Annotated in this window: 53 protein-coding genes, 1 pseudogene and 2 other annotated features (1 of these 56 running past the window's edge); of the genes and pseudogenes, 24 read left to right on the forward strand and 30 right to left on the reverse strand. The window is 40.3% G+C overall.

Annotated features, from left to right (window positions below; translation table 11 throughout):
* From AAHB12_RS11070 to AAHB12_RS31755, 12 genes are all read right to left on the reverse strand, one after another.
* Positions 1 to 7,043, reverse strand: a 7,043-nt coding sequence (locus AAHB12_RS11070) for a carboxypeptidase regulatory-like domain-containing protein (protein WP_342045359.1), incomplete at its 3' end; no start/stop codon positions are given.
* Between the two features lie 839 nt (positions 7,044 to 7,882).
* Entirely contained in the window at positions 7,883 to 9,385 is a 1,503-nt protein-coding gene (locus AAHB12_RS11075; protein WP_342045360.1) for an L-lactate permease, read from the reverse strand.
* Positions 9,386 to 9,532: 147 nt separating this feature from the next.
* Positions 9,533 to 10,321: a tryptophan synthase subunit alpha gene (gene trpA, locus AAHB12_RS11080; RefSeq protein ID WP_129729010.1), complete on the reverse strand. Its 789-nt coding sequence runs from the start codon at positions 10,319 to 10,321 to the stop codon at positions 9,533 to 9,535.
* A gap of 1 nt (position 10,322) precedes the next feature.
* Positions 10,323 to 11,522 (reverse strand): tryptophan synthase subunit beta, encoded by a 1,200-nt coding sequence (gene trpB / locus AAHB12_RS11085; RefSeq protein ID WP_342045361.1) that lies wholly within the window; start codon positions 11,520 to 11,522, stop codon positions 10,323 to 10,325.
* Positions 11,515 to 12,132: a phosphoribosylanthranilate isomerase gene (locus tag AAHB12_RS11090; RefSeq protein WP_342045362.1), complete on the reverse strand. Its 618-nt coding sequence runs from the start codon at positions 12,130 to 12,132 to the stop codon at positions 11,515 to 11,517. Before AAHB12_RS11090 ends, trpB begins: the two co-directional genes overlap by 8 nt.
* A 5-nt stretch (positions 12,133 to 12,137) precedes the next feature.
* A complete protein-coding gene (gene trpC, locus AAHB12_RS11095) occupies positions 12,138 to 12,896 on the reverse strand; it encodes an indole-3-glycerol phosphate synthase TrpC (protein ID WP_342045363.1) in 759 nt (252 codons plus the stop codon).
* Positions 12,897 to 13,922 carry an anthranilate phosphoribosyltransferase gene (gene trpD / locus AAHB12_RS11100; RefSeq protein ID WP_342045364.1) on the reverse strand — a complete coding sequence of 342 codons (1,026 nt, stop codon included), beginning with the start codon at positions 13,920 to 13,922 and terminating at the stop codon, positions 12,897 to 12,899.
* Positions 13,894 to 14,505 (reverse strand): anthranilate synthase component II, encoded by a 612-nt coding sequence (locus AAHB12_RS11105; RefSeq protein ID WP_342045365.1) that lies wholly within the window; start codon positions 14,503 to 14,505, stop codon positions 13,894 to 13,896. The genes trpD and AAHB12_RS11105 overlap by 29 nt, the downstream gene beginning before the upstream one ends.
* Complete coding sequence (gene trpE / locus AAHB12_RS11110) at positions 14,502 to 15,917, reverse strand: anthranilate synthase component I (protein WP_342045366.1); 1,416 nt, start codon at positions 15,915 to 15,917, stop codon at positions 14,502 to 14,504. Before trpE ends, AAHB12_RS11105 begins: the two co-directional genes overlap by 4 nt.
* 75 nt (positions 15,918 to 15,992) lie before the next feature.
* Positions 15,993 to 16,231 (reverse strand) — a binding site (T-box leader).
* A 46-nt stretch (positions 16,232 to 16,277) separates the two neighbouring features.
* Positions 16,278 to 16,519, reverse strand: a binding site (T-box leader).
* 468 nt (positions 16,520 to 16,987) lie between these two features.
* Complete coding sequence (locus tag AAHB12_RS11115; protein ID WP_342045367.1) at positions 16,988 to 18,289, reverse strand: IS200/IS605 family accessory protein TnpB-related protein; 1,302 nt, start codon at positions 18,287 to 18,289, stop codon at positions 16,988 to 16,990.
* Positions 18,290 to 18,452: 163 nt separating this feature from the next.
* On the reverse strand, positions 18,453 to 18,809 hold the full coding sequence (locus AAHB12_RS31750; RefSeq protein WP_446715548.1) for a recombinase family protein: 357 nt from the start codon (positions 18,807 to 18,809) through the stop codon (positions 18,453 to 18,455).
* A gap of 61 nt (positions 18,810 to 18,870) precedes the next feature.
* Positions 18,871 to 19,143 carry a helix-turn-helix domain-containing protein gene (locus tag AAHB12_RS31755; RefSeq protein WP_446715549.1) on the reverse strand — a complete coding sequence of 91 codons (273 nt, stop codon included), beginning with the start codon at positions 19,141 to 19,143 and terminating at the stop codon, positions 18,871 to 18,873.
* A gap of 345 nt (positions 19,144 to 19,488) precedes the next feature.
* Here AAHB12_RS31755 and AAHB12_RS11125 point away from each other — a divergent pair, with 345 nt between their 5' ends.
* Entirely contained in the window at positions 19,489 to 19,863 is a 375-nt protein-coding gene (locus AAHB12_RS11125; RefSeq protein WP_129729018.1) for an Ig-like domain-containing protein, read from the forward strand.
* 3 nt (positions 19,864 to 19,866) lie between these two features.
* Here AAHB12_RS11125 and AAHB12_RS11130 read toward each other — a convergent pair.
* Positions 19,867 to 20,428, reverse strand: a pseudogene (locus AAHB12_RS11130) (DMT family transporter); the annotation flags it as partial.
* Between the two features lie 73 nt (positions 20,429 to 20,501).
* Here AAHB12_RS11130 and AAHB12_RS11135 point away from each other — a divergent pair.
* The 4 genes from AAHB12_RS11135 to AAHB12_RS11150 all read left to right on the forward strand — a co-directional run bounded on the left by AAHB12_RS11135 (position 20,502) and on the right by AAHB12_RS11150 (position 24,889).
* Complete coding sequence (locus tag AAHB12_RS11135) at positions 20,502 to 21,230, forward strand: alpha/beta hydrolase (RefSeq protein ID WP_342045368.1); 729 nt, start codon at positions 20,502 to 20,504, stop codon at positions 21,228 to 21,230.
* A gap of 210 nt (positions 21,231 to 21,440) precedes the next feature.
* Positions 21,441 to 21,956 carry a YjcG family protein gene (locus AAHB12_RS11140; protein ID WP_342045369.1) on the forward strand — a complete coding sequence of 172 codons (516 nt, stop codon included), beginning with the start codon at positions 21,441 to 21,443 and terminating at the stop codon, positions 21,954 to 21,956.
* Positions 21,957 to 21,960: 4 nt separating this feature from the next.
* A complete protein-coding gene (locus AAHB12_RS11145; RefSeq protein ID WP_129729021.1) occupies positions 21,961 to 22,386 on the forward strand; it encodes a GNAT family N-acetyltransferase in 426 nt (141 codons plus the stop codon).
* 223 nt (positions 22,387 to 22,609) lie between these two features.
* Entirely contained in the window at positions 22,610 to 24,889 is a 2,280-nt protein-coding gene (locus AAHB12_RS11150; protein ID WP_342045370.1) for an ATP-dependent helicase, read from the forward strand.
* Positions 24,890 to 24,928: 39 nt separating this feature from the next.
* Here AAHB12_RS11150 and AAHB12_RS11155 read toward each other — a convergent pair whose 3' ends face one another.
* Positions 24,929 to 25,099: a cytochrome C oxidase subunit III gene (locus AAHB12_RS11155; RefSeq protein WP_342045371.1), complete on the reverse strand. Its 171-nt coding sequence runs from the start codon at positions 25,097 to 25,099 to the stop codon at positions 24,929 to 24,931.
* A gap of 73 nt (positions 25,100 to 25,172) precedes the next feature.
* Positions 25,173 to 25,532 (reverse strand): DUF1360 domain-containing protein, encoded by a 360-nt coding sequence (locus AAHB12_RS11160; RefSeq protein ID WP_129729024.1) that lies wholly within the window; start codon positions 25,530 to 25,532, stop codon positions 25,173 to 25,175.
* A 122-nt stretch (positions 25,533 to 25,654) separates the two neighbouring features.
* Between AAHB12_RS11160 and AAHB12_RS11165 the strand changes: the two genes are divergently transcribed.
* A complete protein-coding gene (locus AAHB12_RS11165; RefSeq protein ID WP_342045372.1) occupies positions 25,655 to 26,191 on the forward strand; it encodes a CotY/CotZ family spore coat protein in 537 nt (178 codons plus the stop codon).
* Between the two features lie 55 nt (positions 26,192 to 26,246).
* Here the strand turns inward: AAHB12_RS11165 and AAHB12_RS11170 are convergent, their stop codons facing one another.
* A complete protein-coding gene (locus tag AAHB12_RS11170; RefSeq protein WP_342045373.1) occupies positions 26,247 to 27,143 on the reverse strand; it encodes a CotO family spore coat protein in 897 nt (298 codons plus the stop codon).
* 475 nt (positions 27,144 to 27,618) lie between these two features.
* Here AAHB12_RS11170 and AAHB12_RS11175 point away from each other — a divergent pair, with 475 nt between their 5' ends.
* The 9 genes from AAHB12_RS11175 to AAHB12_RS11215 all read left to right on the forward strand — a co-directional run bounded on the left by AAHB12_RS11175 (position 27,619) and on the right by AAHB12_RS11215 (position 36,792).
* Positions 27,619 to 28,101, forward strand: a complete 483-nt coding sequence (locus tag AAHB12_RS11175; RefSeq protein WP_342045374.1) for a hypothetical protein — start codon at positions 27,619 to 27,621, stop codon at positions 28,099 to 28,101.
* Between the two features lie 818 nt (positions 28,102 to 28,919).
* Positions 28,920 to 29,126 (forward strand): protein CgeA, encoded by a 207-nt coding sequence (locus AAHB12_RS11180; RefSeq protein WP_342045375.1) that lies wholly within the window; start codon positions 28,920 to 28,922, stop codon positions 29,124 to 29,126.
* A gap of 27 nt (positions 29,127 to 29,153) precedes the next feature.
* Positions 29,154 to 30,128, forward strand: a complete 975-nt coding sequence (locus AAHB12_RS11185) for a CgeB family protein (protein ID WP_342045425.1) — start codon at positions 29,154 to 29,156, stop codon at positions 30,126 to 30,128.
* 517 nt (positions 30,129 to 30,645) lie between these two features.
* The gene (gene wecB, locus AAHB12_RS11190) at positions 30,646 to 31,737 is read left to right on the forward strand and encodes a non-hydrolyzing UDP-N-acetylglucosamine 2-epimerase (RefSeq protein WP_342045376.1); all 1,092 of its coding nucleotides are present in this window, start codon (positions 30,646 to 30,648) and stop codon (positions 31,735 to 31,737) included.
* Positions 31,730 to 32,716 carry a polysaccharide biosynthesis protein gene (locus AAHB12_RS11195; RefSeq protein WP_342045377.1) on the forward strand — a complete coding sequence of 329 codons (987 nt, stop codon included), beginning with the start codon at positions 31,730 to 31,732 and terminating at the stop codon, positions 32,714 to 32,716. The genes wecB and AAHB12_RS11195 overlap by 8 nt, the downstream gene beginning before the upstream one ends.
* Positions 32,717 to 33,541 (forward strand): dTDP-4-dehydrorhamnose reductase family protein, encoded by an 825-nt coding sequence (locus tag AAHB12_RS11200; protein WP_342045378.1) that lies wholly within the window; start codon positions 32,717 to 32,719, stop codon positions 33,539 to 33,541. It begins immediately after the preceding gene.
* A complete protein-coding gene (locus AAHB12_RS11205; protein WP_342045379.1) occupies positions 33,526 to 34,449 on the forward strand; it encodes an NAD-dependent epimerase/dehydratase family protein in 924 nt (307 codons plus the stop codon). Before AAHB12_RS11200 ends, AAHB12_RS11205 begins: the two co-directional genes overlap by 16 nt.
* A gap of 311 nt (positions 34,450 to 34,760) precedes the next feature.
* Entirely contained in the window at positions 34,761 to 36,041 is a 1,281-nt protein-coding gene (locus AAHB12_RS11210) for a glycosyltransferase (protein WP_342045380.1), read from the forward strand.
* A complete protein-coding gene (locus AAHB12_RS11215) occupies positions 36,034 to 36,792 on the forward strand; it encodes a sulfotransferase domain-containing protein (RefSeq protein WP_342045381.1) in 759 nt (252 codons plus the stop codon). The genes AAHB12_RS11210 and AAHB12_RS11215 overlap by 8 nt, the downstream gene beginning before the upstream one ends.
* 84 nt (positions 36,793 to 36,876) lie before the next feature.
* Here AAHB12_RS11215 and AAHB12_RS11220 read toward each other — a convergent pair whose 3' ends face one another.
* Complete coding sequence (locus AAHB12_RS11220) at positions 36,877 to 38,658, reverse strand: glycosyltransferase (protein ID WP_342045382.1); 1,782 nt, start codon at positions 38,656 to 38,658, stop codon at positions 36,877 to 36,879.
* A 405-nt stretch (positions 38,659 to 39,063) separates the two neighbouring features.
* Between AAHB12_RS11220 and AAHB12_RS11225 the strand changes: the two genes are divergently transcribed.
* From AAHB12_RS11225 to AAHB12_RS11235, 4 genes are all read left to right on the forward strand, one after another.
* Positions 39,064 to 39,690, forward strand: a complete 627-nt coding sequence (locus AAHB12_RS11225) for a hypothetical protein (RefSeq protein WP_342045383.1) — start codon at positions 39,064 to 39,066, stop codon at positions 39,688 to 39,690.
* An 872-nt stretch (positions 39,691 to 40,562) separates the two neighbouring features.
* Positions 40,563 to 41,168 (forward strand): adenylyl-sulfate kinase, encoded by a 606-nt coding sequence (cysC, locus tag AAHB12_RS11230; RefSeq protein ID WP_342045384.1) that lies wholly within the window; start codon positions 40,563 to 40,565, stop codon positions 41,166 to 41,168.
* 20 nt (positions 41,169 to 41,188) lie between these two features.
* On the forward strand, positions 41,189 to 41,293 hold the full coding sequence (locus AAHB12_RS31760; protein ID WP_446715550.1) for a hypothetical protein: 105 nt from the start codon (positions 41,189 to 41,191) through the stop codon (positions 41,291 to 41,293).
* A 243-nt stretch (positions 41,294 to 41,536) separates the two neighbouring features.
* Positions 41,537 to 42,673 (forward strand): glycosyltransferase family 4 protein, encoded by a 1,137-nt coding sequence (locus AAHB12_RS11235; protein ID WP_342045385.1) that lies wholly within the window; start codon positions 41,537 to 41,539, stop codon positions 42,671 to 42,673.
* A 230-nt stretch (positions 42,674 to 42,903) separates the two neighbouring features.
* On the opposite strand, the gene fabI is transcribed toward AAHB12_RS11235, so the two are convergent.
* Positions 42,904 to 43,680 (reverse strand): enoyl-ACP reductase FabI, encoded by a 777-nt coding sequence (fabI, locus tag AAHB12_RS11240; RefSeq protein WP_129729040.1) that lies wholly within the window; start codon positions 43,678 to 43,680, stop codon positions 42,904 to 42,906.
* 297 nt (positions 43,681 to 43,977) lie between these two features.
* On the opposite strand from fabI, the gene AAHB12_RS11245 reads away from it, so the two are divergent.
* Positions 43,978 to 45,144 (forward strand): FtsW/RodA/SpoVE family cell cycle protein, encoded by a 1,167-nt coding sequence (locus AAHB12_RS11245; RefSeq protein WP_129729041.1) that lies wholly within the window; start codon positions 43,978 to 43,980, stop codon positions 45,142 to 45,144.
* A gap of 65 nt (positions 45,145 to 45,209) precedes the next feature.
* Positions 45,210 to 45,947, forward strand: a complete 738-nt coding sequence (prpE, locus tag AAHB12_RS11250) for a bis(5'-nucleosyl)-tetraphosphatase PrpE (protein ID WP_342045386.1) — start codon at positions 45,210 to 45,212, stop codon at positions 45,945 to 45,947.
* Between the two features lie 113 nt (positions 45,948 to 46,060).
* Here prpE and AAHB12_RS11255 read toward each other — a convergent pair whose 3' ends face one another.
* The 4 genes from AAHB12_RS11255 to AAHB12_RS11270 are packed head-to-tail and all read right to left on the reverse strand — an operon-like array spanning position 46,061 to position 48,832.
* Positions 46,061 to 46,930: an RluA family pseudouridine synthase gene (locus AAHB12_RS11255; protein ID WP_342045426.1), complete on the reverse strand. Its 870-nt coding sequence runs from the start codon at positions 46,928 to 46,930 to the stop codon at positions 46,061 to 46,063.
* Positions 46,931 to 46,987: 57 nt separating this feature from the next.
* Positions 46,988 to 47,785, reverse strand: coding sequence for an NAD kinase (locus AAHB12_RS11260; protein ID WP_129729043.1), 798 nt, complete (start codon positions 47,783 to 47,785; stop codon positions 46,988 to 46,990).
* Positions 47,786 to 47,811: 26 nt separating this feature from the next.
* Entirely contained in the window at positions 47,812 to 48,438 is a 627-nt protein-coding gene (locus AAHB12_RS11265; protein WP_129729044.1) for a GTP pyrophosphokinase, read from the reverse strand.
* A 19-nt stretch (positions 48,439 to 48,457) separates the two neighbouring features.
* Positions 48,458 to 48,832: a UPF0738 family protein gene (locus AAHB12_RS11270; protein WP_129729045.1), complete on the reverse strand. Its 375-nt coding sequence runs from the start codon at positions 48,830 to 48,832 to the stop codon at positions 48,458 to 48,460.
* Positions 48,833 to 48,977: 145 nt separating this feature from the next.
* On the opposite strand from AAHB12_RS11270, the gene AAHB12_RS11275 reads away from it, so the two are divergent.
* Positions 48,978 to 49,556 (forward strand): CYTH domain-containing protein, encoded by a 579-nt coding sequence (locus tag AAHB12_RS11275; RefSeq protein WP_129729046.1) that lies wholly within the window; start codon positions 48,978 to 48,980, stop codon positions 49,554 to 49,556.
* A gap of 207 nt (positions 49,557 to 49,763) precedes the next feature.
* Here AAHB12_RS11275 and AAHB12_RS11280 read toward each other — a convergent pair whose 3' ends face one another.
* Positions 49,764 to 50,039, reverse strand: coding sequence for a hypothetical protein (locus AAHB12_RS11280; RefSeq protein ID WP_129729047.1), 276 nt, complete (start codon positions 50,037 to 50,039; stop codon positions 49,764 to 49,766).
* A gap of 594 nt (positions 50,040 to 50,633) precedes the next feature.
* Here AAHB12_RS11280 and AAHB12_RS11285 point away from each other — a divergent pair.
* On the forward strand, positions 50,634 to 51,032 hold the full coding sequence (locus AAHB12_RS11285; protein ID WP_129729048.1) for a globin domain-containing protein: 399 nt from the start codon (positions 50,634 to 50,636) through the stop codon (positions 51,030 to 51,032).
* Positions 51,032 to 51,928 carry a ClpXP adapter SpxH family protein gene (locus AAHB12_RS11290; protein ID WP_342045387.1) on the forward strand — a complete coding sequence of 299 codons (897 nt, stop codon included), beginning with the start codon at positions 51,032 to 51,034 and terminating at the stop codon, positions 51,926 to 51,928. The genes AAHB12_RS11285 and AAHB12_RS11290 overlap by 1 nt, the downstream gene beginning before the upstream one ends.
* Before the next feature lie 770 nt (positions 51,929 to 52,698).
* Here AAHB12_RS11290 and AAHB12_RS11300 read toward each other — a convergent pair.
* From AAHB12_RS11300 to pepF, 7 genes are all read right to left on the reverse strand, one after another.
* Positions 52,699 to 53,148 carry a Dps family protein gene (locus AAHB12_RS11300; RefSeq protein ID WP_342045388.1) on the reverse strand — a complete coding sequence of 150 codons (450 nt, stop codon included), beginning with the start codon at positions 53,146 to 53,148 and terminating at the stop codon, positions 52,699 to 52,701.
* Between the two features lie 333 nt (positions 53,149 to 53,481).
* Entirely contained in the window at positions 53,482 to 54,174 is a 693-nt protein-coding gene (locus AAHB12_RS11305; RefSeq protein WP_342045427.1) for an LrgB family protein, read from the reverse strand.
* A complete protein-coding gene (locus AAHB12_RS11310; protein WP_342045389.1) occupies positions 54,168 to 54,536 on the reverse strand; it encodes a CidA/LrgA family holin-like protein in 369 nt (122 codons plus the stop codon). The genes AAHB12_RS11305 and AAHB12_RS11310 overlap by 7 nt, the downstream gene beginning before the upstream one ends.
* Before the next feature lie 507 nt (positions 54,537 to 55,043).
* Positions 55,044 to 55,847, reverse strand: coding sequence for a DUF4097 family beta strand repeat-containing protein (locus tag AAHB12_RS11315; protein WP_342045390.1), 804 nt, complete (start codon positions 55,845 to 55,847; stop codon positions 55,044 to 55,046).
* Positions 55,840 to 56,400 (reverse strand): DUF1700 domain-containing protein, encoded by a 561-nt coding sequence (locus AAHB12_RS11320; RefSeq protein WP_129729055.1) that lies wholly within the window; start codon positions 56,398 to 56,400, stop codon positions 55,840 to 55,842. The genes AAHB12_RS11315 and AAHB12_RS11320 overlap by 8 nt, the downstream gene beginning before the upstream one ends.
* Positions 56,393 to 56,716: a PadR family transcriptional regulator gene (locus AAHB12_RS11325; protein ID WP_129729056.1), complete on the reverse strand. Its 324-nt coding sequence runs from the start codon at positions 56,714 to 56,716 to the stop codon at positions 56,393 to 56,395. The genes AAHB12_RS11320 and AAHB12_RS11325 overlap by 8 nt, the downstream gene beginning before the upstream one ends.
* Before the next feature lie 255 nt (positions 56,717 to 56,971).
* Positions 56,972 to 57,671: the final stretch of an oligoendopeptidase F gene (gene pepF, locus AAHB12_RS11330; protein ID WP_129729057.1), read on the reverse strand. The gene runs 1,124 nt beyond the window's last position; the window shows 700 of its 1,824 coding nt (coding positions 1,125–1,824); the start codon falls outside the window, past its right edge; it ends in the stop codon at positions 56,972 to 56,974.

Genomic DNA, 57,671 nt, shown 5'->3' on the forward strand with positions numbered 1-57,671 from the left:
TCTGTCACCTGTCCTTGAATCGTAGCCGGATTGGCTTGAAGCGCCGCATCCAGTACACGTTCTTCTCCTGGTTCTAAGATAATTCGGAAGATAGCCGCTACATAATTATCATCGGATATGACCACCTGGTATTCGCCTCCATTTAATCCATTGATGAAATACAGACCATTCGGATCTGTCAAAGTGAACTTCACTGGCACAGCTGTTCCAACGATAAATACTTGGACGAGAGCGCCAGAAAGGGGTGCCCCTGTTTGTGCATCGGTCACACTTCCCGTCAGAGAAGCAGGGTTGGATGCCAACGCAAAATCCACCGTTTCCGTCTCACCTGGCGTTAAGGTAATGACGGTGAGCTCAGAAGCAAAATTCGGCGCACTCGCCTGAACAGATATCGTGCCTTCCGGCAAACCTGAAATAGCGTATTGCCCGTTCACATCGGTCAGCGTACTCGCCAAAAACCTTCCTTGACTATTGAATACTTGAATCAACGCATTCGGCAGCACTGTTCCCGTCACTGAATCTCGGACTGTTCCATTAATAGTCGCCGGATTCGGTGTTAACGCTACATTCACCGTTTCGGTTTCTCCCGCTGCTAGGTTCACAGACACCGTTTGGCTTGTAAAATTGTCTGTCGAAATGACCACGTTATAGCTTCCTGGAGCGATGCCCGTCAACAGATAGTTCCCAGTTTGATCTGTTTGAGTTGAAGCAACAATCACTCCGCTGCCTTGGACCACGGTGACAACCCCGGCTCCGGCAATCGGAGTTCCCGTTTGTGCGTCTGTCACCTGTCCTTGGATGGTGGCCGGGTTGGCTTGGAGAGCTGCATTCAGCACACGCTCTTCTCCCGGGTCCAAAACGATGCGGAAAATAGACGAGGCATAATTATCCACACCTATCTCTACACGATATTCGCCTTCGGCCAGCCCATTGATAACATACAAGCCTGTCGGGTCTGTCAACGTGGATTTCACCGGCACACCCGTTCCTGCGATAAGCACTTGAACAAGAGCGCCAGAAAGAGGTGCCCCTGTTTGTGCATCGGTCACGCTTCCCGTCAGAGAAGCAGGGTTGGATGCCAGCGCAAAATCCACTGTTCCCGTCTCGCCTGGCGTTAAAGTAATAACTTTCATGTCAGAAGCAAAATTCGGCGCACTCGCCTGAACAGATAACATGCCTTCCGGCAAACCTGAAATAGTGTATTGCCCGTTCACATCGGTCAGCGTACTCGCCAAAAACCTTCCTTGACTGTTGAACACTTGAATCAAGGCATTGGACAGCACATTTCCAGTGGTTGCATCCCGGACCGTCCCGGTAATCAACGCTGGATTTGGCGTTAACGCTATGTTCACCGTTTCGGTTTCTCCCGCTGTTAGGTTCACGGACACCGTTTGGTTTGTGAAATTCGCTGCCGAAAAGACAACGTTATAGCTTCCCGGAGCAATGCCCGTCAACACATAGTTCCCAGTTTGATCTGTTTGAATTGAAGCAACAATCACTCCGCTGCCTTGAATTACTGTGACCACCCCAGCTCCAGCAATCGGAGTCCCTGTTTGCGCGTCCGTCACCTGTCCTTGGATGGTGGCTGGGTTGGCTACAAGAGCTGCATTTAATACACGTGCTTCTCCTGGTCCCAATACGATGTGGAAAATAGACGAGGCATAATTGTCCGCACCTATCACTACACGGTATTCCCCTTCATTCAAGCCATTGATGACATACAGACCATTCGGGTCCGTGAACGTGGATTTCACCGGCACAGCCGTTCCGGCGATAAACACTTGGATGACAGTGCCTGGAAGAGGTGCCCCTGTTTGCGCATCCGTCACACTTCCTGTCAGAGAAGCAGGGTTGGGTGCCAGCGCAAAATCAACCGTTTCCGTCTCACCTGGCTTTAAAGTAATGACTTGCATGTCAGAAGCAAAATTCGGCGCACTCGCCTGGACGGATAGCATACCTTCCGGCAAGCCCGAGATCGTGTATTGCCCGTTCACATCGGTCAGCATGCTCGCCAGAAACCTTCCTTGACCGTTGAACACTTGAATCAAGGCATTGGATAATACATTTCCAGTGATTACATCCCGGACGGTTCCGTTAATGACCGCTGGATTTGGCAGTAACGCTACATTCACCGTTTCAGTTTCTCCTGCCGTTAGGTTCACAGACACCGTTTGGCTCGTAAAATTCTCTGTTGAAAAGACCGCATCATAGCTTCCTGGGGCAATACCAGTTAACACATAGTTCCCAGTTTGGTCCGTTTGAGTTGACGCAACAATAATCCCGCTGCCTTGGATTACCATGACAACCCCGGCTCCGGCAATCGAAGTTCCTGTTTGTGCATCCGTCACCGTTCCCGTCAGGGTAGCTGGGTTCGGAGCCAAAGCAAAGCTCAATGTGGTTATATTTCCTGGCTCAATGGTAAAATTGGCAGCATCTGTCGAAAATCCATCCGCGCTGGCTACAGCTCTGTAGCTTCCAGGAGTTAACCCATTGATTAAAAATTGACCAGATCCGTCAGAAACGACACTGGTTACAAATTCGCCGGTGGTTGATTTAAAAATGGTAATAATAGTCCCTGGTATCGCTCCTCCTGTTTGAGCATTTGAGATAAACCCTGTCAATGAACCAGGATTTGGAGAAATGGGCAATACAATAGTGGATGTTTGGTTTGGATGTAACGAAACAGCTAGGGTATCCGAACCGAAATTAGTTGCGCTCGCACTGACCACTACATTTGTTGGTGGTAACCCGCTAATTGTGAACGCACCATTATTTCCACTGACTCTTTGTGCGATAAAGATACCAGAAAGCGAATTAATGGTTAGGATTGCTCCAGGAACACCTTCACCTGTAATCTGATTAACTACAGTCCCTGTTAACGTTGCTGGCGCGGGCGTTAATGGTATTGTAACGGAACTAATTGTACCTGCTATGACATCAACCGGAACCGTATTGGCACTAAAATCTTGAGCGGATATATTGATAAAGTATCGACCTGCTGATAGTCCCAACACTGAAAATGTTCCGTCCGATTCTGCTACAAAGCTTCGAAGCACTAATCCCGAACTATCTAAAAGTTTGACTTGAATATTGTTTCCCGTAACAGGATTTCCATTTAGATCAACTACTCTTCCACTAACATCACCAACAACACTTGTTAAGGTTAGATTAGCAGCAGTTGTTTGATCACTGATGACAATCACTCCGACCGATTCGGTTGAAAAATTATCCTTATTCGCAATTACTGTATAACTTCCAGGTGCCAATCCATCTACAACATAGTTACCGAATGGACTTGTTAATACCGACGTAACAAAAGATCCATCACCTTTTCGAACAATAATGGTGACTCCATTTATAGGGTTTTCGTTTTGGTCAATTACTTGACCAGCAATGGAACCAGGATCCGGCTGCAATTGGATGTTAACACCAGAAACGGTTTCGCCAGGAGTTAATGTTATTCCGCTTGTGACTGTTGAGAAATTCGGGGCAGTTACGACAACACTAAATGTTCCAGGTGGAATATTTCCTATTGAATAGTTTCCATTAATATCTGTAGATCCAATTCCTATGACTGTTTCATTAGCATCTAAAATTTTAATAATCGCATCTTTAACCGGTTGTCCTGTACTGCTTGTTATCTGACCAGAAATGGTTGCCGGATTCGGCTGCAGAGTAATTGAAACGGATGTTGTTTGATTCGGAAGAACTGTCGCTCCTACGATGGATGTTGCGAAATTTGGGGCGGAAGCTGTAATGATATATTGGCTTGGAGTTATATTATTAAACTGAAATAAGCCTTCCGGCGTTGCTGACGTTGAAGCAATGAATATATTATCAGCGCTGAACAACTGGATTATTGCTCCAGCAATCGCTGGAGTCACTGTGCCAATAATCGATCCAGGATTTTCTTCAAGTGCAACATCCCTTGATGTAATTGTACCTGCTTGAACGACAGCACCTGTCAATCCAGTTTGAAAACCATTGGCTGAAACAATAATATTGTAACTACCTGGTGCAAGCCCAGTTACAGAATAATTCCCTTGAGAACCAGTAAGGACTGATTGGATTAAAACATTGTTTGCATCAGTTATCTTTATAACTGCTCCAGCAATAGGGGTGCCAGCTTGAGCGTCCGTGATCGTTCCGGTAATCCCTCCCGGAGACGGATTCAAACTTACACTGACATTTTTTGTTTCTCCTGGAGATAAAGTGACCGTAGCTGAGTTTGTTTGAAAATTCGGGGCATTGACAATTATTCCGTACGTTCCAGGTGCCAGGTTATTGACCAAATACATACCACTCGGATCCGTAAATGCTGTTGCAATGGTAGAACCACTTAAATTAACAATCCGAATTTCAATAGAAGCCCCAGTAATCGGGTCATCTGTTATGCTATTTCTAATCGTTCCTGTTATGGAGGCAGGATTGGGAGAGAGAGAGAAATTCACAATTGATGTTTGATTAGAGTTTATGATTGCACCACTACTATTTGTTTGGAAGTTGTTTGCAGAGGCAGTGACCGAATAGCTTCCCGGTGCTAAGTTGGTTACAATATATCCGCCATTATTATTCGTTACAGTGCTTGAAACAATCGTGCTTGAAGAACTGTCACGTACAATAACTGTTGACCCGGATAACAGATTGCCGTTATTATCGGTAACCGTTCCAGACAATGTTCCCGGATTTGGTTGAAGCTGGGTGTTAACAATTGTTGTTTGATTCGCTTGAATCAAAGCTCCACTCACACCAGTAGAAAAATTTGGTGAGCTGCTACTGACACTATAGGTACCTGGAATTAAATTATTAATCGTGTAACTTCCGTTTACATCTGTTAAAGCAGAAGCTATCAATATATTATTTTGAAATACTTGTATTACAGCCCCAGAAATCGGGATCCCGTTAACATTTGTCACTGTACCCGAAAGTGTTCCAACTAATCTGGAAAGATTAGCATCTACTGTTGTAGTAGCATCTGACCGAATAATGGCCCCTAAAATTTGCGACCCATATCCGCCTACGGAAAAGCTAACAGAATAGCTTCCCGGTGCCAGAGAATCGATGAAGTAATTGCCTGCTCCATTTGTTGTTGTTTGGGCCACAGCAATCCCGTGACTATTGATGATACGAATACTCGCATTCGCAAGAGGTGCCCCGTTGCCGGCATCCCTTACCGTTCCTGTTAATGCGCCCGGGTTCGGCGATAAGGCCACATTAATTGTTGCTGTTTCACCAGCTGTAAGCGTCGTTCCTATAATTTGTGTGATGAATTGTGGTGTGCTAATTCTTACCCTATACGTTCCGGGTGCCAAATTATTTAACATATATTGACCAGAACCATTTGTTGTTGTACTAGCTATGACTATACCAGTTTCATTTAGCGCTTCAACTAGTACCCCAGACAACGGAGAACCACCGGAGTCTGTAACCGTTCCTTGAACGATAGCTGGATTCGGCTGCAATACAAAATTCTTCGTTACCGTTCCGTTCGATGCAACATCCACCCCTGACGAGGATGACTGAAAGTTTGCCGCTATCACCGATACATTGTAATGCCCTGGTGATACGCTAGAGAATGTGTATTGGCCACTAGCATTTGTTGTCGTTTGGGCAATAAGAACGCCAGCTGTATTCGTTAAATTAACTGTGGCATTTGCTAGCGGACCATCTCCTGCAGCTGTAACAGTTCCTGTGATTGTTCCAGGTTGAGGGGTTAACAATGTATCCGCACGTGTAATATTCCCGGATGTCACTGTTACTGGAATGCTTAATGTAGCATAATTTGCTTTCGAAAATGTTAATGTATACGTCCCAGGAGCAATTCCTGTAAAGCTGTAATCTCCACTTCCATTCGTTATCGTTGTTGCTATTGTTGTACTCCCTTGCTGCAACTGAACCGCAACATCGGCCAAAGGAAGACCTGACGATCGGTCTGCTACATTCCCGACAATGCCTCCTGTTGCTTGAACGGTAATTGCTGTTGTTGCTGTAGCAGCAGGAATTTGATTTCCAGTAAAGCTGTCTATCCCATTTACAGTCGCTGTTTCAAGCGTTCTTGCACCTGCTGTGGTGAAGATTCCTGTCACAGTGAATGTTAATGTAGTTGTCCCGCCCGCTGCCAAATTGCCAATACTCCAGCTTAACGTTTTCGTCGTAGAGTTATATGTCGCGCTCCCTGCTCCAACGGTAACAAGCACAAAGCCTGAAACTATGTCCAGTCCAATGACATCACGAACCAAAACAGTTGTTGCTTGGCTTTTGCCTGTATTCTGAACGGTTATCCTAGCTGTATAAGCTGCCGAAACTCCGGCCGTTACTGTTGAAGGACCTGATACGAGTGTCTTTGAAATATCTAGTTCTGCTCTCACATCTACATCAACAACTGACGCTGGAGCCGAAAACGCACTGATAAACTGAAATCCTTCCAAGCTACGCAATGAATCTTTGTTAAAGTTATTAGCATTAGCAGACGTAAATCCTATTAATTGAACCGATGTTATTTCCGTAATCCCCAGAAAAGAAAATAAGGTATTTGCTGGAATAAAAAAATCAAGAAAAAAATCAGGATTACCTCCAAAATTTGAATTGGCTGGGGTAACTCTGGCTACGTCAAAATTAATAATCTGCCTGCTAAAATTAGGGGCTCCCTTGCCATCTGTCCCTTCAGCAGGGTCATTCCATGTATTAAATTGTATATTCGTATTTTGAATTAAATCCAATCTAGCAGCATTTCCATTTACAGCTAATAACCATTGATAAGTTCCTGCAACCCCGTTCGTATTAAATAAAGCACCCCATGCAAAGTTTTGAAAAGCTGTTTTGGCATTATTTCTTGGATCCTCATTTAATCTCAAGCGAAAATATACATTTGTTCCATCGTACGCATAATAAAAGGAAAGAAAACTTGCATTGCCGACTAAGTCTGTAGAGCCGGGGGATTCATCCCCCACTATGTCAAAGGAAGGCTGGCCTCCTACTATTACAGGAGAGAATTGGTCATTACTAGGAAAAGCCACTGTTTTCACACCTCCAAATTTCCCCATAAGTCACACTCTAAAAAAGATATGAATCAATTAATATAGAAGTGCAAGTTTATATAAAGAAAACTCGCCGATTGGCGAGCCTGCTTTTGGGCGAAGACAGAGGTGTAGTTGCCCTTATACTTTATTCCTAAAATTTCTCGCTACGTCGAATCAGCCTCCAGCTAGAAATTTATACTTTCTTAAAGTGTAAAAAACGTTTCAAGTGCAAAAATCCTAAGTTAAATTCCATAAATATCCAAATTATAGGACATACTAATTTATCAGTGCTTTTACATTTAAAAGAAACCAATTTCTATTTCTCTATTTCTATAATCCGTTTATTAGAAATAACAAATACCAACTTTTTAGGAATTCTTCTCTGAATAGATGTAAATCTTCATCTAATGCACGCTTGATTATAGGCAATGTGGCACCCTTTCATAGCAAAAACCGCAGATATCTAAAAGATTTCTACAGCAAAACATAGAAAAACCGCAGGACACAATTCGTCCTGCGGTTGAATAATTTTGGGCAAAAAACTGGGCAGTTTGCAGTTCCGTATCAGCGCGGTCAAATCAAAGATAAGACCGTATGAAGTTGTAGCCTATGAATCATTACAATTGTCATACGGTTCATCATTCTATTCGACTTACTCTTAGGAAACTGATTCTTGCACAGTAAATTATATACAAATAGGAGTTTATTGTAAACCAATAAATTGGAAAATATTTTAAATTCCACTTTAAGAATAAAGTATAAGGGCAACTACGCCTCTGTCTTCGCCCAAGAGCGGGGCTCGCCAGTCGGCGAGTTTTCTTTATTCATTATTACAGCAGGATATACTCGTATCGTGCGTTTTCTTATTGAAACATTGTTAGCCATGCTACCGTTTCAATCAGTACAATCATCACTGCCCCGCTAATCATAAGCGTTGTTGTGCGAAGCAGCTCATTCTCACGAGACGGAATGTTACATAAATAAGCGCCAAGCGTAATGCGAGACGGACAGGCAATCGTTGAAATAGACGAGCTTGTGTTTTGACTTATAGAAATTGATTGCCAAGATAAGCCGACATGCTGTGCTGTTTGTACCTGCAGCTTAATAAACATGGCATTCGAGCCGGCATTGCTTCCGGTTAAAAACCCTCCTATTGCCCCAATAAATGGCGTCACAATCATAAACATTTTTCCAAACGCATCACCTGCCGTTTGTGCGAGCAGCTGATGCATACCAGAAACGCCCATTATTTCTGAGATAGAAATAAACATTGTGGTCGTAACCACAAACGGAATCCATTGCCGCACTGTACTGCATAATGACTGTTTCACAATTGAAAACGGGACACGAAACAGCATAATCGTAAACATACATGTAAGACCGAGCCAGAATCCAGGTGAATATAAAAGTGCGAGCTTATAAGAATAAGATGGTAAATCCAGGATAAATGTTGATTGTAGCGTATGAGAAACATTTGGAATTAAGCGTGAAAGCAAAATACATACAGTAAGAAACAAGTATGGACTTAATATTTTAATAATGCTTCGATTTTCCCCGGATAATGAGGCGGCGCTTTGTGAATATGTCACTTTTCGCTTAGCGGCGGAAGCTTTGATACGAATGAATCCAAAAGCAATCGTCATCAATGGACTTAAAATACCCGCAAGCTCCACACTTACATACTTACTAAATAGGAAGATAGACAGCGAGAATAGAAGAAAAAAACCTAAAAGCTCCAGCCATTTTTCCTGAACTGCCCTCCAGCCCCCTACTATGTACAGGGAAGTGATCATCATATATGCAAAAATAGGTGTACTTAAAATTGCAGTACTAGATCCAATAACAGATAGCGGAATGTTCACAAGCTGCGAACCGATAATCGTTCCGGTTGCAAGCGCTCCCCATGAGCTAGCTAGCAGCCCAATAAAGGAAAGAAGCGCAGCCTGAAATGGCGAGTAACCCAGCGATAAAAAAATCGGGGCAGCCACCATAAAACCAATGCCAAATCCGCTTGCTGATTCAATAAGCGGACATATCCCAAAACATATAAGCAAAGTCTGCATCATACGATCATTCGTTGTATCCGACACAAAAGAGGCGATAGACTGAATTAAACCTATTTTATTCATAAGGTGAAATAAAAAAATACCAAAAAATAAAACATACGCAACAATGAAGCAAATTAGTGCCCCCTTTGCCGTCGCATGAAGGATTTCTCCCATATGGAGTTGAAAGGGCTGAAACAAAAGTACGATAGCTAAGCAAACAACATAAGAGAAAATGGCAGATCGAAAAGTTGTTTGCTTAAAAGCAAATAAAAACAGAAAAATACTCAGAATAGGACTAAGAGCGAGAAGGATTTCCATGTTTTATCACCTTTTGGATAAGAATTTAGGCAGCTCGGTTTCCACCTAAATGTATTATATAACAGATAACCCTAATAAGAAAACTGTTATAATACTTTCTTTATAGTGTAAAAGGGGTGCCCTAACTAGGACACCCCTGCTTATTTCTCATTTTGCTGCCACAGTACGTGCAGCTTGAATCAAATCACGAATACCTTCCTTATTTCCCTCTTCCAATAGGTCAATAATACGGCTGCCGACAACTACACCATCACATATTTTTGCCATTTCCTTTACATGCTCTGGTGTAGAAATACCGAATCCAGCTAATACAGGTAATGTTGTGACACTCTTTACTTGTTCTAGGTATGTGAACAAGCTCTCTTGAAACTCACGGCGCACACCTGTTACACCTGTTACCGTTACCGCATATAAGAAGCCGCTCGCTTCGGATGCGATTTTACGAATACGCTCAATCGGACTCGTTAATGTAACAAGTGGAATAAGCGCAATATTTGCTGGCTTTAGAACCGGAGACAGTACATCATTGTGCTCAAACGGCAAATCTGGAATGATTAAACCGTCAACACCAGCCTGTACACACTTCTCTATAAAACGTTCACGTCCAAAGGACAGGATTGGATTTAAATATGTCATTAAGACAAATGGTACGGACACATGCGGGCGAACCTCTATAAGCGCTTGAAAAATATCGCTTAGTGTTGTCCCGTTATCAAGAGCACGTTTACCGGCACGCTGAATCGTTGGACCATCCGCAACTGGATCAGAGAATGGAATCCCGATTTCAAGCACACTTGCTCCTTCTTGATCTAAAAATAAAATTGTTTCCTTCAGCTTCTCTAAACCTCCGTCACCCGCCATAATGTACGGTACGAATGCTTTTTCTCCTGCTGCCTTTAACTTTTGGAATACGCCTTCAATACGTTCTGCTCCCATGTTATTTCCTCCCTGCCAAGTAGCCTTTTACGCTTTCTACGTCTTTATCACCACGTCCTGATAAGCAAACGACAATGCCTTCTTCCTTCTTCATCGTTGGTGCAAGCTTCAATACGAATGCAATTGCATGAGAGCTTTCCAATGCTGGAATAATTCCTTCTTCACGCGCTAGCAATTGAAATGCCTCTAACGCTTCCTCATCCGTTACAGAATGATACTCAGCACGTCCTAAATCCTTTAAAAGGCTATGTTCTGGTCCAACACCTGGATAATCAAGACCCGCCGAAATGGAGTGTGCTTCTTGAATCTGTCCGTCTTCATTTTGCAGCAAATACATCATGGAACCGTGTAATACGCCGACTCTGCCCTTTGTTAATGTTGCCGCATGCTTCTCAGTGTCCACACCAGAACCTGCCGCTTCCACTCCGTACATCTTTACCTCTTCATGCGGAACAAATGGATAAAACATTCCCATCGCATTGCTGCCACCGCCGATGCAGGCTACCACTGCTTCTGGCATTTTGCCTTCTTCAGCCAAGTATTGCTCAATAGTTTCTGTTCCAATTATGCTTTGGAAGTCGCGTACAATTTGCGGGAATGGGTGAGGTCCAAGTACAGAACCCATAATATAATGCGTATCCGCCACATTTGTTACCCAGTAGCGAAGCGCTTCATTTACCGCATCCTTTAGTGTTGCGCTTCCAGAGGAGACGCCTTGTACCTTCGCTCCTAGCAATTCCATACGAAATACGTTTAGCTTTTGGCGCTGAATATCTTCTTCTCCCATAAAGATGATACATTCAAGCCCAAGCAATGCACAAACCGTCGCAGTCGCAACCCCATGCTGGCCTGCGCCTGTTTCAGCAACAACCTTCTTTTTCCCCATCCGAACCGCTAATAAAGCCTGGCCGATTGTGTTGTTAATTTTATGAGCACCTGTATGATTCAAATCTTCACGCTTTAAGTAAATTTTCGCTCCGCCTAATCTTTTTGTTAAATTTTCTGCAAGGTACAGCGGTGTTGCGCGACCAACATATTTTTCTAAGTAATGGTTCAGCTGTGCGATGAACGCTTCATCCTCCATCGCTTCCTTATACGCAGCCTCTAATTCCAATACTGACTGCATTAATGTTTCTGGAATATAGCGTCCTCCGTAAATGCCATAATGTCCTCGTTCATCTGGATATGTGTAGTTAAGCATGCTGACTCTCCTTCACTTTTTCTATAAATTCCTTTATTTTCTTTACGTCTTTTTTTCCATCTGTTTCTAAGCTACTGCTTGCATCAATCATATAGGGACGAACAAGAGCGGCTGCTTCCTTCACATTGTCCGCACTTAAGCCGCCTGCCAAAATAAGCTTTGACCGAAGTTCCTCAGGCATGTCTTGTAAAACGTTCCAATCAAAGGTTTTTCCGTTACCGCCATGATACTCCTCTTTTGGACTGTCGAACAGCACATAATCTACCTCATATTTCGTCGCCTGCTGAATCGCTTCAGGCGATGCAACGCCGAATGCTTTAATCGCAGGAACCTGTATGTTCTTGCAGTACGCTTCATCTTCTTCTCCGTGCAGCTGTGCATAGTCAAGACCGCACTGCTTTACAATAGCTTGCACTCTTTCTGGCGTTTCGTTCACAAATACACCAATTTTCAGAACATGCTTTGGCAGCTGGGCAATGATTTCCGCTGCCTGCTCCGGTGTCACCTGGCGCTTGCTTTTCGCAAATACGAATCCAAGTGCATCCGTCCCATACTCACATGTTTTCTTTGCTGTCTCTACGTCCGTAATCCCGCAAACCTTTACCTTCATGCCTCTTACACCTGCAATCCCGCAAACAATTCCTCAAGCGAAGCTGCCGTCATAAACGCTTCTCCAACAAGGATTCCCTTTGCACCCGCACGCTGTACTCGTTCTACATCTTCTCTCGTTTTAATGCCGCTTTCGCTAATAAATAATGCACCTGAGCTTACAATACGTTCCGCTAAACGCTCTGTTGTTTCAAGCGTAACCTCAAATGTTTTCAAATTACGGTTATTCACACCAACAATCGCTGGCTGAATGGAAAGTGCTGTTTCCAGCTCCTCTTCATCATGAACTTCTACAATTACATCCAGTCCATATGACGTTGCGTAATTATACAGCTCTTGCAAACGCTGCTGTGATAAAGCCGCAACAATTAATAAAATAATATCTGCGCCTGCATCATTTGCGCGGTCAATTTGGACCTCATCAATCACAAAGTCCTTGCATAAAAGCGGTACTGTCGTAACCTCCCGCACCTTTTCTAAATCTGCAAACGAGCCCTTGAAAAACTTTGTATCTGTTAATACAGAAATTGCACTCGCTCCGCAGTGTTCATACGTTTTCCCCTGCTCTTGTACATCAACATTTAAGTTTAAATCTCCTTTAGAAGGAGATGCTCGCTTAATTTCTGAGATAATGGTTAAGCTTTTATTACGCAAGCTCTCCGCAAGTGACGCGTGCGGCTTTTTTTCCTTAGAAAATGTTTGTTGCTTAAGCTCCCCAACCTCTATGCGCTTTTGGTCCAAAATTGTATCTAAAATCGTTCCCATTTATTTCACCTCTTCTTTGGTCTTATTGCTTTCTTTTGCCAGCTGCTGAAGCTTTGCGAGCGCACTTCTAGAATCAATGCTCTCCTTCGCCAGCTCCACGCCTTCCCCAATTGTTTTTGCCTTTCCGTTCGCAAACAGCGCTAATGCTGCGTTTAGCAATACTGTATCGCGATGCGGACCTGGCTCTCCCTGTAAAATACCAAGTGTAATACGTGCATTTTCCTCTGACATACCGCCGCGAATCGCGCTATTCGGCACACGTTCAAAACCGAATTCCTCTGGACTCACAATGATTTCTTGGATGTTTCCATCCTCAAGAAGAACGATATGATTTTCCCCTTGCAGCGATGCCTCATCTAAAGATCCGTTCCCGTTCAGCACAACCGCTCGTTTTCTGCCAAGCTTATGCAGCACCCCTGCAACCGGTCGCAGCATTTCCCGTTTATAGATACCAATCAGCTGTGTTTCTAGGTCAATCGGGTTTGTCAGCGGACCGATAAAGTTAAATATCGTTGGAATATTCAGTTCTTTTCGGATTTTAGCAACCCGCTTTAGCGCCGGATGCACAGCTGGCGCAAATAAAAATGCAATTCCTACTGTCTCTAATAATCGCTCAATTTCCTCCGGTGGGCAAGCAATATTTACTCCCAATCGCTCAAGCACATCTGCACTCCCTGTTTTGCTTGATACAGCGCGACTGCCATGCTTAGCAACCTTAACTCCAGCACCCGCTAATACAAACGCTGTTGTTGTGCTAATATTAAACGTTTGTGCGCCGTCTCCGCCTGTTCCACAATTATCCATCGCGCCGGCAATTGTTTTTCGAAACGGCACCGCCTTCGCCCGCAATGCGCGGACGAGGCCGAAAATTTCATCAGAGGTTTCTCCCTTTAGCTTTAAACCGACTAAAAATGCTGCGATCTCACTATCTGATATGTCTCCGTCCACAAGCTGCAGGCCAGCCTCGTATACTTCCTCTTCCGTTAGGTTTTTCCCCTCAATTAGTTTGCGAAGATACAGATTCATGGCGGCTCCCCCTTTGCGTATAGTTCAAAAATTGATTAATCATTGTTTTGCCATCCTCTGTCGCAATCGACTCTGGGTGGAACTGCAGTCCAAACAATGGATATTCATGATGCTTAATCGCCATAATTTCGCCATCATCCGCGCTCGTTGCCAATACTTCGAACTCGCTTGGAAGCGTAGCTTTCTCTGCTACCAGCGAATGATAGCGCATCACTGTAACAGGCTTCGGTATATCTTGGAAAATGGATGCACCAGTGTGCTCTAGCAACGATGTTTTGCCATGCTTCACAAGATTTGCACGCACAACCTTGCCTCCAAGCGCATGAACCATTGCTTGATGGCCAAGACAAATGCCGAGAATTGGAATCGTTGGCGAGAGCTGCTGCACTACCTCAACGCAAATCCCAGCATCTTCCGGGTGGCCAGGACCAGGAGAAAGTACGATTGCATCAGGCTCAAGCTGCTTAATTTCTTCGATCGTAATTTTGTCGTTACGAACGACTTTGACTTCCGCATCGCACATACCAAGCAGCTGATATAGGTTATATGTGAACGAATCGTAATTATCAATTAATAAAATCATTTCATAACCTCCAATAATGCTTTCGCTTTATTTATTGTTTCATCGTACTCCGCCTCTGGACTTGAGTCGTATACAACTCCGGCACCCGCTTGAATATATGCGTTATTATCCTTTACAACCATCGTTCGAATCGCTAGCGCCATATCCATATCGCCGGCAAATGAAATATATCCGACTGTTCCCGCATACACATTACGCTTTCTATTTTCTAATTCATCAATAATCGTCATCGCACGTATCTTTGGCGCCCCCGATACCGTGCCGGCAGGAAGGCAATGCTGCAGGGCATCCAAGCATGTCATTCCGTCCCGTAACTGTCCCGACACTTCCGATACAAGATGCATAACATGGGAATAACGCTCCACCGCCATGAATTTATCAAGCTGAACAGAACCAATTTCGCTAATAAAACCAAGATCGTTACGACCAAGATCCACAAGCATTAAATGCTCTGCCTTTTCCTTTTCATTATCTAGCAGTTCCTCTTCAATTTGCTTGTCACGCTCTGGTGTTGCGCCGCGCGGTCTTGTCCCGGCAATTGGGTTTGTTGTTACCTTTTTCCCGTGCACCGCAAGCAAGCTTTCTGGTGATGAGCCAAGTACAATATAATCCGTAAAATCAATATAGAACATATACGGTGATGGATTTGTTAAGCGAAGTCGGCGATATAAACCGAACGGATCCCCCGCAAATTGTGTTTGCAGCCGCTGTGATAGCACGACTTGGAAAATATCGCCGGCACGAATATACTCCTTCGCCGTTTCAACCATATCCATAAATTGGTCCTTCGTCACATTGGAGGTGAAGTTCGCGTCAAGACGGCCAAGCGACGCGTGTACTGTCATGCCCTCCATAACCTGCCCCTTCAGCTGCTGCAGCACTTCCCCTACTTCTTCGTAGGATGTTTCTTCTCCCGCTCTGTATACATACACAAATGAGACAGTTTGCATTTTATGGTCATACACGAGAAATGTGTTATAAAACATCATGTGCGCTTCCGGCATCTGTAAATCATCTACATTCACTTCACCAAGTACTTCATATTGGCGAATTACATCATAGCCAACATATCCAATTGCACCGCCGCAAAACGGAAATGGACTTTCCACTTCATGAAATGGAAGAATGTCGCCAATTACGTCGAGCACTTTTCCTTCTCGCATCTCCACACGATCTTGGAACTGAAGCTCTACCTGCTCTTCCTTGCTTTTGATTTCTAGATAAGGATTGCTTCCGATAAAAGAATAACGTCCTTTCTCATCCTGTCTAAGCGAGCTCTCAAGCAAGAACTTTTTTGTCCCCTGCAATCTTTGATAGAGCACAATCGGCGTTACTAGATCGCCTTCCGTTTGCTCAATGACTAAAAATGTTTTCCCTGCTTCCTTTTGCTGCAAAAACTGTTCTTTTTCCATATCTAAGTCCCTCCTTATATATAAACCGCTGCGATTATTTTTCCCCATAAAAAAACCTCTGCATGTGGAATACATGCAGAGGACGATATACAATACCGCGGTGCCACCTCAGGTTGGATTCAAACGAATCCCTCTTTTTTCAGATACATCTTTCATATCCTATCCTTGTAACGGCGGAACCCGGGCTGCCTACTATAAGTTCAGCGAGCCTCTCGTAAGTCCATTCTGTATATGCAAACGTGCCGGGCTCTCACCCATCCCCGACTCTCTGGAACGCCGCTATCATACGTACTACTCTTACTCATCGATTTAATTATTGATTTTTTTATAAACAAAAAAGGGGCCACCCATCCTATCTAATGAAAGGACGAGAAACCCCGTGGTGCCACCTTTATTGGCTGCAAATGCAGCCCGCTTTTCACATTGGAGCTTATGCTCAAATGTGTGTCTCTTATAACGATGAGACGTTTTCGCCAAAGCCTACTCCAAGTTCGGTTTGGTAGCTCAGAAGCCCATTCCATACTGCTCTCATACTGATTCGCACCAACCATCAGCTCTCTGACATGTTCACAATATGTACTCTTCTTCTTCAACGCTTTCCGTATTTAAGTTACACCTATTGTAGTATATATGATTTTTATATGTCAATACATTTCCAAGTTAATTTCAGAAATTTTCAAATAAACCGTTCCTAAAGATATAGACATTTATAGACAATCTATAAAGCTATATCTGTTCAAGAAAAACATTCTTGCACGTAAGACGAACAGTGTTTCTTACGAATCGCGTTGAAGGGTCACACTTCAAAACAAGAATGGAAACATCCATCTATCTGAGTCTTTCAACCCAATTCAATTTCAACGTCTCCGTCACATGTAAATCACCATTTCACCTTATGGGGAAAGGAACGTACAAGGATGCAGGAGTAATCTCTCACTGCACTCTTGTCAGGCTGTTAGCCTCGCTTTAGGGTATTGCTAGGTGCTGCAAGAACGGAAGTACGTGGTCCCATCATTCCTTACAGGTATCAGGGAAGCGTTACCCCCGTTCTGTCTTTGTAAACATAGATTTTATATGTCTGCTTTCAATAATTCTATTTTGTCATGGAACGTATACTTTGTTCTTACATATTTCGTAATACTTATCCAATTTCCGTAATTCGATTTTTGTTTATCAAAATTCTTAGGAAGTCCTAATACAGTGTCATACTTTGGTTGTTCTGTTGAAAAGCGATATGCTTTTCTCGCAATCATACAAGCTGCAGAACCATGTGAACTAAGACCATAACGCGCCATAAATTTCATATGACCAATTTGGCTCGTATAAGCAGGATGAATGATTTTTACTCCTACACCGATTTTCTTTGCCTTTGCTTCCACTAAATCTTTAAACTTAGCGTAAGCAAAACCAGATAACATACGTGCATATGTTCTGTTCACTTCACCCAACGAAGCTTTTTTTTTAAAGAAGTTTAAGTTTTCTATTACTACATGTTTTCTTTTTTCTCTTGCATCTATTAACACGCTTTGAATTGCATCACTTAAAGAAGCCGATATTTGTTCTTTCCTTCTGTCATACATAGGAACAGGAATACTCCACTCTCGTATTGGATTGCCAAATCTGTCGATTTCGCAAGCAACTAGGAAACCTGCATTCAAATCAACCCCAATGTATCCACCAAGTTCAGAGGTTTGAATATCCATTGTTTCTCTATCGACTGTCGCATAAAGATACCATCCTTTTTCGTTGCGTAAAAAACGATACGTGATCGCTTTGAAATACTTTTTTGGGTTTCCTCCTTTTGTAACACCCCTATAAGCTTCTTTTGCCTTGTCTAAACATTCTTGTCCGTACGGAAATAAAACATTTGTGAAGTAAATATACTCACCATATTTATCTTGAAAGCAATCTGCCACACGCAAGCGAAGTTCATTCTGCAAATTATATGTAGCACTTTGATTTCCAAATGTCTCATCCTTGGAACCAACGACCATAAATTGAGAACTTCGTGCTTGTTTCCAATCTTTTTTCCATTCTTCATGGGACTTGTACCCATTCTCGTCTAAATGAAATTGTTTATGAAATAGTTTTTTAGAACCAAAACAAATACGCACAATATTCGCTTGTTCATCCCAATCCAAAGATTCTAGTTTATGTTGCAGATTACGTAATTTTCTCTTCTTTTGATGCAGAACGAATTTTATGTTTCTATATTTTTTAACCCTCTTCATGAAACGAAGGTTATTTTGACTGAACTTATGTATCTGTTCCCAAAGTTTTTCTTTTTGATTTTGTTTCTTTTCTATCGTACGTTCCACTTCAGAGATCTTATCTTTCAGTTGCTCGATTCTATAGGTTCTGTTTTCTTTCACAGCATTTATTTTTCCTTCCAATTGCATGCGAAGGGAATTGTATTGTCGAGCAGTGATTCCATATTGTTTGGAAAAGGAAGATTTGATAGAAGAAGCCGTTTGTTTTCGTACATATAACTGCACGAACAGCTTCCGTTCTACATAACAAAAAAACTCACCAAACTCATTGAGGTAGTCCTCTGCATACAAATGATGATCCAGTTGTACATTCCTTAACTTCGTCTGGTAAGTTTGTAACATCCTCTATAACTCCTTTCATTTTTTCTTTCATGAGTGTATTCTTATTACTTCGACTTCCATATAATTTTCCTGAAAAACTTGTAACAATCGACAGTAAGTCTTCTACTAGTTCTTCTTGAATAGTGGATGCTTTCTCCTTATCATCTAAAACGTGAAGTTTAACATCATGGCTTTCAAAGTAGAATTGTAGGTATTCGAATCCAAATCGGGTTAAACGATCTTTGTATCGAACGGCAACATCGGTAATTTGCTTTTCCTTTGCCATTGTTAGTAACTTCAATAAACCTTTTCGTCCGAACCTACATCTTCTACAATATCAATAGAGGAGAAAAGGGAACGATCTATTTCCTCTTAACAATTTGTACCTGTCGTTCTAAATCTCCTGTTTTCTTCTGTTCATGAGAAGATACCCTAGCGTAAATGACTAATTTTCTTTCTAAGGACTCTGCAGGAGGTTCTCCTAAAATTTTTTGAATTTCACGTTTAGAAATTCTCCTTTTTCCATTTGGAGTTCGAATGAACTTTACTTTACCATCTACGTCCCAACGTTGTAACGTACGAACAGATACTGCCAAAATCTTTGCAGCTTCACTTAATCTGTATAATTTTTCCATAATTTGATTCTAGCATGTAATTATACATTCGTCTATCTATATCCAATACAATAAAAACAGTTTTTAACCCTTTTATATGTGCAATACCCACAGAGATGTATCTAACCTGCTCGAATGGTATCAGAGCAGTCATTAAGAAACATGTCCTTTTCATAAAGAAATTACACTCTTCGACAAAACAATTACATGTCCCTCCACACTTCGCCATAATCTTAATATTTTCTTTAATTTCTATTAAATGAACCGTAATACTTATTCTGTATGATTATCTCTAAACCATTAAATATTGATTCAACTTGTAGGTAATCCCGTTTTCGAGCCCTATTTTAGACAGGAGGTATTTCCATGTTAACCCGATTTGAAGAATTCCAAAACAACGGTCAGGCCTCACGCTATAAACGGGAAGCACAGCCACCTCTCTCCCTTGCCCCCGATCCTGTAAATGTCGTTGGCATACAAGTAAACAAATCCAAGCTAAAGCTCAAGGTTGGGCAGCAGGAAACACTTCATGCAACCATTCTGCCTCATAACGCCGCTAACCAATCCATCGAATGGACAAGCAATAAGCCAGAGATAGCGGAAATCATCCAGGACGGACAGGAGACCATCGTGAGAGGCAGACAGCCAGGCCGAGCCATTCTAATCGTAACGACGGATGAAGGGAAATTTCGTGACATTTGCATCGTGACGGTCCAAACATACTTAACCAATCCGAACTAGCTCTTATGCATGTTTCGGAGAACTTAAACGCTTTTGCTGCTGCATCAAAAAGAAAAACACCTGCTAATGCAAGGACATCACCAAGAATTTGCATGCCTGTCAAACTTTCACGCAAGAGCAGAAATGCCAATGTCGCCGCACCGACAGGCTCTCCTAAAATGCTCATCGAAATCGTAGTTGCATCACATAATTCAACAACCAATTATTGATTAAGATGAGAAAGCGTCGGAACGGTAGCCAGCAGGACAAACATGCTCCAATCAAGCCTCGAATAGCCTAAAAATGTTGTATTTGTCACTATGTTATATATCGTAAAGAATCCTGCTGCAAACATAAATACACAAAAGCTGTACAACCAATGTGACATCATCTTCACCGTACTTTGTCCAATGAGCAAATAGCCGACAACGGCAATTACGCTTAGAACGGACAAAAGATCTCCAAGCATCGCCTGACCGCTTAAGCCAAAATCCCCCCATCCGATCATCATCACACCAATAATTGCAATACCCATTGTAGCCAGCGCTGAAGCAGTTGTCCGCTCCCGGAAAAAGAAAAACCCCCCCTGCGAGCGGCTGTCATACCAATTCTCCGACATTATGATAAGATAGATATATACACTGCTTGGGGGAACTTGTATGTCAAACAAAGGAACTATTGAAGAGATTTTATTTTACAGCGAGGCTCTTGATGAGCATATACCGCTTATCATCCACTTGCCAGCCTTTTTCACACCACTGCAAAAACACTTGCTTGTAATTGCGCAGGATGGCAAAGATTACTTTCGCTTTGGGAAAGCGGCGTCTGTATTAGACAGACTGGACGAGGAAGAAGCCATCGATCGTACGATTTTCGTTGGCATTCCATACAAGGACGTGACGGATCGCAGGGAAAAATACTATCCAAACGCCGCGCAAAACGAGGCGTATACCCGCTTTTTAGCGCACGAGCTCACGTCTTACCTTGATGAAAAATATCCAACATATCAAATGGGAAGAGGACGTATTTTAATTGGAGATTCACTTGGTGGAACCATATCCCTTATGACAGCGCTCTCTTATCCGCATACGTTCGGAAAGGTCGTTATGCAGTCACCATTCGTCAATGAGGCTGTGATGGAAAAGGTTCGCTCCTTTCATGAGCCGCATCTGCTGGAGCTATATCATATCATCGGCACCGAGGAAACAGCCGTCAAAACAACCAGCGGCAAAATACAAGACTTCATAAAGCCCAATCGCGAACTTCATGCATTATTATCCGAGAAAGGCTTTCCCTACTACTACGAGGAGTTTCAGGGAGGACATATATGGAGATACTGGCAAGCAAATTTGCCGCATGCCCTATCCTATATGCTAGAATTAAGTTAAACCCTCTCTGATGCTGAGGATTGTTCTATAGTAAAGATTGGCGGGCCTTGCCCTTGGGCGAAGACAGAAACGTAGTTGCACTTACACTTTGTTCCTAAAACTTTCTGCTATGCCGAATTAGCTTCTAGTTGGAAATTTATACTTTCTTAAAGTGTAAATTGATATATTTTTTCAAAATATATATTGTAAACCTAAAAGGAGGCTCCTATCATGAAATTCGGAATTGTTATTTTCCCGTCGAAAAGCATGCAAGACAAAGCCAACTCATTTCGCAAGCGCTACGACCCGCATTACGCGTTAATTCCGCCGCATATTACCTTAAAATCGCCCTTCGACGCAGCAGAGGAAAAGGCAAAGGAAATTGCGCAGGAACTGGATAAAGTTTCAGACAAGATAAAACCGTTTACACTCAAGATTGGAAAAGTCAGCTCCTTTACTCCTGTAAATAACGTTATTTACTTTAAAGTAGAAAAAACGCCCGAACTTGAGGCTTTAAATGAAAAGCTCCATACAGGCTATTTCGCGCAGGAACGAGAATACACATTTGTGCCGCACATTACGCTAGGTCAGGACATGTCTGACGGTGAACACGCCGATGTATTAGGACAATTACGCATGATAGAGTTTCATCACGAACAAACAGTCGACCGCCTTCATCTTTTATACCAGCTTGAAGACGGATCATGGACTGTATATGAAACATTTCAACTTGGAAAGGACTGCTAGAGTCTTGCACGTACAAATCGCAACAACAGAAAGACAAAAACAGGATGCCTTTGACATCCGTCAGCAAGTATTTGTCATTGAACAGCAAGTATCACCAGAAGAAGAATATGACGAGTACGATCATGCAGCAACGCATGTTGTCCTATACGATAATGGCGTACCGGTTGCAGCTGGAAGAACACGCACAGTAGACAAGGAAACCGGCAAAATAGAACGCATTTGCGTACTTGCGTCCCATCGCCAAAAGGGAGCAGGTCGCCTGATTGTAGAAGCACTTGAACAAGCCGCGATTCAGCGAGGATTACATAAAGCAAAGCTGCATGCGCAAACACAAGCGGAGGGCTTTTATCAAAAGCTTGGCTACCATACCATATCTGACGTGTTCATGGAAGCAGATATTCCGCATGTTGTTATGGTGAAGGAATTATAAAGAAAACTCACCATTAGGAGAAGTCAGAGGTATAGCTTCACTTACACTTCTAGAATTTCCGGCTACGTCAAACTCGCTTCTAGCTAGAAACTTTTTTAATGTAAGCAAAATGGAATCTTTATAAAGGATTTACGGCATCTTTTATAGAAGACGAGGACTATTCTGTTCTCGTCTTTTTCTCGTTCCTGTGATAAGATGAAACACGTCTAAAGGGGGTGCACGTATGAAATTCGCCGTCTATAACGGAAAAGAAATCAATCTACAATACTTTCCACGGGAAAGCTTTCAAATACTATACGAGGCAAGCCGGCTCGGCGAGGTCTTATGCGCACACTGCGGTGAATCTGTCCATTTATATCTCGGCATTCGGCAGCAGCCATATTTTTTTCATATCGCTTCAAATAGTACATTCTCCTGCGAGGCAGCCGATCATGCACGGCTGCAAGTAAAACAAGCGGAATTGGCCTCTGTCGGTTCCCATACAGAGCAAGGCGGCTTTCGGATTCCTAAATCCCGCCCTGTTTCTAACAATAATATTGTCTCAGTTTGGAAACAAACACAGGTTGTAAAAGGAATCTCAAACTTTGCGAAGCATCGCGAGCGCAAAATGTACTCTATTTTAAATGAAGATCAATTCCCGCTCGACTCCGCGCAGTACGAAGCGGTTACGCATACAGAAGGACCTCTTTTAATTCTTGCCGGTGCAGGCAGTGGAAAAACACGTGTGCTAACAGCGCGTACCGCATATATGATTCAAGAGAAACAAATTGATCCAAAATCCATTATGCTCGTAACCTTTACAACGAAGGCAGCACAAGAAATGAAGAGCCGTTTGCTTCGTTTTTCTAGTCTCTCTCCTGCTATTGTGCATTCACTCGTTGTCGGAACATTCCATAGCATCTTTTATAAAATACTGCTGCATCACGATGGAGAGCGTTGGTCACCGCAGCGTCTTCTCAAGCATGAATGGATGATTGACCGTATGCTAAAGGAAGCTGGCGCGGAGCTTAGCCTAGATGAAAAGGAATTCCCATATGACCAGGCTGCTCAGCAAATCGGGTATTGGAAAAATACACTTACTCACCACGATGCTGTAAAACCCAAGTCGGACTGGGAGGAAAAAGCGCTTTATTTGTACAAGCGGTATGAAGAGATGAAAAAAGAACGGGGCACGTTTGATTTTGACGACATGCTGCAGGGCTGCTACGAGCTGCTCAAGACAAATGAAGCGCTGCTCATGCGCTATCAAGGGCGATTCCGCTACTTCCTCATTGATGAATATCAGGACGTCAACAAGGTACAGTACGAGATTATGCGTATGCTATCGCAACATACAAATAACTTGTGCGTTGTCGGCGATGATGATCAATCCGTGTACGCGTTTCGCGGCAGCGACCCAATGTTTATCCTGCATTTCGACCGTGATTACCCGGATGCAGCTGTTGTAACACTTAACCAAAATTACCGCTCCTCCCACAGCATCGTCACGACGGCCAATAAAGTCATCACCTTAAACAAGAATCGTCGTGAAAAACAAATGGAGGCGCAATTCCAATCAGCCTCGCAGCCAGCTTTTTTCTTCCCTTACGATGAGGAAGAAGAAGCAACAATGATTGTAACAGATATACAAGAGCGGCTCGCAAATGGCGCGCAGCCATCAGACTTTGCGGTATTGTACCGAACGAATTCAGCAGCTCGTGCAATCTTTGAACGATTAACGGAATCGGATATTCCGTTTGTCATTGATCGTGATTCGCACTCATTTTACGAACGGCGCATCGTGCGCAGTCTATTGGCGTATTTGCGACTAAGTCTCAACGAAGACGACGAAATTGCGATGAGCGATTTGCTGACAGCACTTTTTCTCAAGCAAGCCGTTATGCAGGACTTAAAAGCAACGAGCATTTTAGAGGATTGCACGCTTGTCCGCGCACTCAGTAAAGTGCAAAACATTCACTCGTTTCAGCAAAAAAAACTACAAAAAATCGCCCCGATGTTTCGGAAGCTAACAAACTTGTCACCGCTGGCCGCAATCGAAATGATTGAAAAAGAAATGGGATTTGCTGACTTTGTGAAGAAGCGCGGCAATGAAGGAAACGCAATCGAAAAAGGCTCTGACGATATTCGAGACTTAAAGGTCGTTGCGCGGAAATTTACAACGATTCTTGCCCTTCTCGCTCACGCTGACTATATCACGAGCATCACGGCAGACATGAAAAAACGAAGCGCTGCACCCGACAATGCAGTGCAGCTTCTGACCATTCATCGGTCAAAAGGGCTGGAGTATGAGCAGGTGTACTTACTTGGAGCGGTTGACGGCTCGCTGCCGCATGACTTTGCACTGGAATCATTTCGCGAAGGAAACAGCGCCCCGCTTGAGGAGGAGCGCCGGCTCACCTATGTCGCCATGACACGTGCGAAGGACTCGCTGTATGTATCGGTTCCAAGCATGCGACGCGGCCGGACTGCTTATCCGTCAAGGTTTATTAAAACGTTGTTATAAAGGATAGAGAAAGCAGAGCGACCGGCAGCTCTGCTTTCTTTATTGACCTTGTTGATTTTGCTGGTCATCTTGTACCTTCTTCTGTTTATTACCACAGCCGCAGCCTTTTTTCTTTGTGTAGCCCTGCTGCTGCATCGCTTGCTTCTGTTGCATTGCCTGCTGTTGCATCTGATAATATTGCCATTGGTTGAAACCAGAACCGTTGTTCATAGCATCTCCCCCTCATCTTTTAAGTTGTAGTCTATTCAGTATATGAATACACCCCGGCTCTAGTTCACCTATTTTATTCGTCTATCAGCTTGCCAACGATTGTTTCAATTACAGCTGCTATACCAGCAATTGCCAGCAAAAATACGAGCGGTTCAGCAAGCTTGGGCGCCCAATAATACAAAAGCAATAAAAAAGCTGTCATCCATACACCCGTACACCAATAACAGCTCAGCAACTCCCCAATCCATTTTTGCAAGCCGCTTCCTTTTATTTTCGTGTATGTAACCAAAGAGCCATCTTCCTCTGGCACTTCCAATTCCTCAATAAAAGGGGCCCGCAGAAATTTTGTAATTTTATCGTAAACAATTAATCTCGTTAATCGAAACGAAGCAAATGAAAGCAAAACAAGCAAAAACCAATTGTTTAAAAGCATCCTCCCACCTCTTCCCCCGTATGCCCATTTCTAAAAAATCAACGTTCATGCAGTAACCGAACGTACCCCAAATCAATATCTTATTACTGTAAACCAAAACTCAATTATAAGGAGTGAAATCAATGAGTTGCAATGATAAAAACAATCATGAATACGACTCCAACTGCGTAGCTGATATACTAAAATTTATTGCTGAACTACAAGATTGTGCAACAGGTCCTACTTCTTCTGGATGTGCTACATCCTGCGAAATGCCTTTTCTTGGAGCAAACCCTGCCATGCCGGTAGCAAACACTCGCCCTGTTGTTATCAAACCAAAAGGATGCTGCGACAACTTTACCGCAAATTTCTTTTTACCGGGACCGGGCTCAGTAGGTACATTTATTAGCGGGTCTACTGAAATCTTCCGGGTAGAAAGTGTAGATAGCTCCTGCGCGGTACTACGACCACTAACTGTAAGAAGAGGTTCTGCTCCTCCTCTTGGGGGTGACGTTACGTTCTCTGATGTATTCGGGCCAACACCAGGGCCAGGAGAACCGCCACCGACACCGCCGATACAAGTAGGCACCCTAGTTGCTACAAGCTCTTGTATTACAGTTGATTTAGAGTACTTCAGTTCTGTCCAATGCTTACCAGATGTAAATATTCCTGGTGTATAAATGAATGTAAACTCAAAAAACATGAGGTGGTAGGCTACTACCACCTTTTACATATTCACGTCCCAATCATTTGGATGGATAGAATATCTTTAATATCAACCATTACGTCTTTTAACTTCGCTGGAGCTTTAATTTTGATTATCCCACCTTCATAGGATTTAATATAGCCTATATAGGAGGACTGTTTTGTTCGTATATAACATCTTATTTCTGGAATGTAATGGGGCCGATTTAATAAATAATCGATTTTTTCCTCATTATTCATCTCCCTAAAAGACATGGCTTGCCATTTATTTTTTACTGGCTCTTCATGGTTCATTTCTGGTTCATTTGTAATCTCTTGTTCTTCTTCTGCATGTCCTTCTACCTTCACTGCATTTTCATGGATTGCTTCTGCTTCTTCCTCAGATTCCATCTTGGTTTCTTTATCTTCAGCTACATCGTTGTGAATCGCTGCTGACTCCTCTTGAGTTCCTTCTGCTTGCTCTTGCTCCTCAACGACAGCTTGGTGAGCTGCTTCTGTCTCTTGATACTCGACTGTAATTCCGCGAATCTCCTCTTCTTGAGGTTCCATTGTACCTTCTTGAGCTTCTTCTGCTTGCTCTTGCTCCCCAACGACAGCTTGGTAAACTGCTTCTGTCTCCTGATACTCGACTGCAATTCCGTGAATCATCTCTTCTTGAGATTCCATTGTACTTTCTTGAGCTGCTTCTGTTTGCTCCTGAACTGCACCTTTGTGAATCGCTACCGGATCCTGAGGCTCAATTGAAGCTTCTTTTTCATTGGTTGCTAATGTTTCATCGATTTGTTGTTTTATATGATTTTCGTTTTCTTTTACATCTTTTTTGACGACGAAGGTTTGCTGCATTTGATGCTTCACGGCTTTAAAATCTGGTTGCGCAATATATAGTAATGGTAAATCGCTCACTTGCCTTTTTTGCTTGCGCTCCATTGCCAGTACCTCCATTCCCATGAATCCGTTATACTAGCATTATATTCATAAATTTTGGAAATTTGCTTATTAATTTTCTTGACCCTGTTATGTAGCTTATATCATCTTATAATTTATATAAGTCTTACTTAATTTTCTTACAAGCCCTAATCCAATAAACATAGCAATTTAAAAGGTAGTTATGTCGAGAAATTAAATAGAATGTATATAGTATCTATCCTAGCAAATGAACAATGCCACTTAGAAATTACTCAGTTAACAAATTATCACGTTATATATGAATACTAGCTTTCTCTTCTTTTCCTATGAACCCTTCCATAATTATGCCTCATCCGCCTCTCCTCAAGACTGATCCAATGCCCTTTCTTCAGCTTTTAGACAAGTCCCCATTTTTCTAAAAATAGGAACTTGTCTATATCAATTAACTAGGACAATTCATTTAATATACAGAAGAAATTAATAAGGAGTGAACAAATTGTCTGATTCTTTCGAATGCAGAGCCTTTCCACCTAATTTCCCACCACAACTGCCTGTGCTTGGATTTGTATTTGCTGACGCCAATCTACCATTGCCTGATGGTACCCGGACTACCGTACCTTTTGCTAACCCCCTACTTTTGAGTAGAGTAACTTCCACAGGTGCAGGAATAACTGTTTTGGAAGCGGGAATATATCAAGTTCAATATGATCTAACCTTGAGCTTTGAAGGGCCTGGAGAATATGATTTCGGTGCGGGGATAAGCACTGACGGTACTACTATTATAGCTGGTTCAACATCCAGAATAGCTGGAGAGTTTGTAGGTGTTATCCCCCCAACTTTTGTCGACCAATTAAATAAGACTGTTCTTGTACAGGTATTTGGCCCTACAACTTTTTCCGTCATAGTAGCTAATAACTCTACTGGTTTAGGAGCTAAGCGCATTCAGCTCGCTTCATTAAGCGTAACACAAATCGCTTAGCTCTTAACCAACAAACGTGTGGGGAATCTCCTCCCCACACGTTTATATGTCTTACAATTCATACTAAACAATCACTTTATACTCCCATTATATATTATTAGTCAGCAACTTAATTGGCACCGTTTAATCACTTTCATTCAATACAGTTAAATTCATCTATGGATAGCAACATTTGAACTAGCGGCCGTTAAAGCCGGTACATTACTATAAACATTCATCTCTTCTTTAAACATCCAATATTGGGCATAAACAAGACAAGTTGGGCATAAAAGCGATGGCGGTTATACCCGAACATGCGAGGGCATTTCAATCCCTTGTCCTTCAAAATATGAAACAGGCGTTCAATTCCATTTCTCAGATTGAAAAGCGTGGTACCAAAAGTAGTTTGTAAAAAGACAGACACGACTCTACCATACGTGTCCTTTCTCTTGCTTTTCCGTTTATTTACAGCTTTAACTATCTGAATTTCTAGTGATTCTGCCGTCTCTCAAATCTCTTGGCTGTCATAGGTGACAGCTCCAAGTGTACAAGATACTTGCATACCTAGGTCTTTTAATAGGTGCAGAAGGCTTGACGGAATAACACTGTCGTGTCGATTCGCTGGTACAGAGGCATGTGGTAGGATGACACCTTTTACGGATACGGATAGGCATTTTCATGCAAAATTTTTGCATGAAAATGCGTTTTGCGACGCCCTCATTTTAATAAAAAGGGGGTTTTAACTAGATTTTATTCTGCACCGATGTGTAGCTACTAACATATAGTATATTGTTAGTTTTCAATACTAACTTAATTAATTAACAAAGGGGGATATTTCTATGGCATGTCAAGGAGCCGATAAATTCCTACCAGGAGATCAGGTAGTAATTGTAACAACAAGTGGTGAGACTTTTACCGCTACATTTATACAATTTAATCCAGTGAAATTCGAAGTTACAGTTGAACAGACTACTTTTATAACTCCAACAACTATTGTGACTAGAACTCTTAGATGTAACGAAATTGTGAGCATAACTCCTGCGTAGGAGAGGAAGTGACTATTCTGATTGATGTTGAAACTACTATACATCTCTTCCGGCTACTCAGGCGTTTACGATTATCTGAATCAAAGCATTAAAGATGAATTAAGCAACAATCGTTATGAATACGTCCACTTTCATCCATTAGAACGCATGGAGAAGCTAAAGTCTATCGTTGCCACTTTTCAACCAAAGGTCGCTCTGACATTGACAGGCGACCACCTTTCTATGCAAGCTATTCAGTTCTTAAAAGAAAGTGGTATTAGCTTGGTATGTTGGATGACTGAGGATCCTTTTTACATTGATAAGACTATGAAGCTTATTAATAGCTTTGATTATGTTTTTACAATTGATAGTGGAGCTTTACGGCACTATCAATCCGTTCATCTAAATGCTTATCATTTACCATTAGGAACAAATCCTACTGTTTTTAAACCTCTACCTGTGGAAAATGTATACAAAAGCGATTTGCTTCTTGTAGGATACCCATATCCTACAAGGGTGAATCTTATCCATTTTCTTTTAGAAAATACTAAATATCAAATCACACTTATTGGAACAGGTTGGTGTCATGCACTACAAAGGGTATGGAAAAATAATCCAAGGGTCACTATAAAAGATACTTGGATTGAGCCACAGGAAGTGTCCTATTACTACAATGGAGCCAGCATTGTATTAAATCCTCATCGTAGTCATAATTTCTTGCATAATCGAAATACACGTGGAGTTGTTAACGAAAGTATTAACAACCGAACATTTGATGTTGCAGCATGTGAAGCATTTCAATTAATAGAGGAAAAACCTGATCTTCGTTCCTTCTTTACCGAAGAAGAAATGGTATCCTACCGGGACTATGAAGATTGCTTACGGAAAGTAGTTTTCTATATGAATAATGAAGAACAAAGACGGATAATTGCCCAAAAGGCTCGAAGGATAGTAATAGATAAACATACGTTTCTCCATAGAGTTAAGACAATGATGGACATTATTCAAAAGGACGGATTATAAACCCCTTAACTTTGGGCAGGCTTTATCTCTTCTTAATGAGTCTGCCCAAAGTTCCGTTCGTACCTGTTATTACTGCCCGTTTCCATACCATCACCTTTACAGCGGCTTCCAACAAAACAGATAAATTTACTAGGCACGGATACATAAATGGATATAGCTGCACTTTGGAGATGAGCTAAATGACGACTACTCACTTCATTATATGAGCCTGTTTAATAGTTCACTTATGAACTCATGAGTTTACCGTCCAACTATGAGTATTCGTTGTGATCAATTGTTTCATTCTCATCACTCCCTCTTTCCTTATCCAAGGCCAGCATAGAAACGATATGCTAGTCCGTAAGCATGTCAACAGATTAAAATCGTTTTATGTAGAATTAGAGATTTTATGGACAAAGTTAATAGAGTAGCCTATGGCAAAAAAGAGGTAAAGGCATACTGTAATAAGTAGAGGAGACTTGCTTGGAAATAGAAACAGAGATAAAGACAAACTATATTTAAGTAAGAGGTGTAAACAGTGAAAGTGATGACGATTCTAGGGACGAGACCTGAAATTATCCGCTTAAGTCTCATTATAAACAAGCTAGATACTCATGCTGAACAACACATTTTAGTGCATACAGGGCAAAATTTCACCGCATCATTAAGTGATATATTCTTCCAACAATTAAAGGTTAGAAGCCCGGACTATGTACTGTTAGATCGACAGCAATCCCTTGGGGAACAATTATCAACAATGTATAAAAGCTTAGAGACCATTTTTTTAAAGGAAAAACCCGATAAAATATTAGTATTAGGAGATACAAACAGCGGGTTAAGTGCCATTTTAGCTGAAAGAATGGGAATTCCTGTTATCCATATGGAAGCTGGAAATCGATGTTTTGATCTTGAAGTACCGGAGGAAAAAAATCGCCGTATTATTGATGCAATTTCAAGTTTTAATCTGCCTTATACTCCCCAAAGCAAAGAGAATTTAATCCATGAAGGGATTCCCCGAAATCGGATTATTGTATCTGGCAATCCCATTTATGAGGTGTTAGAGCATTACAAAAGTGAGATTGAACAAAGTGATATCCTTGGAAAGCTAACATTAGAAAAAGGCGACTACTTTTTGGTTACAGCCCATCGTGCCGAAAATGTTGACCATGAAGATCGTTTACTGGAGATTGTAAAGGGAATTAACATGGTTGCTGAAGCCTACAAAAAAAGAGTGATATGCAGTATACATCCCCGTACTAAATCCCGCATAAAGAACATTCCAACATTAGAGGTTCATCCATTGGTTGAGTTTCATGAGCCGTTTAGCTTCTTTGATTTTGTCAAACTTGAAAAAAATGCTGTTTGTGTTTTAACAGATAGTGGAACAGTTCAGGAAGAATGCTGTTTGTTTCACGTTCCTACTGTAACAATTCGCAAAACAACGGAAAGACCTGAAACAATCGAATGCGGAAGCAATATGTTATCAGGAATAGACGCCAACCAAATAGTAAATTGCGTTCATGTTATGGTAAATCAGCCAAAAACCTGGTCCTATCCTGATGGATACGATCATACAAACGTTTCAGATAAAGTTATTAAAATATTATTAGGAGGTCTGAAGATTGTTTAATAATCAGACAATTTTGGTGACAGGCGGTACAGGTTCGTGGGGGCATGAATTAGTTAGACAGCTATTAAAATATGATCCGAAGGAAATTCGGATTTTTTCACGAAATGAATCTGTGCAATTTTCGATGAAGCAAGAATTTGACAATAATCCTAAATTACATTTTCTTATTGGAGATATTAAGGAGAAAGATACCTTAATTGAAGCATGTACTGGCGTTGATTATGTGTTTCACCTGGCGGCTTTAAAACATGTTCCAGTTTGTGAAGATCAACCGATTGAAGCATTAAAAACAAACGTCATTGGAACTCAGAATGTGGTAGATGCAGCTATCCAGTGTAAAGTTCGCAGAGTCGTTTACATTTCAACCGATAAAGCTTCAAGTCCCTCCAACTTTTACGGATTGACAAAAACAATGGGAGAACGGCTTATCATCCACGCGAATACATTAGACATAGACACAAGGTTTGTATGCGTACGTGGAGGAAATGTCTTAGGAACGAATGGCAGCGTAATTCATGTATTTAAGAAACAGATTGAAGAAAAAGGCAAGGTTGGCATTACCGATATAAACATGACGCGTTTCTTTTTGACAATCGAGGATGCTATTAAACTAGTATTTAAAGCTACATTTGAAAGCATTGGCGGAGAGATATTCGTAATGAAAATGCCTACATGCAAAATCACTGATCTTGCCTCTGTTTTAATTGAAGCCTCTGGTAAGGAAAATGTAGGTATGGAAATACTTGGGATTCGGCCTGGAGAAAAAATTCATGAGTTGCTCTTTTCAGAGTATGAATCGATCAACACAATATCCTATAACGACGAATATTACGTCATCCTTCCTTCTATTCACATTAACGGATTAAAAGAGCATTACGCGCAATATCAGCCTGTTAATCTGCTCAACTACAATTCCAGTAAAGGATTAATGAGCAAAGATGAAATTAAAGAAATGCTCCAGAAGGGCGGGTTCATTTAGATGAAAATACTAATCCTTGGCGGACAAGGAATGGCTGGACATGTGATAGCAGCTTACTTTCTAAAAAAGCCACAGTATCAAGTATTCTATACATCAAGAGATCGAAATGATCCCAATAGTATTTATCTGGATGTAACCCATTCCAAAAGTTTGGAAGAACTCATTGATACTTTAAAACCAGATATCACAATCAATTGTGTAGGAATACTGAATGAACACGCTAGCCATAATCCTACATTGGCATTTCAAGTGAACAGCTTACTGCCCCATCAATTAGTTAAATTAACGGAACGTTATCAAGGAAAACTAATTCAAATTAGTACGGACTGTGTTTTCTCAGGAGAAAAAGGTGATTATACAGAAAATGATTTTCCTGATGGAAATTCCATTTATGCCCAATCTAAACAAATAGGAGAAATCATCAGCGACAAGCATTTAACGATTCGCACATCTATTATTGGACCGGAACTAAAAGAAAATGGAATTGGTTTATTTCTATGGTTCATGAAGCAGAAGGGAAAAATTAAGGGCTACGAAAAAGTGTTATGGAATGGTGTAACTACCCTTGAATTAGCTAAAGCAATCGAAGAAATGATCAAGAATAATGTTGCTGGATTGTATCATCTAGCTTCAGAGACAAAAATATCAAAGTTTATGTTGCTAAAATTGTTTCAAGAAGTATACGAAAAAAAAGATGTTGAAATTATTCCAGATGCTGCTATTGTATTGGATCGAACCATTAAAAATACAAGAACAGATTTTCACTATCAGGTTCCAACCTATGAGGGAATGTTATTAGAATTAAGAGATTGGATGCAACATTAATGAACCAATTACCTAAATTGCTAATTACGGGAGCAAGTGGGTTTACCGGTCGACATGCATGCAGCCACTTTTCGAAAGCAGGATTTGATGTAACTGCAGTAACCAGACACAATACATTCAGTAATGAGCAAATCCAAATAGAACATTGTGATCTCACAGATAAAGATGCGGTAAGAAGATTAGTTAAAAAGGTGAAACCTCAATATCTTCTTCATTTAGCAGGACAAAACCACGTGGGGCAATCGTGGATTGACCCTGTTTCCTCATTGGAGGCAAACTCCATGTCAACTTTATATTTAATCGAAGCACTTCGCCAGGAAAGACCGGATTGTAAAATTGTTGTAGTCGGGTCAGCCCTCCAATTTGATCCAAAAGATATCTCTACTCTTACACATCCCTATAGTCTAAGCAAAACTCTTCAAGTTCTAATCGCACAGTCATGGGAGATTCTATACAATATGCATATTGTAATTGCTAAACCTTCAAATTTAATAGGACCAGGATTTTCAAGTGGGGTTTGTTCTATTTTTGCAAAAAAAATTGTAGACATGGAAGAAAATAAGGCAGAAAAAATTCTTGAAGTGAATAATCTAAATGCACAACGTGATTTTATTGATGTAAGAGATACTGTAAGTGCTTATGAAACTCTTTTAAGGAAAGGAAAATCCGGGGAAACATACGAGATTGCTTCAGGAAAGAGTCGTTCTTTAGAAGAAGTAATCCACTGGTTTAAGACCCTAACAACCGTTGACTTTGAGGTGAAATCGAAACTTAATGAACAGATAAAACAGCAAGTTGAACTCATGCCTTTAAAACTCATGAACTTAGGTTGGAAGCCGACGATACCGTTTCAATTATCTTTAAAAGATATTCTAGTCTTTTATCGCAAAAACAAAAATGGTATATAAAGAAATATACTAACCACGCAGAAAAAATATTGGTAACCATCTCGTTCCTTAAGAAAGTTTTTTCAAACGTTGGGGATTTAAGAAAAGTTTTCGTTATACCCATGATTACGACTTTTCGCTGCAAGCAATCAAATAGTATAAATTCCATTATTCAGACAAATCTCTCGTTTTTTATCATATTTATGAGGACATGGGAACTGAAAGGCATAGAAACAATGTAAGAAAGGAATATTCATTAGTTTAAAGTAGATATCAAAACATGTTCAATGAATTGACTAATAAGTATTTAAATAAAGTTATGGGGGATTTAAATGAGAGATGTTGGCATAGTAATGCCAGTTTATAAGCAAGATCCAGTCTACCTTGAGTTAGCATTACGATCAATTCTAGAACAAAGCTATCAAAGCTATTATTTTGTAATTGTTTCAGATGGTGCTCCTTCAGAAATCAATGATATCATAAAAAAAATAATAAAAGGAGACCAACGAGTACAATTTATTGTTAAAGAAAAGAACGAAGGAGTTGCAAAAGCATTAAATACAGGTTTCGATTTCTTAATGAATATCGAAGAAGTTAAATATCTCACTTGGGTTTCAAGTGACAATATTTATTTCTCTAATTTTGTAGAAGTGTTAAGAGCAGCATTAGTACAGGGAACAGCGGAACTTGGATTAGTTTATAGCAGCTTTCGGCACATTGATCACAACGGTAATCATATCTTAAATGAAGATCTGGTAGCTTTTAGAAAATTTCAAGAAAAGCCAAAAGAAAAACTTTTAGACTATTGTTACGTTGGAACATCGTTTATGTATAAAAAGCAATACGCAGCCATGATTAGCGGCTATTGGATGGAGCCTGTAGAGGATTACGAATATTGGCTTCGGTTAACTGAGCATTGTGAAATACAATATATTCCAGTTGAACTTATGGATTATCGAGTCTCATCACCACACAGTATTTCAGCTCAGTTACAAGGTTCAATAGTACAGCACCGTCGTTGGCGGTATACATTTAACTTAGCGAAACAACAAGCCCGTAACAGACGAGGAATTCCATTTGAAACAACAGTTATCTTTCCTGTTCAACAATTCTCTGATAAAGTTGTTACTCAATATGAACAAATTCTTGAACAATCTTATAGTAATTATAAGCTATTAATTCTCGATCTTTCTCCAAATTCAGATGTATCTAACGGACTAAAACACATTTCAGATCCTCGTGTTGCATTTTTCGAACTTTCGAATGTAAGTCTTGAAAAAGCTCTTATGTTTGGAATTGAAGCTGCCGATACACCATTTACATTATTATACGGCCTCGGCTATTTTCCAAAGGCATTGGACTCTTTCTCTATCTTAATAGATATGCATGATAAACTCTCAAAAAAACCTGAGTACGTTCATGTAGTTTCTACCTTTTTTTGGAATAGGCTAACCCACCCAAGGCAAAAGCTCTTTCCAACAAATGCCGGACCTGTTAGCTTTAATACATTTTCAGCACAACTAAAGCCACAATTTTGTGAGCTTTATCGGACTAAAATGCTTGAAGAGATCATCGTAAAGAAGAATAAAGGAGGATTAGAAAAAAATGAATAGACAGGAAAATTCACCTAAAATCTTTGCGAATTCAGTTCCAAAAAGTGGAACGAACCTGTTGATCCAAATTCTTTTAGCTATTCCCGGAATCAGTAAGTTTCCAAAAGGATATTTCGGCGGAATCTACAATTATAATTTTTCTCAACTAATAAAGCTAGAAAATGGTCAAATGGCATACGGACATGTTAACTACACACCAGAAAGGGCAGATATCATCGATACTCTAGGAATTAAGCATATTTTTATTAGTAGAGATTTACGTGATGTTATCGTATCTTACGCTCATTTTATTATGGATAAAAATCATGAGCATGAATTATATGATTATTTTAGTAATACTCTACAATCTCATTCCGATCGATTGATGGTATTGATAGAAGGTACTAATTTGAGTTACGGCAAATATCCAAGTACTTATGAACTATTTCGTCCGATTTACGATTGGAGAAATACTCCCAATACATGTAGTGTGAGATTTGAAGATTTAATGTTAGACAATACAACAAAAAGAAAAACGTTATATAAAATTGTTCAATTTTTATGGGAGGATCTACAATATTTAGGATTATCTCAACAAGAAGTTGTCGAGAATATGATTCGAAATATCAATCCCGAAGCATCCTTTACCTTTAGGAAAGGTAAAATTGGAAGTTGGAAGGAAGAGTTTACTGAAGCGCATAAGGAGGCGTTTAAAAAGGTTGCAGGGAAATTTCTAATTGAACTTGGCTATGAAAAAGACTACGATTGGTAACACATCAAACAATTCAACACAAGAATCAATAATAAATAGTAGGAAGGTACTAATTTTAATAAAAAGTACCTTCTATTCGCTATTTTAAATAGGATTTTTTAGATTATATAACATGTTTAAAAAATTTTCAGCATATTTATCCGGAGAAAAATGTTCTTCAATATGTTTGACACCGTTTAATCTGATTTTTTCCCTTAATTCACTATTTAGCATTAATTCTTTTGCTTCTTTCACTGCCTGATGGATGTTCCCTAGTTCAAAAAATTTTCCTGTTTCATTATGTTTTATAAAGCTCCGTACCCCATCTGAATCAGTTGATAGAACAGGACATCTGCAAATCATTGCTTCAAGAACTGCATATCCAAACCCTTCAACCTTTGAGGTTGAACACAAAAACCCTCCAGAGTCTCCAATGATTGAAAAGTGATCGGCCATCTTGGCATGAGGTTGATTTGCATAGATTGTAAGGTTATGTTGTAAATTTAGTTCATCAATTTTTTGTTCAAAAGCAATCCTTTCTGATTTTTCCCCTAACGTATTATCTTCAAACATCCAAAGTTGGATTGAAGGATTTTCTTTAATTAATTCAGCTCCAATCAAGAGAAAGTCCTTCCAGTTTTTGTTTTCTTCTATTCGTCCTACCCATCCAATAATTGGTTTATCATTTTTTGGGTGTATTTGATATCTAAATTCTTCTGAATTAAAACAGTTGTCAAAACAAAATTTTTTCTTAAAAGGGAAATTATTTTCAAATGCTTGAATAAGATGAGGTGTTTTGGGATATAAAATAGCGTCACAATAATTATTTATAATAGAAGAAGCATGATTTTTCAAAAAATAATCCGCATATTCCTTATTGAAGCCTAAACCTTGAATTTCATAAATCAGGGATCCTTGATATCCAAAATTCTTTATTTTTTGTAGAAGAAGAAGATCAGAGCCAACCACAATCGCTTCATAATTTCCGTTTAAAATGATGTTTTTAATTTCATCATCGTCGTTCGTCACAAAAACAGAAGTATCAATTTTGTTTTGGAGGCCTGTTCCTTTCTGTGTATATAAAAAATGACAGTTTATTCCCTTGCTATTCAATGCATAAAAACGTTGTCTATTTAATGTTTCAACTCCTCCGCTTGGAACAAAAAAAGTAAATAAGATATTCATGCTTCTGTTCAACAAATTTGTACTTTGAATTGTGTTCCATTTTGCACCTTCAATAACACCGTTGTTACCATTTTTAGTTGTATCATTGGCAATTACTCCAACACCTTCATCCAATTTCCAATAACCAAAAAGATCTACTTCTTTACCAGTAAGTGCTCTATTCATATTTTGTTGAATTTCAGATGGTTTCCTTGCTGTACGCCAAATTCGTATTTCTTTAAGAGCACCAATATAAAAACCATACGGTTCCACTCCTCCAAAAACGCCTGAAGGAACTACAGTTTTTTTTGTACTGCTTAACCCTTTTTTAATAAATTTTCCATTTACATATAAAGTGGGTCTTTTATTATCATATACAACTGCAATATGTGTCCAATCACTTAGTAAAGTTTTAAACGCTAAAGTTGCAGGTAAATGATTTTTTGTATGTTCATATACAGAGATACCATTTATCCCTACAGAAACTCCAACACCTGCTCGTGAAGTATCCCCATCCCTGTATGCACCATAAACCGGTGTAATGGCAAACCGCTGACCCGATGTGCCTGAAATACCACTTGTAGACTCTGTATCAACTTTATGAGTAGCTTCTGGTTTTACCCAAAATTCTATAGTAAATGTATTTTGAATACTTGCAAATAATTGTTCATGTGTCGTTACAATGCCATTACCCTCGAATGCAAGAAAAACATTGTGTAACATAATTAAATTCCTCCTCAACTTTGACTATATTTATATTTTAGAATTTTTCATGAGCACACATCCGTCTTAGAAATTGTTCAAATTTATCTTGAATGGTTATAAAGCTTAATAAGAAGGAAAATCTATTTTAAGTAATTTTGAACCATCTATAAGTATATGTATATCGTATGGCAGAATTGTGTCTAAGATACCTACAAATTAGTAAAATCTGTCCATGCCATCCGGAAAAAATCGCAAAGCAATTGAGTTTTATGTTAGAAAATCAAGCAAACGTTGTATATTCTCCTGTAATTTTAATCGATTCTCAAAGCAAACCAATCAGTCAAGCAACAGGAGTTTCTTATTCCGACTAAGGCATTATTTTTTTTAGACATGGTGATTGAGGTATCTCTTCAAGGAGAAATTTTGAATGAATGGAATGTTTTGGGCAATAATCCATGGGAACAGTTTTTCCGTAAGACTGATTATCGAAAAATACCGACAACAAAACCGCATCAATCTCATCCTAATTATGTTTTTGAAATAGGAAATGATATTTGGGTTACCCGCTGTCTGCAAAAAGATGCCATATGCTTAACTAAATCCAATCGGATAATCAATATTGGACGTGAACTTGTTCATGATGGCGTTGTTTTTGGCGAATCAATTTATTTTACCCAAGTTGACGGACATGTCGTAGTCGTTGATATTCATAATCACGAAGTGATACAAGTGCATAACTTAAACAAAATGACGGATACAAACATGCCTTTGGGGTGGTGCAGAGGAATAAAAATAATAGATCATGATAAAGTGATTGTAGGGTTTACAAGAATACGACCAATAAAAAAAACTAGACCTGACGGCGAAGTGCTTTGGGAGGGGGGATACGGGGTTTTACCTACAAGAATTGTTTGTTATGATTTAAAAAATGGAAAGCAATTGTGGGAACAACAGCTTGAAGATTATGGCATGAATGCTATTTATTCGATTCATAGTGAAAGTAAATATAGCATATGGGAAAATTGGAATTTGAAACTATTTTGCAAATAAGGGAAGCAGGAGCACAGCAAGTAAATGTCTAATTTAATTTATTTCTATGTTCCTGAGCATATATTTTCTTGTTTCAAAATCCCAGTGTTACAAGGGGTATCTCTATTGATTATATATGTGTTTATCCACTTCAACATTATTAGGCGATCGAATGCTTAATTCTTTCGCAACGAATCTATATCCACCCATTTTTTCCTACAATCCTATTTTTTTAAAATTTCAGTGCATATAGGTTAATTAATGTAATAGCTCCTATAAGAAACAAAAGTCCCCGGATTTCTATTAAATTCGGAAGGGTGTTCTGATTTAATATAATAAACACTACATTGTACGAAGCTACCAACTAAACTTAAATATTATTTTCGTGCTTTAGCTGTTTCATTTTCTTTATATTTGAATTTAATAGTATATAACTTTTAGTACAGCTCCCTTCTTCTCACAATAGGATGCATAAGTAAAAAGAGAGCTGTTTTGAGGGAGGTTCAACAATGAGAAAACTCATCGTTTTTTCGTTTATCGGTTTTTTAGCTCAGCTAATTGATGCTAGATTTCTAGCGCTTCTTGTTGTCATTCCTGTACTAACTCTAGTACAACTAAAAAGACTTATAGTTAGTTATAAGCACAAATGTGTTAAAAGGTGAACAAGTATGGAGACAACCAGGAAAGTATTTGCATATAAAGATAATATATACATGTAAATACAGTAATGCTATGCCCTTTGATAGGGCAATTATAATTTTGATTGTTTACAAATCTAGAAGATATAAATGTAATGTCTTAAAGTAAGAATTCCACTCGGTTTGATTTTTACGGTTGTCTCTGTTTACTCATTCCATACTTTTGACCATTTCATACTTGAAGGAGGAAGCTTTTTGAACGAACAAAACAATATATTTCATTATCCTTTTACAATTACAAAAAAGGAACGGCAAAATTTACATGGGCATAAGAGCTGTGTTCTTTGGTTTACAGGTCTATCAGGTTCCGGAAAATCGACTATTGCCAATGCTGTTGAAAATAAACTATACGGGCTAGGTATTTCCACCTATATTCTTGATGGGGACAACCTTCGGAAGGGATTAAATCAGGGTCTTGGGTTTTCTGCTGAAGATCGAAAAGAAAACATTCGTCGTGTGGGGGAAGTCGCCAAATTATTTGTAGATTCTGGCATTGTCGTGTTAGCAACATTTATTTCACCATACCGCAGCGATCGTGAGACGATAAGAAATAACATGGATCATGGTGAATTCATCGAAGTTTATGTAGATTGCTCTCTAGAAAACTGTGAGAAGAGAGATCCAAAAGGCTTATACAAAAGGGCTAGAAAAGGTGAAATAAAAGAGTTTACTGGCATCTCTTCTCCTTATGAAAAACCTGTGAATCCAGAAATTATTCTCGATTCTAATCAATACTCGGTAGAAGAATGCGCTTTGCAGGTCATAGATTTTCTAAAGGCTAATCATTATCTATCAATCTAAGTGGTACTCAAGTTAGAAAAATGCTTTATAACGCCCAATCCTTGCCTCTTGAACTCACTAGACCAGAAGTAGCGAAAATATTGATTAAAGGGGTAAAGCAACTTGAAAAAGGCAGCATATTATGAGCTGCTAAACATAAACCTAGAGTTAGAACGGAGAAACTTAATCGATCCTGATCCTATACTACTTCCTTTTCTTCTCCCTTTTTCCAATATCACCTTTCAAATATTACTTTTGCAAACGCACTCCAATACATTTACAAATTTATCAAATTTATTTCTCTAAATAAATTGCCTCTTTAAATTTGGATGTATTATGCATTTTGCATTTTTCTCCATACTTTGAATGCAAGGAAGGTGCGCAAGATTATGGAAAGTAACTCCTTTTTCAGAAATCAAAAAGGGATTTTGTTTGTTTTAAATAATATAGGTGGTGGAACAGAACATTATCAGAATCTTTATATTGAGAAGATTAAGCAGAAAGTTAGAATTTACAAACTAAAGTTCAGGAATAACTCCTTTTGCATTGAGGACTTCAACAATGTAAATTCCGTTCCTATTATTTTAAAATTAAAAGATTGCAATCATCAAACATTCCAAAATCTATTGAGAGGATTGGATATTGATTTAATATATATCAATCATCTGATTGGTTTTCCTGTATTTAAAATGATGGATTTAATTCAATATTCAAAAGTTAAATATCTGTATTTTATCCCTGATTTCTTTTGTGCATGCCCATCATTTAATTTAATTAATAGTAAAGGGATCTATTGTAACAGCGAAACAGATATACAGGTGTGCCAGCAATGTTTAAATAGTGTGGGTAGAAGAAATATTTATATTTACAAAGTCAATATTCAAGAATGGAGAAGTCGTTTTCTATCTTTTTTTTCGGATGCTCAAGAAGTTATAGCACCGAGCAATAGTACAAAAGAAATCGTACAAAAATATTATCCTAACATCCCTATCACTGTTCATGAACCTACTATCTCTCCTACGATTTACTACACATTCAATCCACAATTTATAAAAGAAGCTACATTAAACATCGCATTTATTGGGGCTATTTATCAAAATAAAGGATCTGCTATCCTATATGAGCTAAAAGATGCTATTAATAAGGAGAAGCTGCCTATTTGTATTAAGGTTATTGGTATAACTAACATTCATAAACACTTTATAAGCCCCGATAAAAGGTTCCTTGTGACAGGGCAATACAATAACGAAGAGCTACCTAATCTTCTCGCCAAACATAAGGTGTCTATCGTTGTAATCTCTTCCATATGCCCTGAAACATTTTCTTATACAACCCACGAGGCCCTGGCATCAGGTTATCCAGTCATAGCATTTAACTTAGGGGCCCCTGCTGAAGCAATTAAAAAACATGGCGGAGGTTGGGTTGTAGAACCTATAAACAGTGATAGCATTCTTCAGCTGCTTAAAAAACTTTTGGCAAACCGAGATGAAATTCTCCAAAAAGCAAAGGAATTAGTAAATACCTAACTCTGCAAACAAAAAGCTCTTTAAACTCTCTCTAAAATTTCTCACTACATCGTATGGCCTCCAGCTAGAAGTTTATATACTAAAGACTAGCAAGCCCTTCCCTTGGCGAAGACAGAGGCCTAGCGGCACTTATACTGTATCGTTTCTAGCTGGAAATTTATACTTTCTTACAGTACAAAAAAGCAACTAGTTTTTAAACCAGTTGCTCTCTTATTACAATATAACTGTAATTAACCTAAAACATGATACCCCGCATCCACGTGAATATTCTCGCCCGTAATACCACGAGATAAATCACTCATTAAGAACAACGCAGTATCCCCAACTTCCTCCTGCGTTACATTGCGGCGAAGCGGTGCCTTCTCTTCGATCTCCTTCAGGATGCTGTTGAACTCGCCGATTCCTTTTGCAGACAAGGTCCGAATCGGTCCAGCAGAAATAGAGTTCACGCGAATGCCCTGCGCTCCTAAATCGTTTGATAAATATCTTACGCTTGCATCAAGCGCTGCTTTTGCTACACCCATTAAGTTGTAGTTTTTCACAACGCGCTCGCCGCCAAGATACGTTAATGTAACGATGCTGCCGCCTTCTGTCATAAGCTCCTGTGCTACCTTTGCTACTGCCGTTAAGGAGTATGCGCTAATATCTAGTGAAAGCGCAAAGCCGTCACGGGATGTATCTACATAACCGCCTTTTAAGTCTTCTTTATTTGCAAATGCAATACAGTGTGCTAGCCCGTGAATTGTGCCGACCTGCTCTTTGATATCAGCAAAGCAGCGCGCGATATCTTCATCGCTTGTCACGTCACAAGGTAAGATGATAGCGTTTTGTCCTTCTAATGTTGCTGCTAAATCACGAACGCTTTGACCAAGACGCTCGCCTGCGTATGTAAAAATTAAGTTTGCTCCCGCATTATGCAAGGAACGCGCAATGCCCCATGCGATGCTGCGTTGGTTGGCTACGCCCATTACTACGATATTTTTTCCTTTTACGTTAAGAAGCTCCATATTTTTGTCCTCCTAAATTTGTATAATAAACTAACACTAGTTATTAGTACCTGATACTATTTTTATTGTAGCATACTTTATTTCAGATGAAAACGATGTCTACTAAACTTTTTCTCCTTCTCTCCAGTCTTTCCCTTCTTCTTTTCTTAATATAATCCTGTTTGTGGAAAAAACAATATATTTGCAAACTCGTTAAAATTCGATAAGATGGTAATAGCGTCTAATTTTCAAAAAGAAAGACGCACACAGCTTTGAAAGCTATACTTTCTGATTTTCAGACATAGAAGGGATTATCATATGGAAAAAGACAATGCACGGGGATATCAGATAGACTATGGATTAATTACGATTTTACTTTTGATTGCGGCGGTTAGCTGTCTTGCCATCAAAAGCGCACAGCCTTCATTGCCGCCATCGCTGCAAAATGTAAATTTCGTAGCAAAGCAAATTCAATGGTACGTAATTGGCGTTATTGCAATTGGCGTTACAATGATTATCGATTTTGACCGATATAAGCAAATTTCTTGGTATTTATACGGTTTTGCGATGATTCTTTTGCTCGGTCTGGAATTTAAAGTACCAGGTTCACAAACGATTAAGGGGGCAACCGCTTGGTATACCCTTCCAGCTGGTCTTGGGAACTTCCAGCCGTCTGAGCTTATGAAGCTTTTCATGATTCTTGTACTAAGCCGGATACTTACGAACCATAAAGAGATGTATCCAAATCCAACACCGGAGGAGGATTTAAAACTTCTCGGCAAGATCTTTGGTGCAAGTCTCCCGCCGCTGCTGCTGATTGCAAAAGAGCCCGATTTAGGGAATACGATGGTAATGACATCCATTATTGTTGCAATTATTGTCGTCTCTGGCATTCGCTGGCGCTTTATTCTAGGATTGACCGGCATTACCGTTGGTGCTGGCTCTATTCTTGTGTACATTTATTTTGCGCATACTGCGTTCTTTAAAGAGCATATTCTAAGGGAATATCAGCTTGACCGCTTTTATGGCTGGCTCGCTCCATACGAATATGAACGACAAGGCTATCAGCTGCGGCAAGCCATCTTAGCTACCGGTTCAGGCGAATTATATGGGAAAGGCTATCAAGGTGGAGAGGTGTACTTCCCGGAGCCTCATACAGACTTTATTTTCACGAATATTGCCGAGCAATATGGATTTTTTGGGGGCAGCGTCGTCATTTCACTGTTTTTCCTGCTCATTTACCGTATGATCCATATCGCACTTGAAAGCAATGAACCGTTTGGCAGCTATTTATGCGCAGGAACGATTGGGATGTTCACATTTCAGGTGTTCCAAAACATCGGGATGACAATCGGCCTGCTTCCTATTACCGGCATTACGCTGCCTTTTATGAGCTACGGGGGCAGTTCCCTTTTGACGTATATGATTGCGATTGGCTTTATTTTAAATGTTCGTTCTCGGACAAGGAAATATATGTTTGATTAAGTCTGTCCTTTTTGCAGGACAGGCTTTTTCTTTGTACAATAGAAGGAAAAAAGTGGGTGTGATATATGTACGATGTAATTGGAGATATTCATGGCTGTTATGAAGAGTTTGTCACGTTAACAGAGCAGCTTGGCTATGATTGGGAAAGTGGTATCCCTATCCATCCCCATGGAAGAAAACTCGTCTTTGTTGGAGATTTAACAGATAGAGGTCCAAAATCATTAGAAACAGCAGCACTTGTGTGGGAACTTGTGGTACATCAAAAGCAAGCGTATTATTCACCGGGAAACCATTGCAATAAACTGTATCGCTTCTTTATTGGCCGCAAAGTTCAACAAACCCATGGTTTAGAAACAACAGTAGCAGAATATGAAGCGCTAGGGCGGCGCGAGCAAAAAACAATTCAAAAAAAGTTTATCGATTTGTATGAGTCCTCCCCATTATATCATGTGTTAGATGAGGGAAAGCTCGTCACATGTCATGCCGGCATTCGGCAAGATTACATCGGAAGAGAAGGAAAAAAGGTAGAGACATTTGTTCTATACGGGGATATTACAGGGGAAAAGCACCCCGACGGCTCACCAGTGCGGCTTGACTGGGCGCAGCGTTATACAGGAGATGCCTGGATTATATATGGCCACACACCAGTTCGAGAGCCGCGTTTCGTAAACAAAACCGCCAATATCGATACAGGCGCAGTCTTCGGCGGCAGGCTGACAGCGCTGCGCTATCCTGAAATGAGTACTGTATCTGTTCCATCCTCCATGCCATTTGTAACCGAGAAATTCAGAAGCTTCGACTGAAAAAACGGACTCGACTTGTTTCTTAAATGCTTGATCATATGTTTTGTTGATTTCTCCCATAAGAAAATCCCCTCCATAGTAGATAGATTAAGGGGCCTCCTTTTTCCTGTCTACTATAAGGGGATCATATTACTGTCAGGATGCTCTTTTAATACCTGCTCCATATCATCTGGCAGCGGTGCGATAAATGTCATCATTTTCTCAACGATAGGATGATAAAACGTTAGCATTTTGCTATGAAGCGCTTGTCTATCTATTCTGTCTCTTCTGCCTCCGTACAAATCGTCTCCAAGAAGCGGATGACCGAGATGTGCCATATGAACCCGAATTTGATGGGTCCTTCCTGTTTCAAGCTCTAAGGCAACATGTGTTATATTACCGTATTTGTTCACAACTCGAAAGTGCGTAACAGCACGTTGGCCACTCTCATGGACAATCCGTTCAATAATACTTTCTTCTTTTCTCGCGATCGGCGCGTCAATCGTTCCAGTTTCCTGTTCCATAACGCCATGTACAAGCGCCTCATATGTACGGTGCACAGCTTTTTGTTGATGCTGCTGCGAAAGCAGATGGTGAATAAAGCGATTTTTTGCAACAAGCATCAGTCCGGATGTATCACGGTCCAGCCGAGTAACGACGTGAACCGTATTCGGAAGCTGCTGCTGATCATAATAATGCAGCAAAGCATTAGCAACCGTTCCACTCGGATGCTCCCGTGACGGAATGGTTGCCATATAGGGACGCTTATTGATAACTATAACATGTTCATCTTCATATATAATGTCAAGCGGGATATTTTCGCTTATCATCCCTTTTCCTCTCTCTTCGGGAGGAAACGAGATGACAAGTTCTTCTCCTGCCTTAAGTATATGACGAACAGTTGCATGCTGGCCATTGATTTGAATCGCTCCGCCACGAAACTTGATATCCGTCAGCGCTGCCTTTGAAATGCCCTTTTCTCGCAAATACTCACGGACTAGCATTCCTTCTTTCTTTGATGTGATGGTCCATTTTAGTATAGTCAAGTGGCATAACCCTTTCTACCTATCAGCAACAAATGAATCGCGCACCCGTTTCCAAAAAGGAAATGGCCTAAAGCGCACGAAGCGTACCTTTTGATTGGCAACACGGCATTGAATGGATTTCACATCTTGATGAGAGAGTGTCAAATGATCAATTGTAATTCGCAAGTCCATGTCTGTTACCGGCTTTAAAACACATGTATGATGCTTTGGTAATACGAGCGGTGAGCCGACTGTCCGAAAAACACGGTTGTTAATCGATGCCATCTCCGTGAGCTGTATCGCTTCAAGAGACGGATGAATAATAGCGCCACCAAGAGCCTTATTGTAGGCCGTGCTTCCAGAAGGAGTAGAAATACAAAGTCCGTCACCTCGGAAAGTTTCAAAGTATTCGCCCCGGATTTCCACATCAATGACAAATGTCCCTTCACTGCTTTTTACGGTTACCTCATTTAACGCTAAATACTGCGACTCTTTGCTGCCATCTAAGTAGCGGATAATCACCTCTAGAAGCGGATATTCTACGACTTGAAACGGCGTTTTCGCAATCGCAATTACTAGCTTTTCCACTTCGTTCGGCAGCCAATCGGCATAAAAGCCAAGATGCCCTGTATGCACACCAACAAACGCAGTATTCTCAAGGCGATGAGAATAGCGGTGAAAGGCTTGAAGCAGCGTACCATCCCCTCCAACAGAGATAACAATCTCTGGCTCCTGCTCATCATTGACAAACTCAAAGTCCTGCAAATATTCGCGCATCGTATTCATAAGTAAATTCGATGCTTGGTCTCCCTTTGACATGATTGCAAAGTTCATCGGTCAACACAACACCCTTCAAAAAATTATTCTGATTCTTGCTTTCGCGAAAACACCTTGTGTGCTTCCTGAATTTCATCACGGATGGAGGACATCTCTTCATCAAGCCGAGATGCGGCCTCCGCTGCATGCTGCAAACGCAGCTGTATATCCTTTGGAAAACGTCCGCGGTATTTATAGTTTAAAGAATGCTCGATTGTTGCCCAAAAATTCATTGCTAACGTACGAATTTGCAACTCAACAAGTACCTTTTTTTCACCGCGAATCGTTTGAACAGGATAACGGATAACAACATGGTAAGAACGATAACCGCTGGCCTTGACCTGCGTCACATAATCACGTTCCTCCACAATCTCAAAATCATTGCGTTTGCGAAGCAGTTCAACAACCGGTTTAATGTCATCAACAAACTGACACATCATACGGAGCCCGGCGATATCCTGCATTTCCTCTTCCAGCCTATCCAATGGAATACTCCTTTTAATGGATTTATCGATAATGCTGGCAACTGATTTTACCCTGCCGGTAACAAATTCAATAAGAGAGTGCTCGGAAAGCATTTCAAATTGCGAGCGCATCCCCCTTAGCTTTACTTTCAATTCCCCTACAGCCTGTTGATAAGGCGCCAAAAATTCTTCCCAGTTCCGATTCAATTTGACCACCGTCCAACATCTATAATAAAAAGACCTCTTCGACCCTTTTTACCAATTCCTCTCCGTAATTGGCGTTTCCTTCAATGTTTTGAACAAGGTATCCAATCTCTTCCTTCAGCTGTGTAAGCGGCACTTGCACCCCATTAATAACAGCAACCGCCTCCTGATTCGCGTCAAGCCCTTGCTTTAAATCCGGCCACAGCGTATGAGGAATACTTACATATACATATTCTTGTTCATTTTCTAAAATATATAAAAAAGCAAACAGATCAGAATCTACTAGAACATGTTCTCTTGGCTGTAACTCTTCCGCGTTTATAGTTGTATTTTCTGCATAAAAAATAAGAGCCTGTTTTTGTTGTTCGACGCTCTTTATGTCAATCTTCTTTTGCATCTTTGAATTCCTCCAACACAGTATGTAACTCCTTTAGAATCATGTTTATTGTAACACAACCGACGCCTGAACAAATAAAACATTGAATCAAAATTCTTAAAAAGGGATAATAGAGCCAGAAACATAAGGAAAGGAGCTACCAACTATGTCGCAAGAAATTGAAATTGAATTTAAAAACATGTTAACAAAGGAGGAATTTCACCGACTATGTGAGTCGTTTGCGATAACAACCTTCATAGAACAGGTAAATCATTATTTTGAAACCTCTTCATTTTCTTTAAAGGAAAAAAGCTCTGCACTGCGCATTCGTGAAAAAAATGGAGCATACACAATCACCTTAAAGCAGCCGGCAGTAACTGGGTTGCTGGAAACACACCAAACCGTGACAAAGCAGGAAGCGGAGTGGATGATGGAAACAGGTACTATGATTCCAGGAGCTGTGTATGATCAACTTCTTCTTCTTGACATTCCGGTCGAGCAGCTCCAGTATTATGGCAGCCTAACAACGCAACGGGCAGAGATGCTATACGAAAACGGAACTCTCGTCTTTGACCATAGTTTCTACTTTCATCATGATGATTATGAATTAGAGTATGAAGTGCAAACTGAAGAGACAGGAAAGAAAAGCTTCCTGCATTTATTAGCACAATACAATATCCCTGTTCGCCCAACAAAAAATAAGGTGCAACGCTTTTTTCTTGCAAAACAAAACATATCGCAATAAACTAGCAAAGGGCTATGCTACTGCAGATGTGGATGCAATCCCGAATAGAGCCTATTCCTAAGCTTCAGTGTATAACAGTACCTTTTTCCATTCGCGTAGAAAGATGGGAAGAGGCTGTGAGAGCTAGACAACAAAGCAAATTATATTTTTTGAAAGGGTAAAAAAAAAAGCCCTACTTCTTCATCGAAGTAAAGCCTGCTGAGCTCTTTATGGTATTTGTCTCCCTGGTCTGATGAAAGCCTGAAACACAAAAGGGGCTTTATCACGAAGGATAAAAATAAGAAGCGGTATAAATTGAAATATTGGATCTGGTGGAAACGAAAATGGGAAAAACATAATAATAGGTTCAGCTTCTGAAACAGGGTCTGTTGTTGGATCATTCCAAATCATCCCTTTTTCCAGAAGTTCTTCACAGCGTGACGGGGTTAATGTTTGAAACGAAATATCATTTTCGTAGCATATTACTAGTAAATCAGACGGCATCCTCTCACCTGGTTCACAAAACTTACTAAAAGTTACAATCAAACATTGAAGTTTGGCATCTCCTTTCGGAAACGTGTACCTCACAGGATTCTCACGCTAGGGGACTGCTTTCGCTCAAACAATAGGTGTCACCTGTCTCTGTAAAGACAACCATAACATTGTTCCAGTTAAACGGGATCCTTAGTTATACATCCTGTAAGCACAAAACCTCAATATATTTTTTTGATAATAACCCATTTTTTAGTAATTAGAAACAACCAGTTTTCACCTCCTTACTACTAGGAGATGCAACTTGCCTTCCATTGGTGTGGACAAGCAGAATACATCAATAGCCTATTTTAAACAAATGATAATAAATGCTGTAGATAAAGAAAACTCGCCGACTGGCGAGCCCTGCCTTTAGGCGAAGACAGAGGCGTAGTTGCCCTTATACTGCATTCCTAAAATTTTCGACTACGTCGAATTCACTCCTAGCCGGAAATTTATACTTTCTTAAAATGATTAAAAAATTTTATTACAATTCGCATTATTTGCTCTTATCATAAGGAGATTGCTACAATAAATATACTTTTACGGGGAAAGGAGCAGAGCTGTATGAACGGAAATCATATCTCACCATTTGAAGCAATCGGCGGCGAAAAGGGGATCACAGCGTTGGTTGATACATTTTATTCTTATGTAAGCCGTCATCCGGATTTATCTCCCATTTTTCCGAATGACTTGACAGAAACCGCGCGAAAGCAAAAGCAATTTTTAACGCAATATTTAGGTGGACCAAGTTTATATACAGAGGAGCATGGTCACCCCATGCTGCGTGCGCGGCATCTACCGTTTCCAATCACGCCGAAACGCGCAAAGGCATGGCTTGCTTGTATGGAAAGAGCAATGAATGATACAGGAATACATGGTCCCATTCGTGATTTTGTCTTTGAACGCCTGACTTTAACAGCAAACCATATGATTAACACACCAGATGAAACAGGTGAGGCATAATGAACAAAACGAAATTTGATGCAGCAAACCCCGCAACCTCCCACAAATGTGGGAAAAAGCCGGTGGAGGCCTTTTTATTTATTGATCCACTCTGCATGGACTGCTGGTCAATTGAACCGCTAATTATGAAGCTATGGCTGGAGTACGGCAACTATTTTACAATCCGGCATATCTTAACTGGGAAGGAGGAAGCAGCTGCTATTTCTCCAGCACACAAATGGAATAAACCTGCTCATATTCGATTTGTGTGGGAGAATACATCAAGCCTTCATGGTCTTTCCTGTGATGGTAAATTAAATAGGCGCCATTCCTCCTCCTCACCATACATGACTTCCATTGCCATTAAAGCAGCAGAGCTGCAAGGAAGAAGAGCGGGCATGAAATTTCTCCGCACATTGCAGGAATCGGTGTTTTTACAAAGAGAAGCACATCCAAATAAAGAGCTATTGCTCGTTTGTGCAGAAAAAAGTGGAATTGATATGGAAGAGTTTAAACATGATTTATGTTCTATGAGTGCAACAAAGGCATTTCAATGTGATTTAAAGTTTACAAATGAAATGTATGTGACAGAAATCCCTTCTCTTATATTCTTTCATTCCAATTCTGAACAAGAGGGTTTAAAGCTATCTGGCATGTATCCTTACGATGTATACGTGCAAGTCTTACAGGAGCTTGTACATGAAGACTTAATTCCAGAACCGTTGCCTTCTTTAGAAAAGTTTTTACAACAATATGCTTTTACATTTGCGGATGAAATGGCTGTTATTTATAATCGGTCGCTATCAGAAGCAATGCGCGAAATGAGACAGCTTCTCTTAACAGGAAAAGCCATCCAAACGATATCAGAAAAAGAAGTATATTGGCGATACAATGTAAAAGAAAAGGACCCGGCATAGTCGGGTCCTTTCTTTTACGGCTTATAAAAATATTAAAGGGGATGGGAGAAATTTTCACGTTCAAACAAAGGGGTATATGTTTGTTGTGAATTCGTTCACAGTTATTATACTACAACATTCGACTCTCTTTGACAACATTTTTAGTTGTTATTTCACAAAAACGTCACATTCTAAACCGCGCCATCCGACTCTCTTTGACAATATTCTACACTTATAATCCCGCCAAAAATGCCACATTCTAAATCCTTTTCGCTTTGAATATACTTGATTAAAGAAAATTCGCCGACTGGCGAGCCCTGCTCTTGGGCGAAGACAGAGAGGTAGTTGCACTCACACTGTACTCCTAAAATTTCCAGATATGTCGAATTCACTTCTAGCTAGGAATTTATACTTTTTTACAGTGTAGGCGGAAAGGGGGTGGAAAAGAACATTGGGTAAATATAAGTTCTTTGGAAGTATAGCATTTTTACTTATAACATTTTCTCTCTATATTTTATCGTTATTGAAGACATTTCCCCTTGTTTTATCTATCCCACTCTTGTTCGGAGCTATTCTGTTCTTGGTTCTCCTTATTAACGAACGCAAAAGATTTAAAGGCTTTAAGCCTTAGAAAAAGCACGACTTGGGCGAAGACAGAGGCGTAGCCCTACTTATACTTTATTCCTAAAATTTCTCGCCACGTCGAATGGCCTCCCGGTTAGAAATTTAGACTTTCTTAAAGTATAAAATGCAACAAACCCGTCAAGCTCTGCTTGACGGGTTTGTTGCGGTTATTTTGAAAAGGCACTTAGCATCCAAACATGCTTTTCCAATACAGTATGAATTGCTAAAAACATGTCCGCGGTTGTTTCATCTCCCGCTTCCGCTGCAATATTCATTCCTTCTTTCAACTCGGAAATTACCGTAGAATAGTCATTGACAAGAATTTGGACCATTTCTTCCGCCGTTTCATTACTTGTACTTTCTTCAATAGTAGAAACTCCTAAGTATTCCTTCATCGTTGCAAGAGGTTGTCCCTTTAGAGCTAAAATACGCTCAGCTAACTCATCAATATAGTTAGCAGCTTCTGTATATAATTCTTCAAACTTTGTATGCAGCGTAAAGAATTGTGGTCCTTTCACGTACCAATGAAAATTATGCAGCTTTACATACAACACATTCCAGTTAGCCACTTGCTTGTTCAGCTCATTCACTACATTTATATCTACTTTAGTACTCATATAATCTCCCACCTTTTCTTTAATTATAATAATTATTATTTAATAATTATGTTTAAATTATAACATGTTTTCTAAAAAACTCAAGCAATCTAGTCGTACTTTAACAACTTTAGTATTCCCTTTAAACAAAGATCATATAAAGAAAACTCGCCGATTGGCGAGCCCTGCCCTTGGGCGAAGACAGAGGTGTAGTTGCCCTTATACTGTATTCCTCAAATTCTCCTACAGTAAAAAATGCCCTCCAAATCACCTGCTGGGGGCATTTTTTACGTTCTATCAGCTTTTGCAGAAAGAGTACCCCTGCTTTAACTTCGTAAAGCGTAGGGAGGGAATTCAAACAAATATACCAGCCAACAAAGGCCCGAGCAAACAAGTTAAAACGGCAGTCAGTGTCATTGTTACTGAACCGACAACTCCTTCTCGTTCATCGCGTTTCATTGATTGCGCGACACCCATAATATGGGACGAACACCCTACACCAATTCCTTTTCCGATAAAGTTCGTTACACCACTCCATTTTAATAGGAGCGGCCCCATCATCATTCCCGTTATCCCTGCTATCATTACGAATGCTGCTGTTAAGGATGGAATACCGCCAATTTGCTCCGATACACTCATCGCAACTGGCATCGTTACCGATTTAGGCAACGCAGTGAGAATCAGGCTGCTATCTGTTCCAAACATACGCGCGATGACCGCCTCACTGCTAATAGCTACAACCGTCCCTACAATCACTCCACCGCTAATCGGTACTACGTATTTCTTTAAGACACGCCGTTGTTTATACAACGGAATCGCAAAAGCAACGATACCTGGCCCAAGAAGCTTTGTAATCCAATCCCCTCCATTCTTCATATATGCTTCATAGGGGATATGAAATATGAGCAGACATGCAATGATGAGGGCGGTCGCAGTGAGCACCGGCATTGTAAGAGGAGTAGGAACCCACTTATATAGTTGCTTGCTTACCCTATATAGCACAATCGTAAAAATGATCCAGCCAAGCGCATACAATATATTCAAGATACATCCTTCTCCCTTCTCTTCGCGAGGTATTGTCCAGTATGTCCCGCAACAATAATAATTAGCAGCGTACTGATCATTGCGGTGACAAATAAGCTGCCTCCTTTTTGTATAAGAAAGGAGCCGTATTGCATTAACCCAACCGTAGACGGAAGCAATAGAAATGGCATAATTGCCACAAGCTTTTCTCCCCCTAACTCAAACCAACGCAATGGCAAAATCTTTACCGACAACAGTACAAGCAATAGGAACATCCCGATTAGGCTGCCTGGAATCGCAAGGTGAAGAGCTTGTTGAATCCAAGACCCTAGTATATAAAAAATGGATAACAGCCCTATTTGCAGTATAATAGCTACAGCCTTCAATTCTTTCGCCCCCTACTTTGTGAAAGTTCAAACATAAATATACCTAATCCCTCTTAACACACTTCCGTTCTGCCGCTCCTTCTCAAACAGAACATCCTGATTTTACTATCGGAGAAATGTAATATAATTTCATTATATGAAAGATATCTCGTACCGCTCTTAATTTAGTAAGTAAATCTAACAACCTTTCTTTGATTTCGGATAAAATAATGTTATAAAATCTAACTTAATATCCAGAAAACGCCTTCAATCTTCCTGCATGTCATTCCATCAATAGCAAAGTTTTCTTACATATGTAAAATCGCCAACTGGCGAGCCGTTAGGCGAAGACAGAGGCGTAGTTGCCCTTATATTTTATTCCTAAAACTTCTCGCTACGTCGAATGGTCTTCCAGCTAGAAATTTATACGTTCTTAACGCAAAAAAAACAGATGTGGTCTAGAAAGCTCCCACATCTGCTCTGACTTTGATTTTTTACTAGCTTAACCGAAAATTGCTTTAGCTACTCTTACTTTGTCACTGTAATTCTCCCATTATTTGTTGTTAGTTTAATTACATGTGTGCCTTTGCCAATCACTGCATTACCCTCGTATTTGTCAAGGATATCAATATGCCCATTATCTACATGCACATCAAACGCCACATCCACAGGATCCTTCTCTGTTTGAATCTCGATGCTTCCATTGTTGCTGCCAAGCTGCATCATCCGTTCTAAGTCCTTTGTGACAACAAAAATCCTTCCATTTGACGTTTTCCCTTTAATGGTTCCCTCCACATACTCTAATTGGATTTTTCCATTATCTGATTCTACATCAACAGCATTGGCCCCAATATGCTTTAATGTAATCATTCCGTTGTTCAGCTCTGCCTTTACGTTGTTAGCATTCACTTTCTCTACTTTCACGCGTCCATTATTGCTGTCAATTTGCAGCGATTCATATACCTTTTCAGGTAAAAGTACTTTTACCGTTAGCGGCTTGAAGCGAAAATCAAAATTAAAAAGCTTGAGCTTCTGGCTTTCTAATTTAACAGCAAGGGTCGTTCCTTCTACCTCAGCAGAAAACCTCTGTTTCATATGATCATTTCCCGTGCCTGACAACGAAACTGTAGCCGCCGCATCTGTTGTTGGGAGGATTTCGATGGCTGCATTACCCGCTTCTACCTGTACCGCGGTAATGTTAGGATTATCAATCACTTTTTCTTCTGAAATAGAAGATTGCTTCTCTAGCGAACCGAATGTTATAAAAGCTCCTATTACACCAACCAACAAAAATGCTAGTGCAAGGAGAGACAATTTTTTTATATTACTCACGTTTTAGCCCACCCTTCACAAGTGCCATGTTAAATTTTAAATAACGTACAAACCCGCTCGTTACAGCCTTTGTTGCAAAAAACATACCAATTGCAATAAACAACCCGATTCCGCAAAGCGCACAGGATACGAACAGATCAAAAAATTCAAAGGTTTCTGGAGTAATGACTGCATTCACCAGAACAAGCAGCGGTGAGAGAACAAATGCCGCACCTACTGCCCAACCGGAAAACATGACGCCGACTAAAGCAATAAATGGCCCCATCACGATAACAAAGTTGAAAAAGCCTAATCCAATAACAGCCCATACAGCGCGCATAATATTTCCTGCGGTCGTACTTGTTTCTACCTTCTCAAGATGGTGAGAAGCAGATAACTCTCTAGCGATTTGACTTGGAGAACCGAGGGAAGCTGTCATTTCTTCTTCTGTTTTCCCCTCTTCTCTCCCTATAGCGAAGTACTCTTCGTAATCTTGCAAAATATCCTGCCGTTCCTCTGTAGAAATTCCTTTTAAATTTCCCTCTAATTGCTTTAGAAATTGTTCCTTATTCATCATAGCCACCTTCTTTAATTAATTGATTTACACCATTCGAAAATTCATTCCATTCTGCAATCAGCTCATGAAGATATGTTCTTCCTTTTTCCGTTAGCTTGTAATATTTACGCGAAGGGCCTTCTGACGATTCTTGTAAGTACGTTGTAAAGTATTCTTCTTTTGTTAATCGTCTTAACAGCGGATATACAGAGCCTTCAGATATTTCAATTTGATCTGAAATTTTCTGCACTAATTCATATCCGTAACGATCCTGCTTATCTAATAGCACAAGCACACACAATTCCAACACACCTTTTTTAAATTGCACATTCAATGTAAAATCACCCTATCTATTATTATTCAGTACTATTTATTATATAGTACTAAGCCATGATGAATACTTCTGTGATAAAAATATATCATCCACTACTGTTCATTGCAAGGTACTTTTGTTTCTTTATTAGTTAAGATACGTTATGCATTATACTTTCTCACTTCTAAATGAGAAAAGGAAGACGTCTAAAATCACGCCTTCCTTTACGCCTCTGTCTTCGCCCAAGTGCAGGGCTTGCCAGTCGGCGAGTTTTCTTTATTTCTCAAACAAAAGCTGCTCAAGTTCATTTAATTTTTCTTCAAACACTTGAAGGGCTTCTTTAACAGGAGCTGGAGATGTCATATCAACGCCCGCCTTTTTCAGCACTTCAATTGGGTAATCAGAGCTTCCTGCCTTTAAGAAATGGCCAATATATTTCTCAACAGCTGGTTCGCCCTCCTCCAAGATTTTCTTCGATAATGCCGTTGCCGCACTAAAGCCTGTTGCGTATTGATATACGTAATAATTGTAATAGAAGTGAGGAATGCGAGACCATTCTAGGCCGATTTCTTCATCAATCACAAGCGCATCGCCAAAGTACTTTTTGTTTAAATCATAGTACATGGACGTCAGTAAATCCGGCGTAAGTGCATGTCCTTCCTGCACCTTCGTATGAATTGCATGCTCAAACTCCGCAAACATCGTTTGACGGAAAACTGTGCCGCGGAAAGTTTCTAAGTAATGGTTCAGCAAGTATAAACGCTTTTTCTTGTCCTCTGTTGTTTGAAGCAGATAATCATTCAACAGTGCCTCATTGCACGTAGATGCTACCTCTGCCACGAAAATCGAGTAATCCCCGTATACGTATGGCTGTGTTTTACGCGTATAATAGCTGTGTACAGAATGACCAAACTCATGGGCCAGAGTGAAGAGGTTATTCACGTTATCTTGCCAATTCATTAAAATATACGGGTTC

It is taken from the genome of Bacillus sp. OTU530, assembly GCF_038440375.1.

Coding starts and splice junctions, on each gene's coding strand:
- AAHB12_RS11075 (WP_342045360.1), bottom strand. CDS start 9,385: ATGGAAATCCTTCTCGCTCTTAGTCCTATTCTGAGTATTTTTCTGTTT.
- trpA (WP_129729010.1), bottom strand. CDS start 10,321: ATGGGAGCAGAACGTATTGAAGGCGTATTCCAAAAGTTAAAGGCAGCA.
- trpB (WP_342045361.1), bottom strand. CDS start 11,522: ATGCTTAACTACACATATCCAGATGAACGAGGACATTATGGCATTTAC.
- AAHB12_RS11090 (WP_342045362.1), bottom strand. CDS start 12,132: ATGAAGGTAAAGGTTTGCGGGATTACGGACGTAGAGACAGCAAAGAAA.
- trpC (WP_342045363.1), bottom strand. CDS start 12,896: ATGGGAACGATTTTAGATACAATTTTGGACCAAAAGCGCATAGAGGTT.
- trpD (WP_342045364.1), bottom strand. CDS start 13,922: ATGAATCTGTATCTTCGCAAACTAATTGAGGGGAAAAACCTAACGGAA.
- AAHB12_RS11105 (WP_342045365.1), bottom strand. CDS start 14,505: ATGATTTTATTAATTGATAATTACGATTCGTTCACATATAACCTATAT.
- trpE (WP_342045366.1), bottom strand. CDS start 15,917: ATGGAAAAAGAACAGTTTTTGCAGCAAAAGGAAGCAGGGAAAACATTT.
- AAHB12_RS31755 (WP_446715549.1), bottom strand. CDS start 19,143: ATGGAAAAATTATACAGATTAAGTGAAGCTGCAAAGATTTTGGCAGTA.
- AAHB12_RS11125 (WP_129729018.1), top strand. CDS start 19,489: ATGTTAACCCGATTTGAAGAATTCCAAAACAACGGTCAGGCCTCACGC.
- AAHB12_RS11135 (WP_342045368.1), top strand. CDS start 20,502: ATGTCAAACAAAGGAACTATTGAAGAGATTTTATTTTACAGCGAGGCT.
- AAHB12_RS11140 (WP_342045369.1), top strand. CDS start 21,441: ATGAAATTCGGAATTGTTATTTTCCCGTCGAAAAGCATGCAAGACAAA.
- AAHB12_RS11150 (WP_342045370.1), top strand. CDS start 22,610: ATGAAATTCGCCGTCTATAACGGAAAAGAAATCAATCTACAATACTTT.
- AAHB12_RS11155 (WP_342045371.1), bottom strand. CDS start 25,099: ATGAACAACGGTTCTGGTTTCAACCAATGGCAATATTATCAGATGCAA.
- AAHB12_RS11160 (WP_129729024.1), bottom strand. CDS start 25,532: ATGCTTTTAAACAATTGGTTTTTGCTTGTTTTGCTTTCATTTGCTTCG.
- AAHB12_RS11165 (WP_342045372.1), top strand. CDS start 25,655: ATGAGTTGCAATGATAAAAACAATCATGAATACGACTCCAACTGCGTA.
- AAHB12_RS11170 (WP_342045373.1), bottom strand. CDS start 27,143: ATGGAGCGCAAGCAAAAAAGGCAAGTGAGCGATTTACCATTACTATAT.
- AAHB12_RS11180 (WP_342045375.1), top strand. CDS start 28,920: ATGGCATGTCAAGGAGCCGATAAATTCCTACCAGGAGATCAGGTAGTA.
- AAHB12_RS11200 (WP_342045378.1), top strand. CDS start 32,717: ATGAAAATACTAATCCTTGGCGGACAAGGAATGGCTGGACATGTGATA.
- AAHB12_RS11210 (WP_342045380.1), top strand. CDS start 34,761: ATGAGAGATGTTGGCATAGTAATGCCAGTTTATAAGCAAGATCCAGTC.
- AAHB12_RS11215 (WP_342045381.1), top strand. CDS start 36,034: ATGAATAGACAGGAAAATTCACCTAAAATCTTTGCGAATTCAGTTCCA.
- AAHB12_RS11220 (WP_342045382.1), bottom strand. CDS start 38,658: ATGTTACACAATGTTTTTCTTGCATTCGAGGGTAATGGCATTGTAACG.
- AAHB12_RS31760 (WP_446715550.1), top strand. CDS start 41,189: ATGCTTTATAACGCCCAATCCTTGCCTCTTGAACTCACTAGACCAGAA.
- AAHB12_RS11235 (WP_342045385.1), top strand. CDS start 41,537: ATGGAAAGTAACTCCTTTTTCAGAAATCAAAAAGGGATTTTGTTTGTT.
- fabI (WP_129729040.1), bottom strand. CDS start 43,680: ATGGAGCTTCTTAACGTAAAAGGAAAAAATATCGTAGTAATGGGCGTA.
- AAHB12_RS11245 (WP_129729041.1), top strand. CDS start 43,978: ATGGAAAAAGACAATGCACGGGGATATCAGATAGACTATGGATTAATT.
- prpE (WP_342045386.1), top strand. CDS start 45,210: ATGTACGATGTAATTGGAGATATTCATGGCTGTTATGAAGAGTTTGTC.
- AAHB12_RS11255 (WP_342045426.1), bottom strand. CDS start 46,930: ATGCTAGTCCGTGAGTATTTGCGAGAAAAGGGCATTTCAAAGGCAGCG.
- AAHB12_RS11260 (WP_129729043.1), bottom strand. CDS start 47,785: ATGAACTTTGCAATCATGTCAAAGGGAGACCAAGCATCGAATTTACTT.
- AAHB12_RS11270 (WP_129729045.1), bottom strand. CDS start 48,832: ATGCAAAAGAAGATTGACATAAAGAGCGTCGAACAACAAAAACAGGCT.
- AAHB12_RS11275 (WP_129729046.1), top strand. CDS start 48,978: ATGTCGCAAGAAATTGAAATTGAATTTAAAAACATGTTAACAAAGGAG.
- AAHB12_RS11280 (WP_129729047.1), bottom strand. CDS start 50,039: ATGCCGTCTGATTTACTAGTAATATGCTACGAAAATGATATTTCGTTT.
- AAHB12_RS11285 (WP_129729048.1), top strand. CDS start 50,634: ATGAACGGAAATCATATCTCACCATTTGAAGCAATCGGCGGCGAAAAG.
- AAHB12_RS11290 (WP_342045387.1), top strand. CDS start 51,032: ATGAACAAAACGAAATTTGATGCAGCAAACCCCGCAACCTCCCACAAA.
- AAHB12_RS11300 (WP_342045388.1), bottom strand. CDS start 53,148: ATGAGTACTAAAGTAGATATAAATGTAGTGAATGAGCTGAACAAGCAA.
- AAHB12_RS11320 (WP_129729055.1), bottom strand. CDS start 56,400: ATGAATAAGGAACAATTTCTAAAGCAATTAGAGGGAAATTTAAAAGGA.